The organism is Pseudomonas sp. TNT2022 ID642 (assembly GCF_028656995.1).
Taxonomy (GTDB): Bacteria; Pseudomonadota; Gammaproteobacteria; order Pseudomonadales; family Pseudomonadaceae; genus Aquipseudomonas.
Window position 1 is genome coordinate 172,000 of sequence record NZ_JAMDGW010000016.1, and the last position, 55,816, is coordinate 227,815.

The window sequence follows — 55,816 nt, forward strand, 5'->3', positions numbered from 1 at the left end:
CGGTGCAATTCGACTGGCTGTATCAAGGCGAAGGGGCGGCGCCGAGTCACTGTTGGCTGCCGCTCGCGCCGTCTCTGGCACAGGCACCGATGGCCGCGCTGAGCGATGGCGTCGAGGTGGTGGTGAGCTTTTTCGAGGGCGATCCGGATCAGCCGATGATCAGCGGTGTGCTGCAGCCGCCCATCGCCGCCGCCGACAGCGACTTCGACGAGGTGCCGCAGTTGCCACTGCCCGACAGCCTGTTCAGTGACGGTCTGCCGCAACTACTGATGTCTGGTGAACCTTTGCTGCTGTTGTGCCTGATCCCCGGCGGCGGCAGTTTCAACCATTGCTCCCAGTCGGTGTGCAGTTGTCGACTGGTCACCGCGCTTGAACAGAGCGGCGCGACATGAGTGGCGCGGCACTTGAGTCCATGGCGCAGTGGTTGTTGCTCGATGGCCCGGATGCACCGCAGGCCTTGCGGATCTTGCGCCAGGCGTTTGTCGATGTGCAGTGCTTCAGTCTGTTCGATGGCACCGAGTTCGAACCGGTCAGCGAGCACGGCCCGGTATTGATCGATTTGCGCGATTGCCCGGCATTGGCCGCGTTGTGTCACAGCGACCCGAACACCTGGCGCGGGCTGTTGCTTGGCAGTGAGGTCTCGGCGCAACGGCTGCTGAGGCACTTGCAGCGCATGCTCACGGTGTCGTTCGGATTGAGTCATCGGGCCTTGCTCAGTTATTACAATCGGCAGACCGCGAGCTATTTTTTCGACGCTTGCGACGCCGCCGAACTGAGTCGCTGGCTCGGCCCGATCCGCCAGTTGCGCTGGTTCGGCGGCACCTGGGCCGACCGTGCGATTGGCAGTCAGGGCTGGCAGCAGTTGCGCAATCCGGGGCTCGCCGTCGAGCCGCTGAGCATCGAACAAAGCCTGACCCGTCGCCAGCGCGAGCGCCTGCAAACCTGTCTTCTGGAGCAGCACATCTGGCGCTGGTGCCAATCGCTGGGAACCGATTACGCGACGATGTCCTCCCATGTTCAACAAGGCCTGGCGCTGGGATTCAGCGACCGCACCGTGCTCGATGGCTGGTTATGGCTACGCTTGCTGCATCCGCGTGCCGTGCTGGTGCCACCGCCGGTGGGGCTGACCCAACAGCAGCGGCTTGACCATGTTCGACGCCAGTGGCACGGCGATCAGTCCTGAGGCGAGGTTCGGCGCGTATGACACGGTTTTTCCGGCAAGGGATCGGCGCAGTGATCGGCATTGTATTGCTGCTGGTGCTGAGTGGTTGTTCGCCGGTGCAGGTGCTCAATGCGCTGACCCCGGACAGCACTTACGAAAAAACCGTGGGCATCGCGTATGGCGACGACCCTCGGCAGAAGCTCGATGTGTATGTGCCGCATCGGCCGATGCCCGGCGCGCCGGTGGTGGTGTTTTTCTATGGCGGCAGCTGGAACAGCGGTTCGCGCGTCGACTACCGCTTTGTCGGTGAAGCGCTGGCGTCCCGGGGGATTGTCACGGTGGTGGCGGATTACCGCTTGTATCCGCAGGTGCGCTATCCGCTGTTTCTGCAGGACGGCGCGCGGGCGGTGGCGTGGACCAAAGCGCATATCCGCGAGTTTTCCGGCAACCCGCAGCGCTTGTATTTGATGGGCCACAGCTCCGGCGGCTACAACGCGGCGATGCTCGCGCTGGATGGCGAATGGCTTGCGGCGGTGGGCATGTCGCCCGGGGATTTGCAGGGCTGGATCGGTCTGGCCGGGCCGTATGACTTTCTGCCGATCGAGAATCCCGAAGTGCGTCCGGTGTTCTTCTGGCCGGACTCGCCGGCGCAATCGCAACCGATCAATCATGTCAGTCGCGGCGCACCGCCCGCGCTGCTGATAGCTGCAAGCAAAGATGATCTGGTCAACCCGACGCGTAATACCGGCGGACTTGCGAGCAAGCTGCGCGAGGCCGGGGTGCCGGTGCAGGACTTGTATTATTCGCGGCCCAATCACATTACGTTGGTGGCAGCCTTGTCACGACCGTTGCGGCAACTGGCGCCGGTGCTCGATCAGGTGGTCGGGTTTATCACCCACACGCCGGCTCAGTGAACGCCGCTACTGAACCAGCCATCGTTGCGCTTGAGCCACCAGGCTTGCGCGCCAAGCGTCAGGCTGCGCAACACCATGAACAGCAGAAAAGTTATCCACAGTCCGTGATTGCCGAAACCTTGCAGCGCCCAGGCGAACGGCAGTAGCAGAACCACGGTGATCAGCATGCCGTTGCGCATTTCCCGCGCGCGGGTGGCGCCGATGAACAAACCGTCGAGCAAGTAGCTCCAGACCGCAATCAGCGGCAGCACGGCGAGGTAGGGCAGGTAGGCGAACGCCGTGTCGCGCACGCTCTGGATGTCGGTCTGCATCTCGATAAACAGGTGCCCGGCCAGCAGAAACAGTGTGGCAAAGCCCAGACTGGCGATCAGTGACCAGCCGCCGGCCACTACCAGCGAGCGACGCAGGGCCAGACGATTACGGGCGCCGATGGCGTGTCCGCACAAGGCTTCGACGGCATGGGCCAGACCGTCCAGCGCATGTGCGGTCAGCAGCAAGCCATTGAGCAGCAGCGCGTTGGCCGCCACCGTCGAATCGCCCAGCCGCGCGCCTTGCACGGTGATCAGGAAAAACACCGATTGCAACGCCAGGCTGCGAATGAAGATATCGCGGTTGACCGCCAGCAACGGGCGCCAGCTCTGCCAAATCTTCAGCGCCGCCCAGACAATGTGCCCCGGGTACGCCCGCAACGCCTTGCGGGTCAGTAGCAGGCCGAGCAGGGCGCCGCTCCATTCGGCAATGACCGAGGCCCGCGCCGAACCGACCACGCCCCAGTCCAGACCGATGACGAACCAAAGATTGAGGACGATGTTGATCAGGTTGGTGGTCAGCAGAATCGCCAGCGGCGCCCGGGCGTTTTGCGTGCCGAGAAACCAGCCGACCAGCGCATAACTGGCCAGCGCCGCTGGCAGGCCGAACAGCCGCGTGTGGAAGAAATCACGAGTGAGCTGATCCAGCTCCGCCGAAGGTTGCATGAAGTGCAGTGCAACTCCGCTCAGCGGCACACCCAAAGTGCCAAGCACCAGCGCCAGCCCCATGGCCAACAGCAAACCCTGCAACAGAATCTGCCGCAACGCCGCACCGTCGCTGCGCCCGGCGGCCTGTGCAGCAAACCCGGTGGTGCCCATGCGCAGAAAACCCATGGCCCAGGCGAGAAAGGTGTACAGGCTGGCGCCGACCGCCACCGCACCCAATTGGTGGGCGTGAGGCAAGTGACCAATGACAGTGCTGTCGACCAGCGCCACCAGCGGTACGGAAATATTGGACAGTATCATCGGCGCGGCGAGTGCCCAGACCTTGCGGTGCGTCGGGCGGTCGCGCCAGTCGGCGATCAGAGTGGACATGCGGGCTCCTTGGGGAGCGGCATTGTAGCGGTAGAAGCCACCCTCACCCCAGCCCTCTCCCAGAGGGAGAGGGGGCCGATCTCGGTTTAATTCCTATCCCGAGTTCGACTCGGTATCTCAGGTCGGTGTACTTCTCGAAAACACCCCGGTCAGTCCCCTCTCCCTCCGGGAGAGGGTTAGGCGGGCGGCGTTCCGATGAGGGGCTCTTCAAGCGTTTAATGAATAATCCAGCTCAACAACCACAACCCCAGCAACAACCAGATGATCCCGGCAATGATCGACGCATTCATGAACGCCCGAATCGCTGACCACAACAGCATCAGTCCGACGATCAGCGCGATGATGCTGATGATCGAGGTGTCCATCCCCAGTGTCTTGGCCAGCCCGTCGACAAAGTTGCCACCGGCATTGCTCAGAATGTTGAACAAGCCACTGAGGCCATCGACGATAAAACGGATGACCGAACCGAGCGCCTGGCCGAGCCATTCGAAAAAGCTTTCTACCTGCATGTGTGCATCCTGATGAAAGAGCTGAGCCTTGGGCCACAACGCAGGTGGCCGAGTTCCCTGCATGATAGAAGGTTTGCACCCATTCTGTGTGGGAGCGAGCCTGCTCGCGAATACGGTGGATCAGATAACTGATGGGTTGAATGACACAGCGCTTTCGCGAGCAGGCTCGCTCCCACATTAGATCGCCTGCGCCGCTTGCCTTTGGTGGGTATCCCCCCGAAGCTATACGCCTTCAGGAGAGCCCGATGAACCTTGTTGAACTGACCGAACGCCTGCACGCCATTCGCGACCGCAATGACTGGCGGCAATTTCACAGCCCGAAAAACCTCGCCATGGCGGCCAGCGTCGAGATGTCCGAACTGGTGGAAATCTTCCAGTGGCTGACGGAAGACCAGTCGCGCCAGCTGTCGGCGGACAAGCTCGCCCATGCCGGGCAGGAAGTCGGCGATATCGTCCTGTATCTGTTGCTGCTGTGCAGCGAGTTGGGGTTGGACATGAATGAAGTGGTGCGTGCCAAGCTCGCCGACAGCGAACGGCGGTTCAGCTGATGAGCGACCGGCATTTCGATCAGTTGGCGACGCGTTTCGCCGAAAAAATCTACGGTGGCGCCAAAGGTGCGATCCGTCTCGCGGTGTTGCAGGCTGACCTGACCGAAGCGCTGCCGGATCGTCCGTTGCGCGTCCTGGACGTCGGTGGCGGCCTCGGCCACATGTCGCTGTGGCTGGCCGAGCGCGGCCACGATGTGACCTTCACCGAGCCGGCCGCGCCGATGCTCGAAGGTGCGCGCCAGCGTTTTGCCGACGCCGGGCAAACCGCGACGTTCATTCAGGCATCGTGGCAGGAACTGCTCGGCCAACTCACCGAACCGTACGATCTGGTGATCTGCCACGCCGTGCTGGAATGGCTCGCCGAACCCCACGCGATCCTGCCGGTGCTGCATCAACTGACCAAACCCGGTGGCTTGCTGTCGCTGGCGTTCTACAACCGTGATGCGCTGATTTATCGCAATCTGCTCAAAGGCCATTTCAAGAAAATGCGCAAGAATGTCATGGCCGGCGAAAAGCAGAGCCTGACCCCGCAGCAACCGCTCGATCCGCGCGAATTGGCAACGCAACTCGACGGCCTGTGGCAGGTCGAAACCCAAAGCGGGATCCGGGTTTTCCACGACTACATGCCAGTGGAATTCCAGGCCCGCGCCGAACTCGTGGATTTGCTTGAGATGGAGCTCGCTCACCGTCGTCACCCAAGCTTCGCCGGGCTTGGGCGTTACTTGCACTGGATCTGCCGGCCGATCTGATCGGAGCGCGACATGAAAGCTCAATCCGGGTTACTGCTGATCTGTCTGGGGTTGGCTGCTTGCCAGAGCAGCAACCCGTACGTGGCGCAATCGCGGCCCTTGCCGCCGGCGCCAGCGCAAGCCGCCACTACGTTTGACCGCAGCGCGTACCCGGCGCCGCCGCGTGATTACGGGCGCTATCGCAGCTGGGCCTGGCTCAACGGGCAACTGCCGCCGGGCACGGCCTGGGCGGATTCGGCGCAAGTGGCCGAAGCGGTGAGCAACGCGCTGGATCAGCGCGGTTTGCGCCCATTGCACGACAATCGCCCGGCCGACCTGTTGGTCAGCGCCAATCTGCGTCTGGAAACCCGCTTGCGTCAGGTCCAGGACGACTACGGTTACTACGGCGGCGGATACGGCGGCTACGATCGATATGGCCGTGGTTACGGCATGTACAACACGGTGCCGATCGTGCGCACGTATTCCGAGCAGGTCGTGGTGGTGCAGGTCAACCTGTTCGACGCCGGCAGCGGTCAACCGGTGTGGAGTGCCAGTGCCGAAACCGCGAACAAGGGCAGCGAAATCGATCGCACCGATTCGATCCGCGAGGCTGTGGAAAAGGCCATGTCGGCGTATCCTCCCAGTTAGCTTCGTGCCCATTCGAAGCGCCCGCAGGTTCATGTCTTCCACCGGAGAAAACCCATGTTCCGCCGTCTCGCTTTATTGGCCATGGCCGCGCTGCTCAGCGCCTGCGCCGCCAACCAGGTCAATCACGACTTCGATGCCAGCCGCGACTTTGCCGCCTATCGCAGCTGGAGCTGGAAAGACCCCGCCCTGCAATATCGTCCCGATGATCCACGGATCAAGAGCGACCTGACCGAGCAACGCATCCGTCAGGCCGTGGCCGATCAGCTCGACCAGCGCGGTTTGCGTCCTGCGGCGGCGGGCACCAAGGGTGACTTGAGTGTGCAGACCTACTTGATCGTCGAGGATCGCCAGCAACAAGTGACGACCAATTACGGCGGCGGTTGGGGTGGCCCGTGGAACGGCTATTGGGGCGCGCCGATGTACAACGAAACGCGCAACATCACCTATAAGGTCGCAACCATCCAGATCGACCTGCTCGACGGCAAGGACGGCAAACTGGTGTGGCGCGGCAGCGATGAGCAAATGCTCTCCAGCAAGCCGAATCCGCAGGATCGCAGCAATGCCATTCGTGAGACGGTCGCCCGCATCCTTACCAACTATCCACCACGCTGAGTCTGTTCAGAGAAAACGGGAGCCCTTGAGCTCCCATTTTTTTTGCCCTGCGACGACCCCCGGTAGGAGCTGCCGAAGGCTGCGATCTTTTGATTTTGCTTTTTAGAGGCCAAGATCAAAAGATCGCAGCCTTCGGTAGCTCCTACGGGGGATTGCGCGTCTACACTCACTTGCATCAATGGAGCTAGCGGCAAAGGAGTGCGCCATGTCGCCTCGTTCGCGATTCAACGGCCCGGCCCGTCAGCGCGGGGCGATCGGCTTGATGGCGGTACTGACCCTCGGGCTGGCGCTGGTGTGCATGGTGCTGGTGGTCGACAGCGGTCGTTTGTACATGGAGCAACGGCGCTTGCAGCGGGTAGTCGATGTCGCTGCGCTGGAGGCTGTTTCCCGGGGTGGCGATTGCTTGCCAGGCGCCAGTGCAGCCCAATACGCGGCCGCCAGTGCGGCGCGTAACAGTTTCACCGTGGCGCAGGGGGGAAGTACCCTGGTGGTGACCTGCGGCACCGTGCAAACCGGTGCGAACAACCTGCGCGGCTTCTCCGCCGACGCCACGAAGAAAGAGGCCATCAGCGTGGTCGCCACCCGCGTCGTGCCCACCAGTGTAGCCGCCGCGTTGTATGCGTTGTTTTCGCCGGGCGGCGTCTCGCCGACCACGCGTCTCGGGGCCACAGCTGTCGGCGCCTCGGCGATTCTTCCGCCCCAGGCTCAGTTGACCATCGGCACCACGCTGGCCACCGTGGATGCCAGCAAGTCTGCGCTCCTCAACTCGATATGGGGGGGAATGCTCGGTGGCAGCCTCAACCTCAGCGTCGCCGGATGGAATGGGCTGGTGCAGAGCAATATCAACCTGCTCGGTTATCTCAATCAATTGGCCCTCGATGTTAACGTCGACGCCGGCAACTACACCCAGTTGCTGGCCAAGAGCATCCGGGTTGGCCAACTGCTCGACACCGCCATCACCGTGTTGACCAAGGGCGGCACCACGACCAGCATCGCGGTCGACGGCTTGCTCGGACTCAAAGCGGTGGTCGGTAACAGCGAAGTGGCGCTGGGCAAATTGCTGCAGTTGCAGACCGGTGCCACGTCGGCTGCGCTCAATGCCAATCTGCAGGTGTTCCAGCTGCTTGAAGCCGTCGTGCAAGTGGCCAACAGCGAGAACGCGCTCACCGCAACGGTGCCGCTCAGTATTCCGGGGCTGGTCAACGGCTCGGTCAAAGTCAAAGTCATCCAGCCACCGCAATTGTCCGCCGTGGGCAACCCGGTGCTGGCCAAGGCCGACCCCATGGGCGCCAATCGAATCTACGTGAAAACCGCGCAGGTGCGCACGTTGATCTCGCTGAATCTGCCCGTGCTGTCAGGCGTGGCCGGGCTGGCCAGCGCGATTACCAGTACGCCCTTGGTGGGCGGGCTGACGGACACCCTCAACAACCTTTTGCACCTGAACATTGCCGGCACGCTGAACTCGTTGTTCTGCACCTTGGGTGGCACTTGTGAGCGCACCAACCTGCAAATTCTGCCCACGTCTTCCATCGACATTTTGCTGGAGGCCGCTGCAGCCGACAGCCATGTCACCGATTTCAACTGCGTCAGCGATGCGAGCAAAAGCCTGACCACCCAGACCAACTCCTCGCTGGTCAAACTCAAGGTCGGCAAGATCGACGCGACCAACGCGTTTTCATCTGCGGCGGATGTCACCGTGCAGCCGCTGGCATTGATTGATGTCGGCGTGATCACCTGCACCATTCCCTTGTTGGGCCTGGGTTCGGCCACCTGTGACCCGAACTCGCGCAAACCGTTCTACGGCGGCGGTCTCGGCGTGAAGGTCGACACCACGGTGGCCAGCACTCAGAACATCCATACCTACAACCAACCGCCGGAAATCAAGCAAACGCCGCAGACCTACAGTTTTGGTACACAAGGTGTGGTCAATAGCCTCAAAGGCACGTTGAGCGGGGTTCAGATTCAGGCTTACAAACCCACCGGCTCAAGCCTGCTGGGCGGCTTGCTCACCACCACCGCCGATGTGCTGGCCGGCGTCAACAACACGCTGGGCGTGGTCATTGATAATCTGTTGAGCCCGGTGCTCGACCCGATTCTGGACGGTTTGCTCGCCAACCTCGGCATCACCCTGAACAGGGTCGATGTCGGCGCCAACCTCAGTTGTCGACCGCCCGGACAACCGACGCTGGTGATCTAATCGCTCAGCGCAATCGGCAGCTCGATGCAGAACCGCGCACCTTCAGCACCATTGCGTACGCTCAAGCGGCCGCCCATGTTTTCGATGATGCCGTAGCTCACCGACAAGCCCAGACCGGTGCCGACGCCGACCGGTTTGGTGGTGAAGAACGGCTCGAAAATGCGTTCCAGCAGGCGCGGGTCAATGCCGCCGCCGTTGTCCTCGACCCACAAGCGCACGACGTGTTCATCGCACTCGGCATGCACGGCGATCCATGGCTGGAAGTCGCGATCGGCTTCGCGCTTGCCGAGCAAGGCGTCGCGGGCGTTGACCATCAGGTTGATCAGCACCTGCTCAAGTTGATCGACGTAACCGCGCACCTCGACCTGGAAACCAGCCTCTTTGATGCGCACCTCGACACCTTTGCCGCGCAGCCCTTCGGACAACAGCGACAACGTGCCTTCAATCGCCTCGAGTGGGTTGAACGGATGTTGTTCGATTTCCGAGCGGCGCCCGAACACGCGCATGTGATCCACCACCCGCGCGGCCCGTTGCACTTGCGCGTCGATGCGATTGAGCTTGTCGGTCAGATAATCGATTTGCACATCACCGTTGCCCAGGCGCTTGAGCACATTGACGATGGCCATGCGCATCACGTTCAGCGGTTGATTGATTTCATGGGCCAGGCCCGTCGCCATTTCACCGAGGGTGGCCATTTTTGCGCTCTGCGTCAGTTGTTGCTGGGAGCGCCGCACCTCGGTGTTGTCACGGCCCACCGCTTGCACTTCGACCAGTTGCCCCTGTGCATCGAACACCCCGCGATCCGACCAGACCCACCAGGCATGTTCGCGACCGGGCAGGCGCAGATTTATTTCGGCGGTGCTCACCGGCAGTTCCGGAGTCAATTGGCCGATGCGCAAAAGGAAGGCTTCGCGCTGATCGTCGGACATCCAGCTGCCCAGATTGACCCCGGGCAATTGCTCCGGCGGGCACTCCAGATACGTCGCCAAAGGCCGGTTGCCGAAGGTCAGTGTCAGGTCCGGGCGATAGCGGCAGATCATCGCCGGCGAGTCTTCGACCAGAATCCGATAGCGCTCTTCGCTCGCCTTGACCTGTTCGGCGGCGAGCGTGGCCTCGGTGACGTCCAGCCACAAGCCCACCGCTTCCACGGGCAGACCGAGATCGTCGCGCAGCAGCCTGGCTTCATCGAGCAGCCAGTGGGCGTTGCCGTCGCGGTCAAGCACTCGATAACGCGCGCTCACCGTGCCTTCGCGCAGCAACAGGCGGGTGCGTTCGAAGTAGCGCGGGCGGTCTTCGGGGTGCACGTGTTCCACCAGTCGGCCATTGTCACAGTCGGCCAGACTCCAGCCGAGCAACGGTTGCAGGCTGGCGCTGAAGAATGTCGGTTGCAGCGCACCTTCGACATAGCGCTGCACGTAGATCACGGCGGGTGAGCTGGCGATCAGGTTATCCAGCCGCGCATGGGCGGTCGCGGCCTGTTGCTGCTGATTCTTGATGTCGCTGATGTCGAGCATGAAACCGACCAACCGGCGTTCGGCGCCGATGCCCAGCGAGCGGCCTTGCAGGCGATACCATAACGGCAACGCTTGATCGCTGCCTTGCAAGCGCACGCACATTTCCAATGGGCTGCCTTCATCCTGTAGGGCTTGCAGGCGACTGCGCAGTTCATCGCGGTCGGCGGGATGCACGCGGTTGAACCAGTCCTCAATCGGCAACCGTTGCGCCGCAAGCCCCAGACTCTCAGCCAGTGCCGGCGCCAGTTGCACGTCGGCGCGGTCGTTGCTGATTTCCCACCAACCGGTGCCGAGCAGCGCTTGCAGCACATCCAGGCGCTCCAGTTGCTGATGGTGGCGATGCTCGCGCAGGCGTTCCAGTAACGGCGCGGCGACTGCTGCGGCCAGCAACAGCCAGTCGTGATCGTTCAGGTCCGGCGCCTGTTGCTGCGGGTTGTAAGCGGCGCACAACAGCCATGCGGCCACGCCTTGGGCGTCGCGATAGGGCACGGCGAAGCCTTCGTTCGGGCCGAGCAAGGCGCTCAGGCGCGGTTGTTCGCCAGGTGACAGGCGTTGCGGCAACGCGCCGTTGAGACTGTCCAGACTTGTGCCCAGTGCTTGCTGGTCACGCCAAATCTGCGGCGCATTCAGCGCCGCGTAATGCTGATGGATCTGCCAGCCCTGACCCTGTTCGTCGAGCAATGCCACCGCCAGACAGGGCACGTGCAAATGCTGACTCAGCCGTTGCAACTGCTCGCCCAATACATCAGGCAGACGGGCGAGGCTGCCCAGGCGCAAATGGTCGCGTATTTGCGTGGCCAGCAACTGGCATTGCTCGCGGCTGCGCGTCTGCCGTCGTTCGCCGAGCAGGTCACCAATGTCCAGCAGTTGCAGGAGCCAGCCATCGCCCTGTGCCTGCAGCCAACCGCGCAAATGCAGCGGCGGACCGGCCAGGCTGAAAAAATCCAGGTCGAGCATTTGTCCCTGCCAGTCGGCGGGGCCGCCTTCGAGCGCAAGACTGCTGTGCGGCAAGACGTATTCGAGCAGGTGCGCGGGGTGACTGGCGGCCAGCCGCTGCGCGAGGACATGGCGCAGCGGCCCGCTCAAATGATTGACCTGGCCGGCGCCATCCAGATACAGCTGCAGGCCGACACTGGACACCTGAGGGCTGTTACCCGGCGGGACGGTTTCCGGGTGGCGATTGAGCAGGCGAGCGAACAGCTTGTCAGCGGAACTCAAAATTGCAGGCTCGAGGAGGCGCGCAAAGTCGCCGGCAGGCGCGGCACCGAGCCGATGCCCGGCAACACCAGAAACGGCAGTGCCTGATTCAGTTTACTGGTGGGGTAGTTGATGGTCACCGTCAGCACGCCGCCGGTATAAGTGATGGTGCTGTCTGCGGTCGCGTTGAAGTTCAGGGCGCCAGGCAGCCAGGCCAGTTGCCGGTTCAGCTCGGCTCTGGCAGTGGCGGTGACGGCGGCGGGGTAATTGGCGGTGGCCGGATCAAGTGCAACGCTACGGCGTACCGCCTCGGCCGTCGATGCATTGAATGACTGCATCAGCAACAGCGGCAGGCTGTAGCTGACCAGACCATAAAACACGGCAAAAAAAATGATGAACACCAAGGCGAATTCGATAGCGACGGCGCCTTTTTGCTTGCGGGGGAGGCCGGATTTCATGAGTGCGTCTACCCTGACATTCACTACGTAATATCAGCATAGAATCATTCAGCCAAAACGGACGTTTTTTACCGCATGCACAGCGTTGTCTTACTCCTCTGGCTGACACTCTGCGCGGCGCAGGATGCCCGGCAGCGGCATATCGGCAACAGCCTGACCCTCGGGGTGGGCGGGTTGGCGCTGGTGTATTTGCTGAGTACCGGCAACACCTGGCTCGGTGCCGACATGGCGCAGGCGGGGTGGGCACTGTTGCTGGCGCTGGCCCTCACTCTTCCCGGTTATATTCTGAAACGATTTGGCGCCGGCGATGTGAAATTAATGACAGCCTTGGCTCTTGCGACGAACGGCACTGTGCTGCTCGGCGCGTTTATCGGCGCTGCGCTGTCCAGCGTCATCTGGATCCTGCTGGTGCCAAAACTCTGGCCGCATATGGGTCAAGGGCTTAGAGAACATCTTCGATATCTAGGCCAGCCGCTGTCAAAAAAGCTGCCATTTGCGCCGTTCGTGCTGACCGGAACATTTCTGACTCTGTGTTGGATCCATTAGTCGCGCAGCGCCACTACTGCTATGTACATAGTAGGAAAGTGGGTCTACTTTCAAATCAACGTTATACAGCCTCGCGCTGTCAGTACAGGAACGGTCAGCCTTTGGCCTGGGCATGGAGTGGCAAGTGAACAAGCTTACGTCTGCGATAAAGGTTCTGGTGGTCGACGATCAGCCGCTGATCGTCGAGGAACTCTGCGAATTCATCGAAAGCAGCGGCTACCACTGCGTGCCTTGCGAATCGAGCAAGCAGGCAATCGAGCAATTCGTCGAAGACCCCGCCATCGGCCTGGTGCTGTGTGACCTGCATATGCCGGACATGGACGGCATTCAACTGGTGCAGGAGCTGCAGCGGTTGGCCGGTAAACACCGGGTGTTCGAGGCCATCATGCTGACCGGGCGTGCCGACAAGCAGGACGTCATCAAGGCCTTGCGCGCCGGCATCGCCGACTACTACCAGAAACCGATCGATCTGGATGAACTGCTCGAAGGTCTGCAGCGCCAGGAAGCAGCCTTGCAGGAACGGCAAAAGACCCTGCATCTGGGCCATTTGAATCAGAAGCTGCAATACCTCTCCGAGTCGATCGACGACCTCTACCAAGACCTCGACAAAGTACGCCGAGCTCCCGCGCCCGTGAGTGATGAAGCGCCGGGGGATGGCGAAGGCGTGGAGATACCGGCGATTTTCAATCAGCTGTCACCACGTCAGCTCGATGTCGCCCGGTTGGTGGGCAAGGGCCAGACCAACTATCAGATCGCCTGTGAGTTAGGCATTACCGAGAACACGGTGAAGCTCTATGTCTCGCAGGTGCTGCGTCTGACGCACATGCATAACCGCACCCAATTGGCGCTGGCGTTGTCACCCGGCAATTCGGGACGGCAACGGGTCACCGCGCACTGACGGCTATTACATGACCCCGGTACTGATCGGGGTCATGCACCTCCAGCGCTATGGGTCTTGGACTTGGGAAACAGGTTGTCCAGGGTTTCCAGCAAACGCACGTGATAGATCGGTTTGCGGAACAGGTCCAGCACCTGCAGGCGCAGCATATCGCTGACGTCCTCCATGTCGGCATGCCCGGACGTGACGATCACTGGCAAGTGCTGACGCGAAGTATGTTCACGCAGACGCTTGATCAGCGACATGCCGCTTTCTTCCGGCATGCGCAGATCGGTGATCACCAAGGCGATATCGGGATGCCGGGTCAGGTGATGCAAAGCGAGTTTTACCGACGTGGCGGTGTGGCAGGTGAAGCCTTCGCCCTCCAACAACTCCGCGAGCTCCAGCAGTGCGTCCTCCTCATCGTCGACGAGGAGCAACTGCTGGCGCGAAGTGAGTGAAGAGTTCATGGGCAACACCTGCAATGGACTGAGTGCTGACGGTAGAACCCAATGGCCGCATTGACAAGTTATCGGCCCGATCAGGGTGTCGGAGTCAGCGCAGTCTGGATAGCGGTCAGAATCGCGGTGACCTGCGTACCGATGCCGTTACCAAATGCGGCAATCACCAGCGCCACCAGACCGACCACCAGCGCGTACTCGATGGCGGAGGCGCCTTCGGTATCTTTTGCCAGGCCTTTGAAGAACGCGATTTCGGATTTGATCTTTTGAACAATGAGGGAATACGACATGAGAATTCTCCTTGAGCACGCCAGGTGTTGCGCGTTCGCAACATGATTTCCCTGTGCCAGCATCAGCATTGTCGGCATTTCTCGACCCTACAACTGTAAGAACGGATTAACACCTAAGTAGTAGTCAGTCGTTTAACGCAAAAAAACCACGTTTGGCGCTTTAGGCCTCTACTTTCGTTGGATATTTCCACCTTCGTAATGGCGTTTTGTTCGGGCTGCGCTACCGTCAAATAGCGAAATAGTTACTTGTTCATAGCTGCCTGATTGCGAAGTTATCTCGTTGGAAGTCACGGGTCATTGCATAAGAGACAAGCGCAGCGGGAAAGGGAGAGCCGTCATGAACAGTCGCGTCACTTTGGGTCTGGCCGGGTTGTTCCTGGTGGGCGCCATCATCGCCGGATATTGGGGACTCACATTGAGCCGGCCGCCAGTGACCGAAACGGTCGCGGCACCCGTGGCGGCGCCTGTCGTCGCGCCCGCTGTCCCGGCTGAACCTGTGGAAGACCCCACACGGCAACCTGTCGTTGTGCTGCTGCGCGATATCGCCCCCTTCGTGAAGATCACCGCAGCTGACGTTGCCGTGGAAAAACTGCGCACGGCGCCCGCCGGCAGTCTGAGCAAAATCGAACAGGTGGTCGGCCGTACGCCGTGGCGGCCGTTGAGCGCCGGCAGTTGGCTGAATGACGAAAGCTTCGAGCCGGGCAGCCAACTGGCGCGGATGATCCGCCCCGGTGAGCGCGCACTGGCCGTGGCCGTGGATGAAGTGATCACTGCCGGCGGGCAGTTGGCGCCCGGTGATTACGTCGATGTGCTGCTGTTTTTGCGCAGGGACGAAAGCAATCCACAGGCCTCGGCGCAACTGGTGGTGCCGGCCGTGCGCGTGCTGGGTGTCGGCAGTCAGATGGGCCTGACCAACGATGGTCAACCCGCCGGCCCGGCGCGCAGTGACGACGAACGCCTGAAGCAGGAACAACAACGCTTGGCCGCGCGCAGCGTGGTGCTGGCTGTGCCAGAAACATTGCTCAGCCGCTTGATGCTGGCCTCGGGTGCCGGTGTATTGCGCCTCGCGGTGCGCAGCGCCGATGAGCAGCAACTGACGAAATACTGGGCTGGTGAAAACGATGCCGCCACACGTCTCGACACGCCTCGGCGGGAGCTGCTGGAGTTCAGCCAATTGTCCCTGACGGCGCCACCCAGACCGATGGCTATGGCCGGGCAACCGGCTGCACGAAAACCGACCGTGGAAGTCATCCGCGGTGCCGAAAACGCTCAACCCACTCCCTGATTCGAGCAAGGACGCCTTTACATGCGCACACGCTTTACGCCTCTGTTCAACGGCTTGCTGCGGGCCTCGCTGCTGAGTGTCGCCTCGATCGGCAGTGCCGTCGCGGCTGCAGGCAACTGCGCCGCGCTCGGCCCGCTGCCCGCGACGCTCGAAGTCGGTGAAGGTTTGCAACAGGCACTGCAATCCCCCGTGGCGATCACCCGGGTGGCGGTGGGCGATCCGAAAATTGCCGACGTGCGCGTGACGGGCGATCAGGGCATCCTGCTCACCGGCGTCGCGCCCGGCGCCACCACGTTGATGATCTGGAGCGCCTGCGCCAGCACCCCGCGTCAGAGCATGGTGTTTGTGCAAGGTAAGGCCAGTGCCGCGATGACGACCGTTGCGCTGCCGGCGACGGGTGATCCGAACTTGCCTTCTCAGGTGCAGACCGACATCCGCTTCGTCGAAGTCAGCCGGACCAAACTCAAGGAAGCGGGCACCTCGATCTACGGCAAAGGCTCGAACAATTTCCTTTTCGGCGCACCGGGTACGGTGCCCAACACCGGGGTCACGCCTGGCGTCGTGCCATTGGCCAACATCGATCCGCGCATCGCGGTACCAAGCATCCCCCTGGCCAACGATATGTTCAATATTGTCTGGGGCGGCGGCAGCAGCAAATTCCTTGGCATCGTCAACGCGCTCGAGGGCAGCGGATTCGCCTACACCCTGGCGCGGCCAAGCCTGGTGGCGCTGAGCGGGCAGAGCGCGAGCTTCCTGGCCGGCGGTGAAATCCCGATCCCGGTGCCCAGCGCCAACAGCAACAGTTACTCCATCGAGTACAAGGAGTTCGGCATCCGCCTGACCTTGACCCCGACAGTGGTCAGCAACGACCGCATCGCCCTCAAAGTCGCCCCGGAAGTCAGCGAGCTGGACTACAACAATGGCGTGACCATCGGCGGTACCACGGTGCCGGCGTTCACCATTCGGCGCACCGACACCAGCATCTCTCTGGCCGATGGCGAGAGCTTCGTGATCAGTGGCCTGATCAGCACGCAAAACGCCTCTCAGGTGAACAAGTTTCCCGGCCTGGGTGACATCCCGATACTCGGCGCTTTTTTTCGCAATTCTTCAATCAATCGCGAAGAGCGCGAGCTGCTGATGATCGTCACCCCACACCTGGTGCAGCCACTGGCGGCCAATGCGCCGCTGCCGTCACTGCCGGGGGAAAAACTGCGCAACTACGACCCGAACTGGTATCGCCTGTACTTCCTCGAAAACGGCAACTTCGATAAACGCAGTGGGTTATCGCAATGAGCCAGAGCCTCAGCCAGACCTTCCTCGCCATCACCCGCAACGACACCGATCTTGAGTGGCTGCAAGGTGCGCTGGCGCCCCTCGGCCAAGTGGTCAGCGCTGGTGGCGGCAGCCTTGACGAGTTGTTGGCGCTGGTCGACGTGACCTTCGCCAGCCTGGTGTTCGTAGGGCTTGATCGCGATCATCTGGTTGCTCAAAGCGCCTTGATCGAGGGTGTACTGGAAGCCAAGCCGATGCTCGCCATCGTCGCCCTCGGCGACGGTATGGATAACCAGCTTGTGCTGAACGCGATGCGCGCTGGCGCTCGGGATTTCGTCGCCTACGGCTCGCGCTCCAGTGAGGTCGCCGGGCTGGTGCGGCGTTTGAGCAAACGCCTGCCGCCGGTGACACCGAATGCCCAGCTCGGCGGTTTGACCGTGCTCTACGGAGTGCAGAGCAACGCCGATGGCGCTCTGCTCGCCAACCACATGGCGCTGGTGGTGCAGAAGAGCGGCCAGCAAACGTTGCTGCTGGATCTGGGCTTACCGCGCGGCGACAGCCTGGCCCTGCTCGGGCTTGAGAGCTCGTTCCATTTCGGCGATGCATTGCGCCACTTGCGACGTCTCGACGCGACCCTGATCGACAGTGCTTTCACCAGCGCCGAAGCGGGTCTGCGCATCCTCGCTTACGCTGCGGGCGACGAGCCGCTGGAGCGCACCAGCGCCGCCGAGTTGTACATGCTGCTCAGCGCGTTGCGCCAACACTTCCAGCACATTGTCGTCAACCTTACCGGCCAGCCTGACAGTGAAGCGCTGCGCACCTTCGTCAGTCATTGCGACAAGCTATTGTGGTACACCGACCAGAACGTGCTCGACTGCCGGCGCAACCTCGCCGTACTCAATCTGTGGCGCGAAAAAGGCATGAAACTCGATCACGGCCGGCTGCTGGTGGATCGCTATCTGCGCAACGTCACACCGGACTCCGACACCCTCGGCAAGACCTTTGGCCTGGAGGTGATCGCCGTGCTCGCCTACAGTCCGGAGATTCGTCTCAACGCCAAGAACCAGGGCGTCACCCTGTTCGACCTGGCCCCGCGTGAAGCTATCAGCCAAAGCCTGCGCACCCTCGGCGAACGCCTGGCGAAACGCTCCGAAGGGCTGGCCAAACCCAAGGTCAGCTGGTTCGATCGCTTGCGAGGCACATCATGAACAGCGAGCAACTGTTCGGCGGGCCGCAACGTCATGCCGCCGGCAATAGCGACCACGATGGTTTGAAACTGGTGTTGCACCGCTACATCATCGACGCCATCGAAGAGTCCGGGAAAAACCTGCTGGAGGGCTCGCGGCAGGTGCTGTCGCAGTTCGTCATCGACAAGGTCGCCGAGTACATCGCGCGCTTGCACTTGGCGATTTCCCGTTACGAGATGGAGCGTCTGGCGGAAGAAATCGTCGATGAGCTGACCGGTTTCGGTCCGCTGGAAGTGTTGCTGCGCGACAACGCGGTCACCGAGATTCTGGTCAACGGCCCGCACCGGGTATTCATCGAACGCGAGGGCGTGCTGCATCTGAGCGACTTGCGCTTTATCGATGCGCATCACGTCGAACGGGTCATGCAGCGCATTCTTGCACCGCTCGGGCGGCGTCTCGACGAGTCGTCGCCGATGGTCGATGCGCGTCTGCCGGATGGCAGCCGGGTCAACGCGATCATCCCGCCGATTGCCCTCGACGGGCCGTGCCTGTCGATCCGCAAATTCCGCAAGGACATGCTCAAGAGCACTGACCTGATGGCAATGCAAACCATCGATCAGGCGATTTACGACTTCATCCAGGAAGCGGTGGGCAAACGCTGCAACATTCTCATCAGTGGCGGCACCGGCACCGGTAAAACCACCTTGCTGAACATCCTCAGTCAGATGATCGATCCTCACGAGCGCCTCGTCACCATCGAAGACGTTGCCGAGTTGCAACTCGGCCACCCGCACGTTGTGCGCCTGGAAACCCGCCCGCCGAACGCCGAGGGCCATGGCGAGGTCAAGGCCAGCGACTTGATCCGCAACGCCCTGCGCATGCGTCCCGACCGGATCATCCTTGGTGAGATTCGCGGCGTCGAAGTGGTCGATGTGCTGACGGCGATGAACACCGGTCACGATGGTTCGATGAGCACCGTACACGCCAACAATGCCCAGGACGCCTTGTTGCGTCTGGAAACCCTCGTCGGCCTGACCGGACGCACCATCGCCGAACGCACCCTGCGGCAGATGATCTGCGCGGCGCTGGATGTGGTCATTCAACTGACACGCATGCCCGATGGTCGGCGCTGCGTCAGCGAGGTGGTGGAGGTGGTCGGCGTGCGCGATGACGTCTACGTCACCAACACTCTGTTTCGCCTTGATCGGCGCACAGGCTTCGGTTTTCTGCGCGAGGCGGTCAACCCGGCCGGCGACAAGTTGCGCCGCGAACCGACGCTCGCGCACTGAGGGCCACGGCATGCTCAAACCGCTGTTGCTGATCGTGATTTGCCTGACCTTGCTCGGGCTGTCACTGCGCCTGTTCTACAACGGCTTGCGTCAGAGCGGCGCCGAGCGGGTGCTCGACCGGCTCAATCAGGGACAACCGCAAATGACCGCGCCGGCATCGCGCTGGGCAGGGCTGGAGCGGGCCTTTTTACGCGCCGGACTGGGCCGGCCGACAGACCGTCTCGGCCTCTGGCTGCTGCTGTGGGCGTTGGGGATGTTGCTGGGTTTCGCTCTGCTCGGATGGATCGGTTTGCTCGTGTTGCTGGTCTTGCCGCCGCTGGCCGTGCGCGGCTATGTCAGTTGGCGTTACCAGCGTCGTTTGCGGCGCATGATCGAGCAATTGCCGCCGTTGCTCGACCATACCGTGCGCAGTCTCAAGTCCGGGCGCACCCTCGCCGACGCGGTGCTCGGCGCCATTGAGGCCAGTGACAATCCGTTGCAAGACGCCATGGGGCGGATCCAGCGCAACGTCCAGTTGGGCGTGAGCCTGCCGGACGCCGCGTCGGATCTGGCTGAGCTTTATGAGCGCGATGAGTTTCGCCTGTTCGCCCTCGGTCTCAAGGTCAATCATCGCTATGGCGGCAACGCCAGCGAGCTGCTGGAAAACCTGATCAAGATGATTCGCGAGCGCGATCAGGCCTCGCGTCAGTTACGCGCCATGACCGGAGAAACCCGTCTCACCGCGTGGGTGCTGGGCTTGTTGCCGATCATCATGGCCGGCTACTTCCTGATGGCCAATCCGGTTTACCTGGTCGCCATGTGGCACGACCCGTCCGGGCAGCGCATGCTGGCCACGGCGTTCGGCATGCAGGTGGTCGGCAGTCTTTTACTCTGGCGGATGTTGCGCAGCCTATGACGACGCCCCTGATGATCAGCGCCTTGCTGTTGCTTGGCGCGGCACTGTTACTGCTCAGCAGCCTGTTGGAACAGCGCCGCCGTGCCCGCCAGATCAACCGTCGACTGGAAGGTGATCTGCTGCGGCAAAACCGTTTCGGCAACCTCCTGCAAGTGTTGGGTGACAGCAAAGTCGGTCAGCGCAGCGTCAAACTCGACAACGAAACCCAGGCCCTGCTCAACCGCCTCGGATGGCGCAGCGCCCGTCAGCGTTCGTTGTTCGCCGCCTGCCAGATCGGCGCGCCGCTATTGCTGCTGGCGCTGACGTTGCTGGTGCAATCGGTGTTTTTTCCCGCCGTGGAAAAGCAGTGGATCGCGCCGCTGTTTGCTCTCGGCGTCGGTTACTTGTTGCCCAAGCGGCTGCTGGTGATTGCGGTCGGCCGGCGGCAGAAACAACTGGCGAGCGAGATCGGCACCTTTATTCCGCTGCTACGCATCCTCTTCGAATCCGGCATGGCCGTGGAGCAGGCACTGCGTGTGCTCAGTCACGAGGGCCAGGCCTTGCTGCCGGTGCTGACCCAGGAACTGCGGCTGGTGCTGGCGCGGGTCGACTCCGGCCTTGAGCTGGGTGAAGAACTGAACAAGGCCACGCAGTTACTGGCGGTGGATGAGTTCACCGACACCTGCGTGATCCTCCAGCAATTGCTGCATCAGGGTGGCGGCGCGATGAAGTCGCTGCTGTCGCTCAAGCAATTGCTCGATGACCGGCGCCTGACGCGCCTGCAGGAATACATTTCGAAGATGTCGGCAAAAATGTCCGTCGTGATGATGCTGTTTCTCTTCCCGGCGTTATTGATTGTCCTCGCTGGCCCGGGCTTCACCGCCCTGGCGAAAGCGTTGGGTGCCTGAAGGAGTGGTAATGAAAGCAATGATTGCGGGTGCATGTCTTCTGTTGCTCGGTGGCTGTGCCAACACCGGGCAGAACCCTTGGGAGGCGCTGACCAGCAGCGCCAGTTGCGGCAAGTTGAGTTCCGATCAGCAGTTGTCGCTGAACCTGGCCGATGACATGGCCAATGACGGCAAACTGCACGCCAGCCTCGCCAACCTGCAAAGCCTGCCGGATAACCTCGCCGATGTGCGTTTGCGCAAGGCCAAGGTCTATCGACTGCTCGGGCGCAGCGAGGCCGAACCGTTGTATCGCAGCTTGCTCGGCACCTGCCTGGCCGCCGAGGCCGAGCATGGTCTGGGCCAACTCGCTGCCGCCAGATCCGACTACGGCCAGGCTCAGGCGCACCTGCAACGCGCGGCGCGACTGGCGCCGACCGACGAAAAAATCCGCAACGATCTGGGCGTGGTGTACCTCAATCAGTTGCGCATCGAAGACGCCCGGTTCGAATTCCTCACCGCCATGGAACTCAAGCAGAGTGATCGACTGGCGGCGCTCAATCTGGTGACGCTGTTGCTGTATCAGGATGACTGGAATCGCGCTGCCGAACTGGTCAGCCGTCTCGGCCTGAGTCCGGCGCAATTCAGCGAGGCGCAGAGCCGCGCGGAAAAACTCAAAGTGCCGGGCCGCTCCACCGCTGCCGTCACGGCGATGCTCAAATAAGGAGAACTGCGATGAAAGCCACGCTGCTTTGCCTGGGCCTGCTGGTCATGCCGCTCGCCAGCCACGCCATCGACGCCGGCCCGGCCTCGGCCCAGCAACAGGAAACCGAAGGCTGGCTGCAACTGCAGGCGCGCAACAAAGTTGCCTCGCCGAAGATCCAGACCGTCACGCCCGCGGAACGCGAGGAGGCCATGCAGCGCTGGCTGAAAAGCTACCAGCATGAAATCCCGCAGTTTTTCGATCAGGAGCAGGGCGGCAAGGTCGACAGTGGCTCGGGGGGCGGTGGCTGAGCGAGTCTGCAGGTTTACCGCGTGATCGTTCATCGCTGGCAAGCCAGCTCCCACAAGGTCATGCTCTGATTCAAAACTGATTCAAAACTGATTCAAAACTGATTCAAAACTGATGCAATACCTGTGGGAGCCGGGTTGGCAGCAATGAGGCCATTTCAGCCAACCCGTTTCATATTGACTGCATGCGTCTCCAACAGGGGGTGGCGGCATCTGAAAATTGACGCCATCTCGTTGACTTTTTGATGGTGTCGTAATGATGGCTCGTGTAAATTCCTCCGCGCTCAGGCCAGACCATCTGGCGGGCCGGTAGGGATGCCTGAACGACTATGTGAACCCTGCTGAAACTGTTTTTCATGTTTTGGAAGGGACTCTCGTTTGAACACTTCTTGCCTGCGCCGCTCGTTGTTGGCGCTTTCTGTGGCGGCTGCCGCTGTCAACGCTCCGGTTACCGGGGCTGTCACGCTCAATTACGATCTGGGTAGCGGACCTCTGGTCAGCGTCAACCAGACTTATGACTTCCTGAATCTCGTCGGTGTAGCAAACGTCGCCGAGAGCTCGCCATCGGCCATGACCAGCGCCGCGCAATTCTCCGGCTCGAGAGTCAATGCTGAAATCATCAACAAGGCCGCGATCACTATTGATGGTGCCACCCACGGTGTCGGGATCGACATCAAGTCGGCGGGGGTGTCTTGGGTCGAGCTGGACTCGAACTTCACCAACCAGGGCTCGGTGACGGTCAACGGTCTGGCCAGCAATGGGGATTCGACGGGTATCGCCATTAAGGATATGCCGATCACCGGCAACTTCAACAACAACGGCGCTATCAACGTCACCGGCAATAACGCCACAGGGGTGTCGCTGATCGGCACGACAATGGGCTACGGCGTGACCAACGATGCCGGTGGCTCCATCATCGTCAGCGGTAACAACGCTCGTGGCATCTACATGGAGAACACCTCGCAGTCCATGCCGATCTTCAACACCTCGACGATCAAGGCCACTGGCAGTGGCGCGGAAGGTTTGACGTTGAACGGGGCGGCGTTTGTACCCAAGCCTGGCAATACCGCCTACAGCCTTTTCAACAGGGGCACCATTTCCGGCGAGAGCATTGGCATCCATGTGAGCAATCAACCGGCGGCGCAAGGCTCATTCAATATCACTTTGGCGGGAGGCTTGGTCGAAGGCTCGACGGCGGCCATTCAAGTGGACGATGGGCCGAGTTACTTGTATTGGTGGGGCGGCGACGTCAAAGGCGATTTGCTCGGGCTGTCGGGGATGTCGGTCGATGGTGAGGTCGACTTCTATGGCTCGGTGATCAAGTCCGGCTATGTGGCCATTCAAGAGGCCACGTTGACCTTGATGCAGCCTCACACCACGATCATCGGCAATCTGGACATGGAGGAAGCTGACTCGAATATCGCGATGTCGGTCGGCAATGACACCGACATCAACCGGGCGATTCTGACGGTCACTGGCACCACCGAAATCGCGCCGGGCGGACACCTGCAATTGCAGGCGCGCTCCAGCGATTTTCGCACGGCAGCTGCGGGCAACCGTTACACATTGATCCGCTCGGGGAATCTGGTCGGTGGGGAAAATCTGACAGTAGAGTCGACCTCCGCGTTGCTGGATGTAAAAACCTTTGGCGTTGAAGGCAACGATATCAAGGCGTTGGTCAGCACCAAGTCGCAAGAGGTGGTGGCGCAAAATACCCTGGCAGTTGGCGGCAGTCGCAACGCGGCAACAGCTATTGGGCGCTTCTCCAGCGTCATGTCGCAAATCGATGAGCAGGACCCGTTGTTCCAGGCTTTCGCCAACGCGAGCACAGATGCGCAACTGGCGCAGTTGTCCGAATCCCTCAGCCCGGACGTCAGCCGTGGTGTGCTGCGCGCGGCCACCAACAGTCAGACGCTGGTGTCGGGCGTGATCAACGAGCGTTCCAGTCGCGCGCGCCAGGCCAGCGGTTCGACCGACAAAGGCGTTTGGCTGCAAGCCTTGAGCAGCGATGCCAATCAGGACCAGCGTCATGGCGTTGCCGGTTATGACGCTGACAGTCACGGGATTGCCGTGGGCGCCGATGGTCAATTGAACGCCGACACCACGCTGGGTCTGGCCTACAGCTACCTCGACAGCGACGTGAAATCCGACCTCGGCAGCAAAACCAAAGTCACCGGCCACGCGCTGACGGTCTACAGCAACTGGACGCATGACAACTGGTTCGTCGACTCCTCGCTGATGTACGGCTGGAATGACAACGAGTCCAAGCGCTACATCGCCGGCACACGCGCCAAGGGCGATTACGACAGCAATGTATTTGGCGTCTCGGCGCTGGCCGGTTACACCGTGCAATTGAGGCCCGAAGTTGTCCTGGAACCGCAGATAGGTGCGCGCTACGCCAACGTCGGCATGGACTCCTATCGCGAGAAGGGCAGTTCGGCGTCGTTGAATGTCGGCAGCCAGCGTTACGAAGTCGGTGAGATGGGTTTCGGTGCACGCCTGGCCGCCGATTTTGCGCTCGGCACCGGCAGTCTTGAACCTGAAGCGAAAGTCATGGCCTGGAATGACGTGATTGGCGACAAGGTGGCGACCTCATCCTCGTTCGTACTCGGCGGCGACTCATTCACCAGCCGCGGCACCACGCCGGTGCGCGACAGCTATGAACTGGGCCTGGGCGCCAACTATCGGATGGGCGCGTGGAGCGTCGGCGGTTCGTACAACTACGTAACGGCCAGCGGCTTCAATGCCGACGGCTTTACCGCGAAGGTGCGTTACGCGTTCTGATCCGCACCACGCAAAACCTGTGGGAGCGAGCCTGCTCGCGAAGACGGTGTGTCAGTCAACAGAATGGTTGGCTGACCCAGCGCTTTCGCGAGCAGGCTCGCTCCCACAGTCGTTTTGACTCAGGGCTGGCGTGCGATCTCGGCGCTACAACTGATAACTGAAACTGATGCTGTACCGCGTCCGCCGATTGAAAGTGTCCAGCGCTTCATCCGACATCGCCTTCGCCGCCTCCAGCGCAATGTTGTAGTACTTGGCATCGCCAAAGCGCAGGCCGATTGCCGCCGATGACAGGTTGTTGGCCTTTACCGGCAGTTCGTTGAACCAACTGCGCGAGCGATCGAGCACGACATACGGTTGCAGGATGCGCACCCAGTTGCCTTCGCGGTTGAAGCTGTAGTTGACCTCGTACGCCACGCCCCAGCCCTTGTCGCCGGACGCTTGGTCGTCGGGATAACCGCGCCCGAAATTCTGCCCGCCGAACACCGCGCGCTCGCTGTCGGGCAGGCTGTCGTCGCTCCAGTACAGTGCGGCGGACAGCACGCCTTGCCAGTTATCGAAGAGCTTGTCGCTCTGCACGCCGGACAGGCGCAGGCGAAAGAAGTCGAGGTCGATGGCGTTGTTGTTGGTTTTCGCACCCATGCTGTCCACGCCTTGGTACACACCGCCGCTGAGGATCCGCAGTTGCCGGGCATCGGCCTTGCGCCAGTCGCTCTCGAAGGCGAGGGCACGGATGTCGGTGCGTTCTTCGACGCTCAGTGGAAAGCCGATCACGTTGTAGCGGGTTTTGTCGTTGACCGCGTAAAGCCTTGAACCGGCCGTCAGCAGTTCGTTGGAGGCGGCAATCAGCGGCAAGGTGAAACCGATCGAGTAGCGATCGTTTTCGCGGTGCGGTTTGAGTTGCAGGCCATTGTCGAGCACGACATTGGTGCCGGGGTCAGCGCGGTAGCGTGAAGCGGACAGCGCCAGTTGTGCACCCTCGTCATTGATGAACTGGTTGTAGTCGAGCCGGTAGTAATGTTCGTGATCGTCACCCGGTGGAAACAGGCCGCTGAGGGTCAGTTGCTCACCCATCGCGGTCTGCGAATTGCTGCTGACACCGAGCAGGGCCTGGGTGCCGTTGCGGTTGTCTTCGGTGGTGCTCAGCGTGCTGGTGAAGGGTTTGCGACTGGCTTGGGCGACCAGCGTCGTGGCGCCATCGGTGGTGCCGGGCGGAGGCACCTGGGCCTGGATCGTCACACCGGGGATGCGCGTCATCAGTGTGGTGTAGCGCTCGAAGGTTTTGCGGGTCAGCGGCCGTTCGGCCTGGATCTTCGCCGCCAGTTTGTCGAGCAGGGCTTTGACCCGACCGACATCGCCCTGGATCTGGATATCGCGCACGTAGCCTTCCACCAGCACCACGCGCGCGACGCCGTCATTGAAATTCTGCTGCGGCAGGAACGCGTAGGACAGCAAATAGCCGTCCTGTTGATAACGTCGGGTGATGTTGCGCGTGGCTTCGATCAGTTCGGCGAGAGTCGCCTGCCGGCCGATCAGCGGTTTATAGATTTCGGCGATTTCGTTGAGCGGGTAGAGGGTGCCGCCTTCGATCTGCACGGTTTGCAGATTGATTTTGGTGTCCATCAACAGCGGTTGCGCAGCGGCGGCACCCGCGTCTGGCACTTGCACCGGCGTGGCGCTCGGGCGATAGGCGTCGGCCGGCAGGTTGGGCACGGGCAGATTGCGGATGGTTTCGTTGCTGTTGAGAAAGCTGGGCAGGGTGTCGGCGAGGGCGGCGGAACTGAGACTGAGGAACAGCAGGGATGCCAATACGCGCATAGGACACTCCATGGTCAGATCACAGCACTGGGCTGAATTTTCCTAAGAAAAAAGGCGGAAGACTCGTGGGAATCTTCCGCCCTCAACCAAGCGTAGGCGCTGTAGGTGAGGCCGTCGAATCGGCCAGGTGCAATTTAGCGTTTGTTACCTCCCAAGGCGCCGGTCAGGCCGCCGAGTACACCGCCCAGACCGCCACCGGTGGTACCCCCGCTGGTACCCCCGTTGGCACCGCCGTTGACTAGACCGCCGACGGCAGCGACGGTGCCGCCGACGTTGCTGACCAGACCACCGACCGCCGTGGTGACCGGGTTGTTGGTCGCGGCAATGGTGTTGCCGATACTGCTGACCGCGCCGCCAACCTGGCCGGTGAGACCTGCAACAGGTGAGCCGATACCGGTAGCCGCGCCGAGTTGCTGAGTCACGTTGGTGACGCCACTGGTGACCGGATTCAGACCACTGCCCAAGGTGGCGCCAACGGTGGCCAGCGGCGAGGTGGTTGCGGTGATCGGGGTGCCCGATCCGCCAAGCACGGTGTTGAGTGAAGCGACGGTATTCCCGAGGCCGACAGCGGTAACGCCGCCGGCGCTGACGACACCATTGGTATTGCCGGCATTCAGGCCTGCGCCGACGTTGACCACCGCTCCGCCAACGGTTTGCAGCAAACCGGTGCCGCCGAGTCCACCGCCCAGACCACCACCCACTCCACCAGTACCCGAGCCGGTGCCGTTGGACACCAGACCACCGGCCTTGCCCACCGCGGTGCCGGTATTGCTCAATGCGCCGCCGAGTGTGTTGGTCAAGGCATTGCCGTTACCCGCATCGGTGACCTTGCCGCCCAGGGTGTTCACCGCGCCACCGAATTTCGCAACCACGCCTTTGAGCGGGTCGCCCAGACCTGTGGTCGCGCCGAGTTTGTCCGTGGTGCTTTCGACCATCGCAATCACCGGCACCAGACTACCGCCGAGTTTGTTGGTCAGTTGGCTGGTCGGGCCGTTGGTCAGGGTGGTGTCGAGGGTATTGCCGAGCATGGTGACTTTTTCACCGACGCCATCGAGCAGCGGCGCAACTTTGGTGACCACACCGCCAACCACTGGCACGCTGCTGGTGGCAGTGGACAGCTTGGCGCTGAGGTCGGAAACGCCGTCGCCGACATCCGTCACTACACCGCCAACCGAAGCAACGGTGGTGGTCAGGCCGTTGGGGTCGGTGGCCAGTTTGCCAACGCCATTGGCGACGCCATCACCCAAGGTGCTGACAACATTGCCTGCGGTGTTGGCCGCACTTTGTACGACGCCACCGACCACCGGAACAGTGCTCAGGGAGTCGCCGATCTGGCCGACGCCATCGCCGACACCCGCGACGGTATTACCGACATCCTGCACCAGCGTGGTGGTCACCAACGGCGTAGTGGTTGGATTGGTCGGGTTGGTGGGATCGGTCGGATCCGTCGGGTTGGTTGGATTGGTTGGATTAGTCGGATCGGTGCCACCAGTGCCACCGGTTCCGCCAGTACCGCCCGTGCCACCGGTCCCGCCAGTGCCTGCGGTATCACCGCTGCCACCCGTGCCACCCGTGCCACCCGTGCCGCCAGTATCCGATGTACCGCCAGTCCCCGCCGTACCATCCGCCGAAGAACTGCCGGAACTGCTTTTATGACCGCCACCACCGCTGCTGCACCCGGTGAGGCCGAGGGACAGAATCAATGCCAGAGCGATTGCCGATTTGCACCACACGCCTTGAGTTTTCATGATCGTATTCCTTGCACCTGTCACAACGTTCGTTGACTTCGATGGCTCGCCGATCTGATGCCGGTGATGCCTTCGTCCGTTGTGCTCAATCTCAGTCCAGGAGCAGGTTTGCGACCATTCTCAAGTTGGTATTAACGCCTTTATATATAAGGTGAAGTTCAGCGCCTAAGGACTAATACCCAGGATATAGCCGGACAAAAAAAGGCCTTGATAATCAAGGCACGGATGTTTTCGGCGAAGGCGCAAAGGCTGTGGGAAACTTAAGTTATATACACACAATTAACGGTATGCCGAGGGCTCAGGCAATCGGTTGCCACTGCCCGACCATATGCTCCAGGTCTTGCGCACCGATCAGGCGCAACTCACCACTGGACCCCGCCGCACTCGCCAGCAACGTCACTTCACTGGGCAGACGTACCGGTTTGCGAAAGTGCACGGCGATCTCGAGGTTGGCCTTGGGCAAATGATCGCTCAGGGCTGCGAGCGTTCGCGCCTTGTTCCACAAACCATGGGCGATGGCCGTTGGAAACCCAAACAGCTTGGCACTCGCTGCACTCAAGTGAATCGGGTTGTAGTCTCCGGACACTTTGGCGTACTGCCGACCGATATCCGCGGGGGCTTTCCAGCGGGCCACTTCCACCAGCGCTTGCGACGGCTCCCAGATTTGCTCCACAGGCTCGCCCTCAAGTTTCACACCGCGACAAAGCATCCGGCTTTCGGCTTCCCACAATGGCCCGAGCTGATCATCCAGCGTGGTCAGCAAATCGAACGTTGCGCCTTTCGGATGCGGCTGCAGGTTATGCACCCGCACGCTCACTTGCGCCCGACTGATGCCGCCCATCGGGCGCAACACGCGAATGCGATTGCTCAGATGAATCAGCCCCAGCAGGGGAAACGGAAACTTATCGGCGGTGAGCAATTGCATCTGCAGGGCGAAGGCGAGGATATGCGGATAGGTCGGCGGCAGCAGACCGTCATCGACGAATCCGCAGACCTTGCGATAGGCCGTCAGGCGCATGCCATCGATGTCGACCCAACAGCGCAAACCGCTGTCGGGTAATTGCGTGCCAGTGATTTTGCGACGCGTCGCCGCTCGTGCGTACAAACCGGGCAGACTCGGTTCGCGATCCAGCGTGTGCCATTCGATGCTCATGCCTAAGCCCCCAGAACGCTTTGTCCACAGACCCGCAGCGCCTGCCCGGTGAACGCGCCGGTGCCCGGTTGCGCCAGCCACGCGACGGCTTCGGCGACGTCTTGTGGCAAGCCGCCCTGACCGAGCGAACTCATGCGCCGCCCGGCCTCACGCAGGCCGAACGGAATGTGCGCGGTCATCTGCGTCTCGATAAAACCGGGCGCGACGGCGTTGATGCTGATACCGCGCTCCAGCAGCACGGGCGCCCATGCCTGCGCCAGCCCGATCAACCCTGCCTTGCTCGCGGCGTAGTTGGTTTGTCCACGGTTACCGGCAATGCCGCTGATCGAAGCCAGCAGAATGACCCGCGCATCATCGTGCAGCGTGCCGCTGTCGAGCAGCGCCTGGGTCAGCACTTGCGGCGCATTGAGGTTGACCGCCAGCACCGCGTCCCAGAATTCCGGGGTCATGTTGGCCAAGGTCTTGTCGCGGGTGATACCGGCGTTGTGCACCAGAATATCGAGGCCGTCAGGCAGTTGTTCGATCAGTTGCGTGGCGGCGTCGGCGGCGCAGATATCCAGGGTAATGGCGCGTCCACCGAGGCGAGCGGCGAGGGCTTCGAGATCGGTCTTGGCCGGCGGGACATCGAGCAGGATCACGTCGGCACCATCGCGGGCGAGCGTTTCGGCAATCGACGCGCCGATCCCGCGCGCAGCCCCGGTGACCAACGCCTTGCGCCCGGCCAGCGGGCGCGTCCAGTCAGTCACTGGCGTCGCACAGGCTGTCAGGCGAATCACCTGGCCGGAGACAAACGCACTTTTGGGTGAGAGGAAAAACCGCAGCGGACCTTCCAGCTGATCTTCCGCGCCTTCGCCAACGTAGATCAGTTGCAGTGTGCCGCCGCTGCGCAGTTCCTTGGCCAGCGAACGGGCAAACCCTTCCAGCGCTCGCTGCGCACTGGCGGCAAACGGATCATTGAGGGTTTCCGGCGCGCGGCCAAGAATCACCAGGTGCGCGCTGTGTTCAAGGTTCTTCATCAACGGCTGGAAGAATTCACGCAGCTGTTTGAGCTGGTCGGTGTGCAGCAATTCGCTGGCGTCGAACACCACGGCTTTGAGTTTCGGGCCGTGGCCGGGAATCCATTCGGTGGCCGCCGCCGGTTGTTCGCCGTAACGGTAAATGCCGTCGGTCAAACGGTTGGCAAAGGTACTGATGCGCTCGGCCAATGGCCCGCCGCCGATCAGCAGCGCACCCTCTACCGGCCGCAGGCGCCCGGCCTGCCAGCGTTCCAGTCGCACCGGCGACGGCAGACCCAGCGCCCCGACCAGACGATGGCCGATGGACGAGTTGGCGAAGTCGATATAGCGGTCAGACATGGAACGCTCTCCAGAAGTTGGGGTTCAAAGTGTGGACTACCGATGGCAATCAATCGTTCGATCCACGCAATAAGGCCTACGCTAGAACAGCAGAGTAGACCACCGGCCCTGTGGGAGCTTGCTTGCCAGCGATGGCGGAGTGTCAGCCACTGAAGATATTGGATGTGCCGACCCCATCGCTGGCAAGCCAGCTCCCACAGGGTTCTATGTAAAATTTGAAAAGGAGTTATTCATGAGTCAGCTGCGCCGTGTCGCGATCATTGGCGGTAACCGTATCCCTTTCGCCCGTTCCAACGGCCCCTACGCTACGGCCAGCAATCAGGCGATGCTCACCGCCGCCCTTGAAGGCCTGATCGAACGCTACAACCTGCACGGCCAGCGGATCGGTGAAGTGGTGGCGGGCGCGGTGCTGAAATTGTCACGAGATATGAGTCTGACCCGTGAATGCGTGCTTGGCTCACGTCTGTCACCCGCTACGCCCGCCTACGACATTCAGCAAGCCTGCGGCACCGGCCTGGAAGCGGCGATCCTGGTGGCGAACAAGATTGCCCTCGGCCAGATCGATTGCGGCATCGCTGGCGGCGTCGACACTACGTCGGATGCGCCGATCAGCGTCAGCGAAGGCCTGCGCAAAATCCTCCTGCAAGCCAACCGCGCCAAGACCACTGGCGACAAGCTGAAAACCTTTCTGCAACTGCGGCCCAAACATCTGATTCCGGAATTTCCACGCAACGGTGAGCCACGCACCGGCTTGTCGATGGGCCAGCACTGTGAGCTGATGGCGCAGACCTGGAATATCGCTCGCGAAGATCAGGATCAACTGGCCCTCGAAAGCCATCACAAACTCGCCGCGTCCTACAGCGAAGGCTGGCACAACGACTTGATGACGCCGTTCCTCGGCCTGACCCGCGACAACAACCTGCGCCCGGACCTTTCCCTGGAAAAACTCGCGACATTGAAACCGGCCTTCGAAAAAAGCGCCAAAGGCACGCTGACCGCGGGCAACTCCACGCCGCTGACTGACGGCGCCTCAGTGGTGCTGCTCGGCAGCGAAGAATGGGCAAAGGAACGTGGCTTGCCGATCCTCGCTTACCTGCGCGATGGCGAGGCGGCGGCAGTGGATTTCGTCAACGGCGCCGAAGGGCTGCTGATGGCGCCGGTCTACGCTGTACCGCGTTTGCTGGCGCGCAACGGACTGACCTTGCAGGATTTCGATTACTACGAAATTCATGAAGCTTTCGCTGCGCAGGTGCTATGCACGTTGAAAGCCTGGGAAGACCCCGAATACTGCAAAACCCGCCTTGGCCTCGACGCGCCGCTAGGCTCGATCGATCGCAGCCGTCTCAATGTGAAGGGCAGTTCGCTGGCGGCCGGGCATCCGTTTGCCGCGACTGGCGGGCGTATCGTCGCCAATTTGGCGAAACTGCTGGATGCCGCAGGCAAGGGCCGGGGCCTGATTTCGATTTGCGCAGCGGGCGGGCAAGGCGTTACCGCCATCATCGAACGCTAGAAGAGCCCCTCACCCTAACCCTCTCCCGGAGGGAGAGGGGACTGATTGGGGGATGTTTGAGGGATACGCCGACCTGATCGAGCTTTACCGAATCCATAATCGACGGTGTTTAACTCAGATGTTTGGCCCGGTCCATAATCGACGGTGTTTCAGGCAGATGGTTAGCCCAATCCATAATCGACGCGGTATTTCAGGTCGATGTATAACGCCAGACACCTCGGTCGGCTCCCTCTCCCTCCGGGAGAGGGCTGGGGTGAGGGTAAAGGGCTGAAACCGCAGATGTCAGATTCTGTCGCAAATGCCCTCAACGGCCGATACCAACAAACAGGCAAGGCTCGGCTATGATTCGCAGCGGTCGATTTTTCGGCACAGTGTGTGCATTCACAGGTTCACAGGTCGGCAACCCCTCCCCGTAATGCGAGGATTGCCGTATAACGAGTGACATTCGCGTGTTTGGTAATAAAGGACCCACAATAAAAGCTGATGAAGACTCCAAAACGCATTGAACCCCTGATCGAGGACGGTCTGGTCGACGAAGTGCTGCGCCCACTGATGAGTGGTAAAGAAGCAGCTGTTTATGTGGTGCGCTGCGGCAATCAGTTACGTTGCGCAAAGGTCTACAAGGAGGCGAACAAACGCAGTTTCCGCCAGGCGGCCGAGTATCAGGAAGGCCGCAAGGTCCGCAACAGCCGACAGGCTCGAGCGATGGCGAAGGGCTCCAAGTTCGGTCGCAAAGAGACCGAAGATGCCTGGCAGAACGCCGAAGTGGCGGCATTGTTCCGTCTGGCCGGTGCCGGTGTGCGGGTGCCCAAGCCGTACGACTTCCTCGATGGCGTGCTGTTGATGGAACTGGTCGCCGACGAGTTCGGCGACGCTGCACCGCGTCTGAACGACGTGGTGCTGGAGCCGGATCAGGCGCGCGAGTATCACGCGTTCCTGATCTCGCAGATCGTGCTGATGTTGTGTACCGGTCTGGTGCACGGTGACCTCTCGGAGTTCAACGTGCTGCTGACGCCAACCGGCCCGGTCATCATCGACCTGCCGCAGGCCGTCGACGCTGCCGGCAACAACCACGCGTTCAGCATGCTGGAGCGCGATGTCGGCAACATGGCTTCGTACTTCGGCCGCTTTGCCCCGGAGTTGAAGACGACCAAGTACGCCAAGGAAATGTGGGCGTTGTACGAAGCCGGCACCCTGCACCCGAAAAGTGTGCTGACCGGTGAGTTCGATGACCCGGAGGACCTGGCCGACGTGGGCGGGGTGTTGCGCGAGATCGAAGCGGCGCGCCTCGACGAGGAACGCAAGCAGGCCATCCGTGCAGCGGACGACGAGCCGAAAGGCAAGTCCGACGAACCACCGCCGCCACCGTGGATGCAGTGATCGCTTGACGAGAAACCCGGCTTCGGCCGGGTTTTTTGTTTAAATCAGAAGCTCCCTCACCCCAGCCCTCTCCCGGAGGGAGAGGGGGCCGACCGAGGTGTCTTGCGTCATACATCGACCTGAACCACCGGGTCGATTATGGATTGGACGAGGTCAGCGTTTGGACCTGTTTGGATTCGGTAAAGAAATTTCAGGTCGGCGTATCTCCACAGCATCCCCCAATCAGCCCCTCTCCCGGAGGGAGAGGGGGCCGACCGAGGTGTCTTGCGTCATACATCGACCTGAAACACCGGGTCGATTATGGATTGGATGGGGTCAGCATTTGGACCTGTTTGGATTCGGTAAAGAAATTTCAGGTCGGCGCACCTCTGCAGCATCCCCCAATCAGTCCCCTCTCCCTCTGGGAGAGGGCTAGGGTGAGGGGGCTTTCGGATCCTGGCCAATTCACGTCTACTGTCCACCGCTCCAACCACACTCAAGGACTGAATGTGACCACCCCGCGCAACACCCACCTGATCGTCACTGCACGCCTGATCTCCGACTTCGGCGCCTTCCTCAACATGGTCGCGCTGGCCACCTACGTCTACCTGCTGAGCAACAGCGCCATGAGCGTCGGGATTTTCCTCGCCAGTCGTGTGGGCGGCGGGGTTCTCGCCAGTCTGATCGGCACTGCGTTTTACCGCCGTTGCAGCGGACGCGCGCCGTTGATCGCGTTCGATCTGCTGCGCGCCAGCGTGCTCGGTTTACTGCTGGTTGTGCCCGTCAGCCAGCAAGCCATGCTGTTGCCGGTGATCGCCTTCGGTCTGGGCCTGGGCAATTCGATGTTCGCCATCGGCCTCAACAGCCAGTTGCCGCGTTTGATCCCCGCCGATCAATTGCTCAAGGCCAACGCCTGGATCACTTCGGCTTCATCCGCCGCAATGGTCGGGGGCAGTCTGGTGTCGGGTTTGCTGGTCGCGGCTTTTGGCTTTGAAACGGTGTTCGCCCTGAATGCGCTGACCTACTTGCTAGCGGCGTTGTTGATCGTGCCGCTGCGTTTCGCCCCCGTGATTGTCAACGACGAACCCGGACGCGGCGAATGGTCAGCCCTCAAGCAAGGCCTGCGCGCCGCACCGGTGATTGCCGCCATGCTTGCGGTGACCATGGCCGACACCTTGGGCAGTGCTGCGCACAACGTCGGCTTTCCGATCATCTCCAAACTGCTCACGCCAGAATCGGCGAGCACCACGCTGGGCCTGATGCTGGCGGTGTGGGCCAGCGGCAAACTGCTGGGCGCGCGTATCGCCAGTCGTCTCAAAGGCTCGGACAACATCAACCTTGAACGACGGTTTTTCTTCGGTGTGGCACTGATGTCCTGTGGCTTTATCCTGATGTTCCAGCAACACAGCCTCTACGGTCTGCTGCTGTTTTCCTTGCCGGCGGGACTGGGTGACGGCTTTTCCGAAGTCGGGCTGATGTCGCGTCTGCAACGCGAACCCGAGCGATTACGGCTGCCGATTTTCAGCGTGCTGACCTTGCTGCAAATGACCGGATTCGGCATCGGCATGTTGATCGCCGCGCCGTTCTACGCCTGGTGGACGCCGGGTGCCGTGGTCATGCTGTTCCACGGCATTCCCCTGGGCACATTGCTCACGGTAAAGCTGTTGGCGCTCAAGCGCGGGCGGGTTGCGCGCAGCAGCCCGACGCCAGTTCCTTGAGGATCGGGCAGTCGGGGCGGTGGTCGCCGTTACAGTGCTCGACGAGGTCTTGCAGGGTGTCGCGCAGTTCGCCAAGTTCGCGGATCTTCTGATTCAACTCGTCGATGTGCTGGCGCGCCAACGCCTTCACATCGGCGCTGGCGCGTTGGCGATCCTGCCACAGGGTCAGCAGTTTGCCGACCTCTTCCAACGAAAAGCCCAAGTCCCGCGAGCGCTTGATAAACGCCAGCGTGTGCAGGTCATCGTCACCGTAAACCCGATAACCGCTGTCGGTGCGATGCGCCGCTTTGAGCAGGCCGATCGATTCGTAATAGCGGATCATTTTCGCGCTCAGGCCACTGTGTCTGGCCGCTTGGCCGATGTTCATCGGTGTTCCTCCAGGTCCTTGGGTTTCCAGGTTTTCAACAGTAGCGCATTGCTCACCACGCTGACGCTCGACAGCGCCATGGCCGCACCGGCCAGCACCGGGTTGAGAAAACCGAACGCCGCCAGCGGAATGCCGATCAGGTTATAGACGAAGGCCCAGAACAGGTTCTGGCGGATCTTCGCATAAGTCTTGCGACTGATCTCCAGCGCCGCCGGCACCAGCCGTGGATCGCCGCGCATCAAGGTGATGCCCGCGGCATGCATGGCGACGTCGGTGCCGCCGCCCATGGCGATGCCGATGTCGGCTGCGGCGAGGGCCGGGGCGTCGTTGATGCCGTCGCCGACCATCGCGACCACGCCGGTTTTTTTCAGCTCGCTGACGGTGGCTGCTTTGTCCGCCGGCAATACTTCGGCGTGGACATTGCTGATGCCCAAAGCCTCGGCGACGACGCGAGCGCTGCCGCGGTTGTCGCCGGTCAGCAGGTGGCTGTGGATATCGCGGGCGGCAAGTTGTTGCACCGCTTCCAGTGCACCGGGTTTCAGGGTGTCACCGAAGGCAAACAAACCAAGCACTTTCGGTTCAGGACTTTGTTCGATTAACCACGACAGCGTGCGCCCCTCGGCTTCCCATGCCTGGGCAGATTCGCTCAGATTGCCCGCGTTCAAAGCACTTTCTTCGAGCATCCGCCGATTGCCCAGCGCCAGGCGACGACCATCGAGGCTGCCGGCGATGCCACGACCGGTCAGCGATTGACTGTCACTGACGTCAGGCACGTTCAGGCCTCGTTCGGCGGCCGCATCCAGCACCGCTTTGGCCAACGGGTGTTCACTGCCGCGTTGCAGTGCGCCGGCCAGTTTCAGCAGCGCGTCTTCATCGCCATCCACTGCACTGAAATGGGCAATGCGCGGCGTGCCGGAGGTCAGCGTGCCGGTTTTGTCGAACACCACGCTGCTGACTTCATGGGCGCGTTCCAGTGCTTCGGCGTCCTTGATCAGAATGCCGTGGCGCGCAGCCACGCCAGTGCCGGCCATGATTGCCGTTGGCGTGGCAAGACCCAATGCACACGGGCAAGCGATGACCAGAACAGCAACCGCATTGATCAACGCAGTTTCGATCGGGGCGCCGTAGAGCCACCAGCCGATCAGTGTCACCAAGGCAATCAGCAACACCGTCGGCACGAAGATCTGGCTGACTTTATCCACCAGTTTCTGGATCGGTGCCTTGGCGGCCTGAGCGTCCTCGACCAGACGAATGATCCGCGCCAGCACGGTTTCCGCACCGAGCGCCTGGGTGCGCACCAGCAAGCGACCTTCGCCATTGATCGCGCCGCCGGTGACTTTATCGCCCGGCTGTTTCGGCACCGGCAGGCTCTCGCCGCTGATCAGCGCTTCATCGGCGTGGCTCTGGCCGTCGATGACTTCGCCGTCGACCGGGAAACGTTCGCCGGGTTTGACCAACACCAGATCGTTCAGGCGCAACGCGCTGATGGCGACATCCTGCTCGCGGCCGTCGATCACTTGAATCGCCCGCTCAGGACGCAATGCTTCGAGGGCACGGATGGCGCTGGCGGTCTGGCGTTTGGCGCGGCTCTCCAGATATTTGCCGAGCAGCACCAAGGCGATGACCACTGCCGACGCTTCGAAATACAGATGCGGCATACGCCCGGCAGCGGTGGCCCATTCATAGAGGCTCAAGCCGTAACCGGCGCTGGTGCCGAGGGCGACCAGCAAATCCATATTGCCGGCGCCGGCACGCACGGCTTTCCACGCGGCAACATAAAAGCGTGCACCGAAAATGAACTGCACGGGCGTGGCGAGGGCAAATTGCGCCCAGGCCGGGAGCATCCAGTGGATGCCGAACGGTTGCAGCAACATCGGCGCCACCAGCGGCAGGGCGAGGACGATCGCGCAGATCAGCGCCCAGCGTTCATGCTTGAGCTTCTGTTGCTGGTTATCGGTTTGTGGGTGTTCGGCTTGCCAGACGCTGGCCGAATAGCCGGCCTTGCTCACGGCGTCGAGCAGGGTTTGCGCATCGACCTGGCCGAGCAGTTCGAGGTGGGCGCGTTCGTTGGCGAGATTGACGCTGACGCTTTTCACCCCGGCGACTTTGTTCAGGGCGCGCTCGACGCGACCGACGCACGAGGCGCACGTCATGCCTTCGATATTCAATTCGATGGTTTGCTGCGGCACGCTGTAACCGGCGCGCTCAACCGCCGCCATCAAGGCCGGCAGGCTGTCACCCGGCGCCTGCACGCGGGCCTGCTCGGTGGCGAGGTTGACGCTGACGGCACTGGCACCGCTGACTTTGCTCAAGGCCCGCTCGACTCGCCCGGCGCAGCTGGCGCAGGTCATGCCGGCAATCGGCAGGTCGAAAGTGATGGAATCGGACATCGGTCGTACTCCCTGTAGTAGAGGCCTACAAGGATCAACCTTGCCATGCGGGCAAGGTCAAGCGCCAATCTCAAAAGCAAAAGATCGCAGCCTTCGGCAGCTCCTGCATTGGAATCCGATCCCTGTAGGAGCTGCCGAAGGCTGCGATCTTTTGGCTAGCGACTCAGTATTCGAGAGCCGCAGGCTTCAAGTAGACGCCTTCCGAATTCATCGCCAACCGATACTTCAGCACATCACCGGCATGCAATTTGATCTCCTGCGACCCTGGCGCGAGCATCCCCGGGTTGCAACCGGCGACTTGCCCCGGCAGCAACTTCAAGCGCAGCGAAACATTGCCCGGCGGCAAGTTGAAAGAAATGCTCTGCTCCTGCAGCAGCCGCGCCGAAAGTTGGTCCTGGATGTACACGCCGATCTCGCAGGAAGTCGACACTTCCAGACGCTCGCGGGAAATGATCAGCACCGCATAGTCCTCGCCGGCAGCTTGCACTTGAGGAACGGCGGCGAAGAGGCTGAGAAAGCCAAACAGGCTGAAAGCTGACCAGCGCATGGCTGAATCTCCTGAATCGAGTCATTGATGTACGCAGCTTGGCCGAGCGCGGCGCCGATTGCCAGCCCGGCAGTTTATTGAAGAACTTGACCTTGCCATCGTGGCAAGCTCGAAACTGCCGGCAACCTCACTCAAAGGAGTCATTCCATGCAAGTGTTCAATGTTCAAGGCATGTCCTGCGGTCACTGCGTCAAAGCCATCACCAACGCGGTGCAGGCCAGGGATCCGGCGGCCAGTGTGCGGGTTGATCTGGCTGCGAAAGAGGTCGGCGTCGAGAGCGCATTGACCAGCGATCAGGTCATCGAGGCGATCAGCGAAGAAGGCTACGCAGTGACACTCGCCTAGAAGCAAAAGATCGCAGCCTGCGGCAGCTCCTACAAGGGCACGCATTCCAAAGTAGGAGCTGCCGCAGGCTGCGATCTTTTGATCCTGGCTTTTTTAATTGTTAGCGAGCTATCGGAATGTTCAAGGCGTCCGGGCGCGGCTAGACTGTCGGGCTGCCGACTTGCCAACCTGGATGCCTGATGAACTTCCGTACCATTCTGATTCTCGGTGCCTTGACCGCCTTCGGGCCCTTGGCGATCGACTTCTATTTACCCGCATTTCCCGCGATGGCGCTGGCGTTCGGCACCGACGAGAAACACGTGCAGATGACGCTGGCGGCGTATTTCGCCGGGTTGTCGATCGGCCAACTGGCCTATGGCCCGGTGGCGGATCGCTTTGGCCGACGCATTCCATTGCTCGTGGGGCTTACGCTGTTCACTCTGGCGTCGCTGGCCTGTGCTTACGCGCCGAACCTGGAATGGTTGATCGGTGCGCGTTTTGTCCAGGCCTTGGGCGGCTGTGCGGGGATGGTGATTGCCCGGGCCGTGGTCAGTGACAAATGCGACGCGGTGGGGTCGGCGAAAGTCTTCTCGCAATTGATGCTGGTGATGGGCCTGGCGCCGATTCTGGCGCCGATGCTCGGTGGTCTGCTGGTCAACACCACCGGCTGGCAGTCGATCTTCCTGGTGCTGACCGGGTTCAGTGCACTGGCCGGATTGGCGGTGGCGCTGGGGCTACCGGAAAGTATGCCAGCGCACATGCCGCGCCAGCCGTTGTCCGGCGCCCTGCGCCAGTACGGGCGTTTGCTCAAGGATCGGGTGTATCTCGGCCATGCGCTGACCGGTGGCATTGCCATTGCCGGTATGTTTGCCTACATCGCCGGTTCGCCGTTCATCTTCATCAAGCTGTATGGCGTCCCGGCCGAGCACTTCGGCTGGCTGTTCGGCACCAACGCGGCGGGGTTCATTCTGGTGGCGCAGGTCAACGCGCGGATGTTGGCCAAGCGCGGCCCGGCGTTCCTGCTGTCGCGGGCGGTGTGGGTTTACTTCGGCGCGGGGCTGGCGTTGCTCGCGGTCAGCGCAATGCACACCGAATCCTTGTGGCCGCTGCTGATTCCACTGTTTATCTGCGTGTCGAGCCTGGGCTGCATCAGCCCGAACGCCGCCGCTTGCGCGATGAACGGCCAGGGCGCACGGGCCGGCAGTGCCTCGGCACTGCTCGGCTGCATGCAATTCAGCGTCGCCGCTGGCGCTTCGGCGTTGGTGGGGGTGTTGCACGACGGCACGGCTGTACCGATGGCGATCGTCATCAGTATTTGCGGTTTGCTGGTGGTGTGCGTGGCGCTGCTCACCCGCCGTCTGCAGAATGCCCGGGCACTGGCTCAAGCTCAGGCCGAGGCATAAAACAGCTTCAGCCGGCAGCGCGCTGCTGGCTGCGGTCGGGAATCTGATGGGGCGCGCAAAGTCGCGCTTCGAGGGTGCGAGTGAAGGCCAAAGCTTCGGCTTCACTGCGGAATGTCACGGCGTGTTGGTCCAGACGAACCTGCCATTGAGACTTTGCCACTTCTTTTATCAGGATCTTCATTGCTGACCTCCCTTGCGTAAAAGATGTATCGCAGAGGCTTCGATTGTAGACCTGAATACGATCGCAATTGTGACAACGATCAAGCATCTGACTGACGGCAAAAAACCTCCGGCAGCCCCTGTAGGAGCTGCCGAAGGCTGCGATCTTTTGATCTTAGAAACCTTCTAAAACAATTTTCCCCTTGGCTTTGCCACTTTCCAGCAGCTCATGGGCGCGACGCAGGTTCGCCGCATTGATCGTGCCGAAATGCTCGCCCACCGTGGTCTTCAACGTCCCGGCATCAATCAGCTCAGCCACGCGATTGAGCAGTTTGTGCTGCTCGATCATGTCCGGCGTCCCGAACAGCGAGCGGGTGTACATGAACTCCCAGTGCAGCGACAGGCTCTTGCGCTTGAGTTTGCTGATGTCCAGCGACTTCGGATCGTCGATCAGTGCCAGTTTGCCTTGCGGCGTCAGCGCCTCGACCAATTGATCCAGATGTTGATCCGTCTGAGTCAGGCTGGCGACGTGGGTCACGCTATCGATCCCGGCGCGCTTGAGTTCTTCGCTCAGCGGCTGGCTGTGATCAATGACTAGATCGGCGCCCAGTTCTTTGACCCAGTCGCGGGTCTGCTCGCGGGACGCAGTGCCGATCACCTTCAGACCGGTCAGTTGCCTGGCCAATTGCGTGAGGATCGAGCCAACCCCGCCGGCGGCACCGACGATCAGCAGGCTCTGGCCTTCATCGGTATTGCCTTCGCGGATTTGCAGGCGTTCGAATAACAACTCCCACGCGGTGATCGCGGTCAGCGGCAGCGCGGCGGCTTCGGCAAAACCAAGGGATTTCGGCATATGGCCGACGATACGTTCATCGACCACGTGCAGTTCACTGTTGCCGCCGGCACGGGCGATGGAGCCGGCGTAGAAAACCTTGTCGCCGGCCTTGAACAACGTCACTTCGCTGCCGACAGCCTTGACCACACCGGCGACGTCCCAGCCCAGCACTTTCGCTGCACCCTCTTCGGGAGCCACGTTCTGTCGCACTTTGGTGTCGACCGGATTAACCGAAATGGCTTTGACTTCCACCAGCACATCGCGCGGGCCGGCGACCGGCTCTGGCAGTTCGATGTCTTGCAGGGATTTTGCGTCGCTGATCGGCAGTGAAGCGTAATAGGCGATGGCTTTCATGAGTGGCTCCGTACAGATAATAGAAGAAGGGGTCAGGCAATCGCGCCGAGGCGCTTGAGCTGAAAGTGTTCGATGGCGTGGCCAGCCGTTGCCTGGAAATGCTGGAAGTGCGCGCTGGCGTTGTGCGCCTCAAGAATCGCTTCGCTGGCCCAGTGTTCAATCACATAAAACACCTGCGGGTCGGCGAGGTCACGGTGCAGGTCGTACTGGCTGCAACCGGCTTCGGCGCGGCTCGGCTCAACCAGTGCGCGCAGGCCCTGTTCGAGAAGATCCTGTTGGCCCGGTTTGGCGATCAGGGTGGCAATAGCGGTGAATGGCTGGGTCATGCTCGGCTCCAGAGAAGCGGGATGAATGCGATGGAGAGATGATTGGCTATTTCTCTGCGAGATAAAACCGGCTAAAAGTGCAGTCTCTTTCAATATTTTTTTGATAATCGAGGCTGAGCATGCTGCGTTTCGACGACTTGCAGTTGTTTGTCCGGGCGGCGGACCTGGGCAGTCTGTCAGCGGCAGCGCGGGTGATGGACATGTCTGCGGCCGTGGCCAGTGCGGCATTGAAACGGATCGAACAGCAACTGGGGGCGCGCTTGCTGGCCCGTTCGACCCGCAGCTTGCGCCTGACAGCCGAAGGCGAAGGCTTTCTCGAATACGCGCGGGCGGCGCTGAGCAATCTTGATGAAGGCCGACGTTTGCTCGCCAGCGGGCAGGAACAGGTCAGCGGCGTTCTGCAGTTGTCGGCGCCTTCGGACTTCGGGCGCAATCTGTTGTTGCCTTGGCTCGACGAGTTCCAGCGCGAGCACCCGAAGCTGACCGTGCGCTTGCTGCTCGGCGACCGCATCGCCGATCTGTTCCGTCAACCGGTGGACATCGCCTTGCGCTATGGCGAGCCGGAAGACTCAAGCCTGGTCGCTTTGCCCATCGCCCCGCAAAACCGCCGCGTGCTGTGTGCCTCCCCGGCGTACCTGGCCCGACACGGCGAGCCGCACCAGCTCGAACAACTGACTCAGCACAACTGCCTGCTGTACATGCTCGGCAGCCGGGTTCATGACCATTGGAGTTTTCACGACGGTAAACGTGAAGTCGGCCTGACCGTCAGTGGCGACCGTTTCAGCGATGACGCCGACGTTGTGCGCCTGTGGGCGCTGGCCGGCGCCGGAATTGCCTACAAGTCGTGGCTGGATGTGGGCGCCGATGTGCTCGCCGGGCGCCTCAAAGTGCTGCTGCCGGAGCTGCTCTGTGAGCGCGCACCGCTGAATTTGTTGTGCGCCCATCGCGCACAATTGAGTAAGCCGGTGAACCTTCTAAGGGAAATGCTCGCCAGTCGATGCGCTGATTTGAGTAGTCAATTTCCCGTTTTTTCGAAAGTTGATCATTAGTCGCAGGTAAATAGAGAAATTTCTGTCAGGAACAATCACCACCTGCGCAGTCCCCGGCGCGGGACGCGGGGGCTAACCCGCTTATACTAGCGCCCGCCTCATGCCAGCACCGACACCCCGGCCCGGAGACCCTCGCAGCGCGTCGCCAGTCTTCGAGTGACGGTCGCGCAACTGCTGCGGGTTCTGTGCCGGAGCAGGCTGCGTCAGTGGCTTGCCTCGCCCCGGTTCATGGCGATTTTCGCGTCTTGGCCGATGACTCATTACCGGCCAAGATGTCTCCGAGCAGTAGACGATACGATTCAACAGGGAGTGAACACATGGAACATGCACCTTGCATCAGCCAGATCGCCACGTTGCTGGCCGACCCCAAGCGCAGCGCGATGATGTGGGCGTTGATGGATGGCTCGGCCCGGCAGACCGAGGAGCTTGCGCTATTGGCAGGGCTGTCGCCGTCGTCGGCCAGTGCGCACCTGGCGCGGCTATCCACGGGTGGTCTGTTGAAGGTCGAAGTCCGTGGTCGTAAACGTTTTTTCCGTCTCTCGGCACCGGAGGTCGGTGCGGCGATAGAAGCATTGGCCAGCGCCACCATCGCCAGTGCGCCGCGGGAAATTCCCGAGGTGTTCAAACGCACCACCCCCATGGCCAAGCCGCAGACCGCGCCGTCCTCGCTGTTGCGTGCGCGTTTTTGCGATGATCATCTGGGCGGTACGCTGGCGGCGGATCTGTATCAGCGGTTGCTCGATGCCGGCTGGATCGAGCAGCTTGAACAACGCGTGGTGGTGACCCACAAAGGCGCGAACCGCTTGGCGGGCCGCGGGGTGTTCATTCAGGCATTGGCTCACCGCAACGTGCAAGTGGCGTGTGCGTGCCCGGACTGGAGCGAACGTCGTCCGCACATGGGGGGCTCACTCGGCGCCGCACTGTTGCAGCTGTTCATGCAGTCCGGTTGGCTGACGCTGCCCAACGACTCTCGGGCCTTGCAATTGACGGCCACCGGCCAACGGGAACTGCATCGATTCGCGAGGGAAACCGAGCTGGAAATGGCCTTGTAGAGCACTCGCAATCGACGCCCGGAACTGCCTCAGCGCTTCTGGCGTCGTCCACGACTGCGAACAGGTCGCATCCAGCACGAACGCCAAGGCGCTATCACGCACACTCGATCCGGGGACATTTCGGATGGGGGAGGCGGCATGGACACTCACGGCTACAGCGCGGCAGAACGCTTGGAACGACTGCCGATCAGCGGTTATCACCGGATCATTTTTATCATCATCGCTCTGGCGTTTTTCTTCGACTCCATGGATCTGGCGATGATGACGTTCCTGCTCGGCTCGATCAAAGCCGAGTTCGGCTTGAGCAGTGCGCAAGCTGGACTGCTCGCTAGTTCGAGCTTTTTCGGCATGGTGCTGGGGGCGTCGCTGTCCGGCATGCTCGCTGATCGCTTCGGGCGCAAACCGGTGTTTCAGTGGAGCATCGTCTTGTGGGGCGTGGCCAGTTATCTGTGCTCGACGGCGCAAACGGTCGAGACGCTGACGCTGTTTCGCATCCTGTTGGGGATTGGCATGGGCATGGAGTTTCCCATCGCCCAGTCGATGTTGTCCGAGCTGATTCCAGCGCAACGCCGCGGTCGTTACATCGCATTGATGGACGGCTTCTGGCCGCTGGGTTTCGTTGCCGCCGGGGTGCTGTCTTACTTCCTGTTGCCGCTGATTGGCTGGCGCGACATCTTTCTGGTCTTGGCGGTGCCGGCGGTGTTTGTGCTGGCGATCCGTTTTTTCATTCCCGAGTCACCGCGCTGGCTGGAGCAGGCCGGAAGACACGAGGCGGCAGACAAGGTGTTGAACGGCATCGAGGCGCGGGTGCGTTCGTCCCTCGGTGGTGCTGCGTTGCCGGAACCGCTGCGCTTGCCGCGCACCGTGACGCCGCCCGGCGATTTCTTTGCGGCGCTCAAGCAGATCTGGTCGCCACAGTATCGTCAGCGCACCACGATGATCTGGAGCCTGTGGTTCTTTGCGCTACTCGGGTTTTATGGGCTGACGTCGTGGCTCAGCGCGTTGCTGCAACAGTCGGGTTTTGCCGTGACGCAGTCGGTGTATTACACGGTGCTGATATCCCTGGGCGGGATCCCCGGATTCCTCATGGCGGCGTGGCTGGTCGAGCGCTGGGGGCGCAAACCGGTGTGCATCGTCACGCTGCTCGGCGGCGGGGTGATGGCGTTTCTGTATGGGCAGAGTGCGGTGTTTGGCGGCAACGTGGCGCTGCTGATCGGCACGGGGCTGTTGATGCAGTTTTTCCTGTTCGGCATGTGGGCGGTGCTCTACACCTACACGCCGGAGCTGTATCCGACGTCGGCGCGGGCAACCGGTTCAGGCTTTGCCTCGGCCATTGGCCGCGTGGGGTCGCTGCTCGGGCCGTTGGTGACCGGGCTGGTGTTCCCGATTACCGGGCAGGGCGGGGTGTTTGCGCTGGGCGCGGCGTGCTTCGCGATAGCGGCGGGGGTGGTGTGGCTGTTCGGGATGGAGACGCGCGGTAAAACCCTGGAAGAGCTGACTGAAACCCAAATCCCAGGCTGAACAAAGAACCCACTGTGGGAGCGAGCCTGCTCGCGAAAGCGGAGTGTCATTAAACGCAAATGTTAACTGACACTCCCGCTTCGCGAGCAGGCTCGCTCCCACATGGGTACTTCGGTGTTGCTTAGGGTTTTACCAGTCGCGCATCCAGGCTGTTCTGCGCCAGGCGCTTGGCCTGATCCTGGGTCATGCCCAAGTGTTCATGCAGCGCGTAGAAGTTCTCGGTCACATAACCACCGAAGTACGCCGGGTCATCGGAGTTCACCGTGACCTTCACGCCACGCTCGAGCATGTCGAGGATGTTGTGCTGCGACATGTGATCGAACACGCAAAGCTTGGTGTTCGACAACGGGCATACGGTCAGCGGGATCTGCTCGTCGATGATCCGCTGCATCAGGCGCTCGTCTTCGATGGCGCGCACGCCATGGTCGATACGCTGGATTTTCAGCAGGTCGATGGCTTCCCAGATGTACTCCGGCGGGCCTTCTTCGCCAGCGTGGGCAACGGTCAGGAAGCCTTCGTGACGGGCACGATCGAACACGCGCTGGAACTTGCTTGGCGGGTGGCCCATCTCGGAACTGTCGAGGCCGACAGCGACAAACGCGTCACGGAACGGCAGCGCCTGGTCGAGGGTTTTCTCGGCTTCTTCTTCGCTGAGGTGGCGCAGGAAGCTGAGGATCAAACCGCTGGTGATGCCCAGTTGCTGCTCGCCATCCTTCAGTGCCGCGGCGATGCCGTTGAGCACCACTTCGAACGGGATGCCCCGGTCGGTGTGGGTCTGCGGGTCGAAGAACGGTTCGGTGTGAATGACGTTCTGTGCTTTGCAGCGCAGCAGGTAGGCCCAGGTCAGGTCGTAGAAATCCTGTGAGGTGCGCAATACGTCGGCACCCTGGTAATACAGGTCGAGGAATTCCTGCAGGTTGTTGAAGGCGTAAGCCTTGCGCAGGGTTTCCACGTCGCTCCACGGCAGGGCGATCTTGTTGCGTTCGGCCAGGGCGAACAGCAGCTCGGGCTCCAGCGAGCCTTCCAGGTGCAGGTGCAGTTCAGCCTTGGGCAAGGCGTTGAGCCAGTCGTACATATTCTTTTCTCATCAGGTGCAATGACGGCATTCTACAGATGCGCGCCGAAACAATTGGCAAAACCTGACCAAGCGATCCATCACACGGCTTCCTGCTCGCGACGATAGGCGTAGGTATCGGCGAAGCGCGAGAGCAGGAATTCGGCGCAGGTGGTGGTCGGATATTTCGCTGGATGCTGTGCGTCCTGACAACCGGGCAGGCATTCGATGCGCGTGTCCGGGTGTGGCTCGGCAAAGAACGGCATCGAGTAGCGGTCGACCCCGAGCGGGCTGATCACCCGGTGCGGGGTCGATCGATAACGGTCGTTGCTCCAGCGCGCCATCATGTCGCCGAGGTTGACCACGAAGGTGCCGTCAATCGGCGGTGCGTCGATCCATTCGCCTTTGACGTTCTTCACTTGCAGGCCACCGGCACTGTCCTGATAAAGCAGGGTGATGCAGCCGTAATCGGTGTGCGCGCCGGCGCCTTGCTGCTCGGCAGAACTGGCGGTGTGGCGCGGTGGGTAATGGATCATGCGCAGGACGCTGACCGGGTCAGCGAAGCGGCTGTCGAAGAAGTCGCGTTCGATGTCGAGGGCGAGGGTCATCGCGCGCAGCAGAGTTTGCGCGAGGGCTTGCATGTCGAGGTAATGCTGTTCCATCAATTCAGCCCATCCTGCTTGCGCGGGATGACGGTTCGGCCCGCGTAACGGTTTTTCTGCGAGCACGTCGGGATGCTCGGCCGGCAGGTGCAGGCCCATGTCGAAGGTTTCTTTCAGGTCGCTGGGTTTGCTCGGGTCGAGTTGCTCGGTAGCGATGGCGCCGTAGCCGCGATGGTGGCGGGTCTGGGTGATGTCGATCTTGAGTTTTTCCGCTGCGGGCAGAGCAAAAAAACGTTGAGTCTGATCAAGCACGGCGTCGATGCGCTGCGCTGAAATCGGGTGGCCCTTGATGTAGAAAAAGCCCCATTCGCGGCAGGCGTGGTCGATTTGTTCGGCCACCGCAGGCCAGGCGTTTTCGTCGTCGCTATAGAGCGGGCTGATATCAATGATCGGAAGCTGATCCATACACAATCCTTGAAAAGTACGAGAGATCGTTCCCACGCTCCGCGTGGGAATGCCTCAATGGACGCTCTGCGTCCGCTTTTGGCAGGGACGCGGAGCGTCCCGGGCGGCATTCCCACGCAGAGCGTGGGAACGATCTGGGTCAGGTGGGTTACTTCGGCATCTCGGCCTTCATGCCTTCAACGTAATAGTTCATCGACGCGAGTTCAGCATTCGTCGCACTCACGCCCGCCGGGATTTTTTCGACGCCGGCCTGATCCTTGATCGGCCCGGTAAACGGCTGCAACGCGCCGCTCTTGATGTCGGCGATGATCTGCTCGGCCTCGGCTTTCACCGGCGCCGGCACCAGGTCGCTGATCGGCAGTTCAACCGTGCCTTCCTTCAGTCCGCCCCAGTAATCCTGAGGTTTCCAGCTGTGATCGATCACGCTCTGCGTCGCCTGAATGTAATGCGGCGCCCAGTCGTTGACGATCGAGGTCAGCACCGCTTTCGGCCCGAAGTGCGCCATGTCCGAGGCGTAACCCACCGCGTACACGCCACGACGTTCGGCGGCCTGAATCGGCGCCGGGCTGTCGGTGTGCTGGAACACCACGTCGACGCCCTGATCGATCAGCGCGTTGGCTGCATCGGCTTCCTTGCCCGGATCGAACCACGAGTTGACCCACACCACTTTGATCTCGGTGCCCGGGTTGTACTTGTTCAAGGCCAGTTGAATCGAGTTGATGTCGCGGATCACCTCGGGGATCGGGAACGAAGCGACATAGCCGATCTTCTTGGTCTTGGTCATCTTCGCCGCGAGGAAACCACCGACGTAGCGACCCTCGTAAGTGCGCGCCAGATAGGTGCCGAGGTTCTTGTCCTGTTTGTAGCCGGTGGCGTGTTCGAAGGTCACCTTGGGAAACTGCTTGGCGACTTTGACAGTGGGGTTCATGTAGCCGAAAGAGGTGGTGAAAATCAGGTCGTACTTGTCCTTGGCCATGTTGCGGATTACCCGTTCGGCGTCGGCACCTTCGGCGACGTTCTCGACGTAGTTGGTGGTGATCTGATTGCCGAATTTCTCCGCGAGTGCCTTGCGCCCCTGCTCATGCTGATACGTCCAGCCGTGGTCACCGATCGGGCCGATGTAAACGAAACCGACCTTCAGCGGATCGGCAGCGCTGGCGCTCAGGCTGATCCCCAGACCGAGGGCGGCGCACAGCAGTTTGTGCAGCGGACGTATTTGCATGAATTGGAGCTCCATTTTGTTGTGTGTGGTCAGGGCCAATGCAAATTGCTGACCAACAGGACAACAAACAAAAAAGATCGCAGCCTTCGGCAGCTCCTGCATGGAAATGCGCAACCTGTAGGAGCTGCCGAAGGCTGCGATCTTTTCAGCGCCAGAACCAACGCAGTGCAAGTCCGCGAGTTCACGCCATCGCTTGGTGCGCTAAGGTGTAACGAAACGTTAGCGCCGCCCCGCAGTCAGTAGCTCATTCGCACTCTTCGGCAAAAGGCCCGTCATGCTCACCATCCTCAAGCAAGAAAGTTTTCTGCTCCTGGCAGTCATCGCCGCGTGCGTCGCCTATCCGCTAGAACACTGGATGCTGCACAGCGGTCAGATCGTCGCGCTGACTGCCGGCCTGGTGTTGATCGCCTTCATCGTCGCCGCCTCGATGCGCGTCGCCCATCACGCCGAATTGCTCGCCGAAAAGGTTGGCGACCCTTACGGCACGATGATCCTCACGCTCGCGGCCGTGCTGGTCGAAGTGGTGATTCTGGCAATCATGATGAGCAACGAAGCGTCGCCCACGCTGGTGCGCGACACGATCTACTCCGCCGTGATGCTCGACATCAACGGCATCCTCGGCCTCGCCGCGCTGATGGGCGGGATCAAACACGGCGAACAGTCCTACAACGACGATTCCGCGCGCAGCTACAGCGTGATGATCCTCACCGCCATGGGCGTGTCGATGGTGGTGCCGGAGTTCATTCCCGAGGTCAACTGGAAGATTTATTCAGCGTTCACCATCGGCGCGATGGTCGTGCTTTACGCGTTGTTTCTGCGCATGCAGGTCGGCCCGCACAGCTACTTTTTCAGCTACAGCTACCCCGACAAACGCCGTAAGAAAGAACCACAGGACGCGCAGGCAAAAGCACCGAGCATCGGTCTGTCGATCGGCATTCTGGTGTTTGGCATTGTGGTGATCGGCGCACTCGCCGAGGTGATGTCGAAGACCCTCGATCTGGGCCTGGAAGGCACGGGCGCACCGCCGGTGATCACCGCGATTCTGGTGGCGGCGATTTCTGCGGCGCCGGAAATTTTGACCGCGTTGCGTGCAGCGCTGGCCAACCGTATGCAGTCGGTGGTGAACATTGCGATGGGCGCGTCACTGTCGACGGTGATTCTGACGGTGCCGGTGATGGAAGCAATGGCCCTGTATACCGGCCAGCCGTTTCAGATGGCGATGACACCGGTACAGACGGTGATGATCTTCATCACGCTGATCGTGAGTGCCATCAACTTGAATGACGGCGAAACCAATGCCATCGAAGGCATGACGCACTTCGTATTGTTCGCGACGTTCATCATGTTGTCCCTGCTCGGCCTTTAAGCCCAGCCGAACCCCCTGTAGGAGCTGCCGAAGGCTGCGATCTTTTGATCTGTTTTTCTAGAAGCAAGATCAACAGATCGCAGCCTTCGGCAGCTCCTACAGAGGTCTGTCGTTGGATCAGGTACCGGCGATCAGCTGGCGCGCCGCTTGGCTGTGATCGGCGATCAGGCCTTTCAGGTCAAGGCCTTCAACCTGGCCATCCACCACGCGCCACTTGCCACCAATCATCACCCGATCCGCCCGATCAGCACCGCACAACAGCAGCGCCGAAATCGGATCATGGCTACCGGAGAAGCGCAGCTCATCAAGCTTGAACAACGCCAGATCCGCCTGCTTGCCCACGGCAATCTCACCAATATCGGTACGGCCCAACAAACTCGCCGAACCCTTGGTCGCCCAGCCCAGCACGCGTTCCGGGGTGATCTTCTCGGCGCCATAACGCAGGCGCTGGATGTACAACGCCTGACGCGCTTCGAGAATCATGTTCGAGGCATCGTTGGACGCCGAACCGTCGACGCCCAGACCAAACAGCGCACCGGCGTCAGTCAGATCGATACTTGGGCAAATGCCGGACGCCAGACGCATGTTCGAACTCGGGCAATGGCAGATACCGGTGCCCGCCTGACCGAGGCGAGCGATTTCGTCCGGGTTGAAATGGATGCCGTGAGCCAGCCAGGTGCGCGGGCCGAGCCAGCCGACGCTGTCGAGATAATCGACGGTGCGCAGGCCGAAACGCTGCAGGCAGAAATCTTCTTCGTCGAGGGTTTCGGCCAAGTGCGTGTGCAGACGCACGTCGAGCTTGTTCGCCAATTCGGCGCTGGCCGACATGATTTCCGGGGTTACCGAGAACGGCGAGCACGGCGCCAGCGCGATCTGGATCTGCGCGCCGTCGCCACGTTCGTGGTACTCGTGAATCAGGCGCTGACTGTCGTCGAGAATCACCTGACCTTCCTGTACGGTCTGCTGCGGCGGCAGACCGCCATCCTTCTCGCCGAGGCTCATCGAACCGCGAGTGAGCATGGCGCGCATGCCCAGTTCACGTACGCTTTCGACTTGCACATCGATGGCGTTTTCCAGACCGTCCGGGAACAGGTAGTGGTGGTCGGCAGCGGTGGTGCAGCCCGACAGCAGCAGTTCGGCCAAAGCGACTTTGGTGGCGAGCGCGAGTTTTTCCGGCGTCAGGCGCGCCCACACCGGGTACAGGGTTTTCAGCCATGGGAACAACGGCTGATTGACCACCGGCGCCCAGGCACGGGTGAGGGTTTGATAGAAGTGATGGTGGGTGTTGATCAGGCCCGGCAGGATCACATGCTCGCGGGCATCGAACACTGCATTGCACGGCGCCGACGGCTGCTGGCCAGCGGCGAGGACTTCGACAATGACACCGTCTTGCACGACAAGACCGCCACGGGCATCGAGCTCGTTGGAGGTGAAAATGGCGAGGGGATTTTTTAACCAGGTACGGGTCGCGGGCATGTTGCCGGCTCCTCTGAAAATGGGGTTCAGGGTTGCCAGCTCAGTGATGCCCTGTCTGCTGATCCAGGGTCGCCGCGGGGGACGAGGTGCGCAGTTTCAAACAAAACGCCGCATCGGGCAAGCCCAACCCGACCGGACAACATCACCAAAATACACAACCACTGTAGGAGCTGCCGAAGGCTGCGATCTTTTGATTTTGTTTTTAAGATCAAAAGATCGCAGCCTTCGGCAGCTCCTACAGGGGAACATCAATTACCAGGGGATCGTTTCGCCCTTGTAATTGATGAAGTGATGCCCGCCCTTGCCGGTGTACGCATTCACCTGATCAATCAACCCACGGGTGCTGGTCTCAACGTCAAGGTCAGCCCCTTCGCCGCCCATATCGGTCTTCACCCAACCCGGATGCAACGACAACACTGTCAGCGTCTGCTCGCCCAATTGCGTGACAAAACTGTTGGTCATCGAATTCAGCGCAGCCTTGCTCGCTTTGTACAACGCCAGCTCCGGCGCGTCCGGCACGGTCACGCTGCCCAGCCCGGAACTCATGAACGCCAGCACACCGCTGCCGTCACGAATCTGTCCGGCAAAACGCTGAGCCAGATTGATCGGCGCCACCGCGTTGGTGAAAAACAACTGACCGACTTCAGCCAGTGTCGCGCCGCCCGGGCTCTGGTCCGCCGGGCCTTTGACCCCGGCGTTGACGAACAGCAGGTCGAAGGTTTCGCCCTTGAGTTGTTGGCTCAAGGCGATCACCGCTTGCTGATCGTCCATGTCGAGCTTCTCGATCCGCACCTTTCCCAGCGCTTGCAGCGCCTCGGCGTTTTGCGGATTGCGCACGGTGGCGGTGACTTGCCAGCCGTCGGCCAGCAGGGTTTTCACCAGACCGAGGCCCAGGCCCCGGGAGGCGCCGATGATCAGTGCGTTTTTTGCAGACATGATGGGCTTCCTTGATGAATGAGGATCATGGATTCAATGGACAGGCCTGACCGAGGCGAAGTTGCAACTCCTGCCGCAGCGTGTCGAGTTCGCGCATACGGGTTTCGATCAGTTGCAGTTTGTCGCGCAGCAACTGCGCCACGGCGTTGTCCGGGTCGGGCGCGTTCCACAACGCGGCAACGCTGTCGCCGATCTCGCCGAGGGTAAATCCCAGACGCTGCGCCGTTTTGATATAGAGCACCAGTTGCACCATCTCCGGCGGATAGTCGCGATAACCGTTGGCACTGCGCTGCGCCGCAATCAACCCGCGCTGCTCATAGAAACGCAGGGTGTCACGGCTGACGGCACTGGCCTGGGCTAATTCACCGATGCGCATGCTGGCTCTCAAAAGGGCTATTGACCCTGGAGCATACTCCAGGCTTTACCGTGGTGGCTCCCTGAATTTCTGGAGCAAGGATGATGTGGACTTCAACGCAGTATCGCAACGTGGTGCGCGGCAGTGCCTGGTATGACCTGATTGTTACGGCAGCGTTTGCCACGCCGTGGAGTTTTGCCGTTTTGCATGGTTTTTTGACCGCGCTGAATTTACCCGGCGAACTGCCAGCGTTTCAGCCTGTGCATATGTTGATGGCAAATCTGTTGGGGTCGGTGGTGTGTGTTTGGGCGGTGCTGCGGATTCGCGATCCGCAGGCGCTTTATGGACGGTATGACGCGGTGGCGCGGTTTCTGTTTGCGGCTTGGCAGGCGTATGCCTTGTTGCACGGCGCCAGTTCGATTCTGATTGTTTTCCTGGTCTTCGAACTGGCGTGGGGCATTGCTCAGGTGCTGCCTGTGAGGGCCTCATCGCTGGCAAGCCAGCTCCCACAGTGTCCGAGTAGTGCGCAAAATTTGTGATCAGCACTAAACCTGTGGGAGCTGGCTTGCCAGCGATGGGGCCATTGACATCACTACATTAATGCCCCGCCTGCCAAGGCTGCCCAAGCGACACCGGCGCATACAACCGCGTGCGCAACGCATCCCGCGACAACAACACCAGCACCACAATCGTCGCGACATACGGCAGCATCGCCAGCAAACTCGACGGAATCGCCAGCCCCAACCCCTGCGCCACCAAATGCAGGATGCTGGCGAGGCCAAACAGGTACGCGCCGAGCAACAACCGCCATACTCGCCAACTGGCAAATACCACCAGCGCCAAGGCGATCCAGCCACGCCCGGCGGTCATGTTTTCCGCCCACATCGGCGTGTACGCCAGCGACAAATAAGCCCCGGCCAACCCGGCCATCGCCCCGCCAAACAGCACCGCCAACGTGCGCACGGTCAACACCGGCAGCCCCATCGCACTGGCCGCATCGGGATTTTCTCCGACCGCTTGAATGATCAACCCGACACGACTTTTGACGATCACCCACGCCACCAGCGCAAACAACGCGAACGACAGATAAACCAGCAGATCCTGGGCAAACAGCATGCGCCCGATCAACGGAATGTCACTCAGATAAGGAATCGCCAACGGCTCAAAACCGGCCAGCGGTTTGCCCACCCAAGCCGCGCCGACAAAGGTCGACAGCCCGACACCAAAAATCGTCAAGGCCAAACCGGTCGCCACCTGATTGGCGTTGAACACCAGCGCCACCAAGGCAAACAGCGACGACAGCAACATCCCTGCGAGCATCGCCAGCAACACGCCGAGCCACAGGTTGCCGCTGTTCAGCGCAACGATAAAACCGATCACCGCGCCAAACAGCATCATCCCTTCCTGCCCAAGATTGAGCACGCCGCTCTTCTCGCAGATCAGTTCCCCCAGCGCCACCAGCAACAGCGGTGTGCCGCAACGCACCATGGCGTAGAAAATATTGCTCAACAGATCGATATCCATCACAGCGCTCCGGCAGTTACGGCGGTGGTCGAAGTGCGCCGTACCCAACGCATATTCAAACGTGGCCGATAGAGGATCAGCACGTCACTGGCGAGCAGGAAAAACAGCATCATTCCCTGGAACAACTGGGTGATCGCTTGCGGCAGATTCAGGGTCATTTGCGCGCTCTCGCCACCGATGTACAACAGCGCCATCAACAGGCTGGAGAACAGAATCCCGATCGGATTCAGGCGCCCGAGGAACGCCACGGTGATCGCCGCATAGCCATAACCCGGTGACACCTGCGGCACCAATTGGCCGATCGGCCCGGTGACCTCGCAGACACCCGCAAGCCCCGCCAAGCCGCCGCTGATCAACAGTGCCAGCCAGATCAAGCGCTTCTCGCGAAAGCCGACAAACCCTGCGGCACGCTTGTCCAGCCCAAGCACTTTGATCTGGAAACCGACAAAGCTTTTCTGCAACAACACCCACACCACGACCAGCGCGAGCAGGGCGAAATACACCCCGGCATGCACGCGGCCATCCTCCATCAACAACGGCAAACGACTGGCGTCGCCGAACATCGCCGACTCGGGAAAGTTGAAGCCGGCGGGATCTTTCAACGGTCCGTGCACACAGAACAGCAGCAAGTTAAGCGCGATGTAATTGAGCATGATGCTGGTGAGGATTTCGTTGGCATTGAAGCGCGTGCGCAACCACGCGGTCAGCCCGGCCCACGCCGCACCAGCGACGGTGCCGGTGAGCAGAATAAATACCAGCGCCCAACGACTTTGCATGCCGATGATGTTCACCGCCAAGGCACTGCCGGCGAGCGCGCCGAGGAGTAATTGGCCTTCGGCGCCGATGTTCCAGATTCGCGCCTGGTACGCCACGGCCAACCCCAGTGCGCAAAGCAGAATCGGCAGCGCTTTGACCAGCAATTCGGAGACGCCATACAAATCGCTGACCGGCGCGATCAGCAGCGTGTGCAAGGTTTGCAGCGGGTCATGGCCAAGGGCGATAAACAGCAGCGAGCCGCAACCAAGCGTCAGCGCTGCCGCCAGTAACGGCGAGCACCACAGCATCAAGCGCGATTGCTGGCCACGGGGTTCGAGGGAAAGCAGCATGTGGAAAACTCCGTTAAACCGTGGCGGCTGAAGGTGAATGATCGAACTGGCCGGCCATCCAGCCGCCGACGTCGCTGAGTTGGGTATCGCCCGTGTTGTGCAGCGCCGACAAACGTCCACCGCACAACGCGCCGA

Annotated in this window: 54 protein-coding genes (2 of these 54 running past the window's edge); 29 read left to right on the plus strand and 25 right to left on the minus strand. The window is 61.2% G+C overall.

The genetic code is table 11. The features are described from left to right. The 3 genes in view from M5G26_RS17135 to M5G26_RS17145 are tightly spaced (at most 17 nt apart) and all read left to right on the plus strand, a layout consistent with a single transcriptional unit that may run on beyond the window. Nucleotides 1-392 carry the end of a type VI secretion system Vgr family protein gene (locus M5G26_RS17135; protein WP_273916024.1) on the plus strand. 955 nt of this gene lie to the left of the window's left edge, so only the last 392 of its 1,347 coding nucleotides appear in the window; its start codon lies beyond the left edge, outside the window; the stop codon is at nt 390-392. After that, the gene (locus M5G26_RS17140) at nt 389-1,183 is read left to right on the plus strand and encodes a DUF4123 domain-containing protein (RefSeq protein ID WP_273916025.1); all 795 of its coding nucleotides are present in this window, start codon (nt 389-391) and stop codon (nt 1,181-1,183) included. Before M5G26_RS17135 ends, M5G26_RS17140 begins: the two co-directional genes overlap by 4 nt. Nucleotides 1,184-1,200: 17 nt before the next feature. Beyond that, on the plus strand, nt 1,201-2,076 hold the full coding sequence (locus M5G26_RS17145; protein ID WP_273916026.1) for an alpha/beta hydrolase: 876 nt from the start codon (nt 1,201-1,203) through the stop codon (nt 2,074-2,076). Here M5G26_RS17145 and M5G26_RS17150 read toward each other — a convergent pair. Further along, nucleotides 2,070-3,419: an MATE family efflux transporter gene (locus M5G26_RS17150; protein WP_273916027.1), complete on the minus strand. Its 1,350-nt coding sequence runs from the start codon at nt 3,417-3,419 to the stop codon at nt 2,070-2,072. The two genes, M5G26_RS17145 and M5G26_RS17150, sit on opposite strands and share 7 nt — an antisense overlap. Nucleotides 3,420-3,634: 215 nt before the next feature. Continuing rightward, nucleotides 3,635-3,928 (minus strand): hypothetical protein, encoded by a 294-nt coding sequence (locus M5G26_RS17155; protein WP_007914623.1) that lies wholly within the window; start codon nt 3,926-3,928, stop codon nt 3,635-3,637. 245 nt (nt 3,929-4,173) lie between these two features. Between M5G26_RS17155 and M5G26_RS17160 the strand changes: the two genes are divergently transcribed. The 5 genes from M5G26_RS17160 to M5G26_RS17180 all read left to right on the plus strand — a co-directional run bounded on the left by M5G26_RS17160 (nt 4,174) and on the right by M5G26_RS17180 (nt 8,661). Beyond that, nucleotides 4,174-4,476 carry a MazG-like family protein gene (locus tag M5G26_RS17160; protein ID WP_034151553.1) on the plus strand — a complete coding sequence of 101 codons (303 nt, stop codon included), beginning with the start codon at nt 4,174-4,176 and terminating at the stop codon, nt 4,474-4,476. After that, complete coding sequence (locus M5G26_RS17165) at nt 4,476-5,225, plus strand: methyltransferase (protein ID WP_273916028.1); 750 nt, start codon at nt 4,476-4,478, stop codon at nt 5,223-5,225. The genes M5G26_RS17160 and M5G26_RS17165 overlap by 1 nt, the downstream gene beginning before the upstream one ends. A 12-nt stretch (nt 5,226-5,237) precedes the next feature. Continuing rightward, nucleotides 5,238-5,852 carry a DUF4136 domain-containing protein gene (locus M5G26_RS17170; protein WP_273916029.1) on the plus strand — a complete coding sequence of 205 codons (615 nt, stop codon included), beginning with the start codon at nt 5,238-5,240 and terminating at the stop codon, nt 5,850-5,852. Between the two features lie 54 nt (nt 5,853-5,906). Next, the gene (locus M5G26_RS17175) at nt 5,907-6,464 is read left to right on the plus strand and encodes a DUF4136 domain-containing protein (RefSeq protein WP_273916030.1); all 558 of its coding nucleotides are present in this window, start codon (nt 5,907-5,909) and stop codon (nt 6,462-6,464) included. A gap of 205 nt (nt 6,465-6,669) precedes the next feature. Then, the gene (locus tag M5G26_RS17180; protein WP_150693078.1) at nt 6,670-8,661 is read left to right on the plus strand and encodes a pilus assembly protein TadG-related protein; all 1,992 of its coding nucleotides are present in this window, start codon (nt 6,670-6,672) and stop codon (nt 8,659-8,661) included. Here the strand turns inward: M5G26_RS17180 and M5G26_RS17185 are convergent. Then, nucleotides 8,658-11,393 (minus strand): PAS domain-containing sensor histidine kinase, encoded by a 2,736-nt coding sequence (locus M5G26_RS17185; RefSeq protein WP_273916031.1) that lies wholly within the window; start codon nt 11,391-11,393, stop codon nt 8,658-8,660. The genes M5G26_RS17180 and M5G26_RS17185 overlap by 4 nt on opposite strands. Beyond that, complete coding sequence (locus tag M5G26_RS17190; RefSeq protein WP_273916032.1) at nt 11,390-11,830, minus strand: TadE/TadG family type IV pilus assembly protein; 441 nt, start codon at nt 11,828-11,830, stop codon at nt 11,390-11,392. Before M5G26_RS17190 ends, M5G26_RS17185 begins: the two co-directional genes overlap by 4 nt. A 75-nt stretch (nt 11,831-11,905) precedes the next feature. On the opposite strand from M5G26_RS17190, the gene M5G26_RS17195 reads away from it, so the two are divergent. Together M5G26_RS17195 and M5G26_RS17200 are read left to right on the plus strand one after the other, a co-directional pair. After that, a complete protein-coding gene (locus M5G26_RS17195) occupies nt 11,906-12,376 on the plus strand; it encodes a prepilin peptidase (protein ID WP_150693081.1) in 471 nt (156 codons plus the stop codon). A 124-nt stretch (nt 12,377-12,500) separates the two neighbouring features. Further along, nucleotides 12,501-13,274: a response regulator transcription factor gene (locus M5G26_RS17200; protein ID WP_134175722.1), complete on the plus strand. Its 774-nt coding sequence runs from the start codon at nt 12,501-12,503 to the stop codon at nt 13,272-13,274. 32 nt (nt 13,275-13,306) lie between these two features. On the opposite strand, the gene M5G26_RS17205 is transcribed toward M5G26_RS17200, so the two are convergent. Both M5G26_RS17205 and M5G26_RS17210 read right to left on the minus strand, forming a co-directional pair. After that, nucleotides 13,307-13,723 (minus strand): response regulator, encoded by a 417-nt coding sequence (locus M5G26_RS17205; protein WP_038360607.1) that lies wholly within the window; start codon nt 13,721-13,723, stop codon nt 13,307-13,309. A gap of 71 nt (nt 13,724-13,794) precedes the next feature. Next, nucleotides 13,795-14,004: a Flp family type IVb pilin gene (locus tag M5G26_RS17210; protein WP_038360610.1), complete on the minus strand. Its 210-nt coding sequence runs from the start codon at nt 14,002-14,004 to the stop codon at nt 13,795-13,797. A gap of 337 nt (nt 14,005-14,341) precedes the next feature. On the opposite strand from M5G26_RS17210, the gene cpaB reads away from it, so the two are divergent. The 9 genes from cpaB (at nt 14,342) to M5G26_RS17255 (ending at nt 24,590) form a co-directional block, all read left to right on the plus strand. Then, entirely contained in the window at nt 14,342-15,289 is a 948-nt protein-coding gene (gene cpaB / locus M5G26_RS17215) for a Flp pilus assembly protein CpaB (RefSeq protein WP_273916033.1), read from the plus strand. 21 nt (nt 15,290-15,310) lie between these two features. Further along, complete coding sequence (locus tag M5G26_RS17220) at nt 15,311-16,582, plus strand: type II and III secretion system protein family protein (protein ID WP_273916034.1); 1,272 nt, start codon at nt 15,311-15,313, stop codon at nt 16,580-16,582. Then, nucleotides 16,579-17,769 carry a pilus assembly protein gene (locus tag M5G26_RS17225; RefSeq protein WP_273916035.1) on the plus strand — a complete coding sequence of 397 codons (1,191 nt, stop codon included), beginning with the start codon at nt 16,579-16,581 and terminating at the stop codon, nt 17,767-17,769. Before M5G26_RS17220 ends, M5G26_RS17225 begins: the two co-directional genes overlap by 4 nt. After that, nucleotides 17,766-19,037, plus strand: coding sequence for a CpaF family protein (locus M5G26_RS17230; RefSeq protein WP_150693086.1), 1,272 nt, complete (start codon nt 17,766-17,768; stop codon nt 19,035-19,037). The genes M5G26_RS17225 and M5G26_RS17230 overlap by 4 nt, the downstream gene beginning before the upstream one ends. 10 nt (nt 19,038-19,047) lie before the next feature. Beyond that, entirely contained in the window at nt 19,048-19,932 is an 885-nt protein-coding gene (locus M5G26_RS17235) for a type II secretion system F family protein (RefSeq protein WP_134175712.1), read from the plus strand. Continuing rightward, complete coding sequence (locus M5G26_RS17240; protein WP_273916036.1) at nt 19,929-20,819, plus strand: type II secretion system F family protein; 891 nt, start codon at nt 19,929-19,931, stop codon at nt 20,817-20,819. Before M5G26_RS17235 ends, M5G26_RS17240 begins: the two co-directional genes overlap by 4 nt. A gap of 10 nt (nt 20,820-20,829) precedes the next feature. Further along, on the plus strand, nt 20,830-21,519 hold the full coding sequence (locus M5G26_RS17245; RefSeq protein ID WP_038360645.1) for a tetratricopeptide repeat protein: 690 nt from the start codon (nt 20,830-20,832) through the stop codon (nt 21,517-21,519). An 11-nt stretch (nt 21,520-21,530) separates the two neighbouring features. After that, a complete protein-coding gene (locus M5G26_RS17250) occupies nt 21,531-21,809 on the plus strand; it encodes a DUF3613 domain-containing protein (protein WP_273916037.1) in 279 nt (92 codons plus the stop codon). Nucleotides 21,810-22,184: 375 nt separating this feature from the next. Beyond that, complete coding sequence (locus M5G26_RS17255; protein WP_273916038.1) at nt 22,185-24,590, plus strand: autotransporter family protein; 2,406 nt, start codon at nt 22,185-22,187, stop codon at nt 24,588-24,590. A 144-nt stretch (nt 24,591-24,734) separates the two neighbouring features. Here the strand turns inward: M5G26_RS17255 and M5G26_RS17260 are convergent, their stop codons facing one another. The 4 genes from M5G26_RS17260 to M5G26_RS17275 form a co-directional block, all read right to left on the minus strand. Continuing rightward, nucleotides 24,735-26,405 carry a ShlB/FhaC/HecB family hemolysin secretion/activation protein gene (locus M5G26_RS17260; protein ID WP_273916039.1) on the minus strand — a complete coding sequence of 557 codons (1,671 nt, stop codon included), beginning with the start codon at nt 26,403-26,405 and terminating at the stop codon, nt 24,735-24,737. A gap of 134 nt (nt 26,406-26,539) precedes the next feature. Next, nucleotides 26,540-28,153, minus strand: coding sequence for a collagen-like triple helix repeat-containing protein (locus M5G26_RS17265; protein ID WP_273916040.1), 1,614 nt, complete (start codon nt 28,151-28,153; stop codon nt 26,540-26,542). A gap of 298 nt (nt 28,154-28,451) precedes the next feature. After that, entirely contained in the window at nt 28,452-29,306 is an 855-nt protein-coding gene (locus M5G26_RS17270) for a MaoC family dehydratase (RefSeq protein WP_273916041.1), read from the minus strand. A gap of 2 nt (nt 29,307-29,308) precedes the next feature. Next, nucleotides 29,309-30,661 (minus strand): 3-oxoacyl-ACP reductase, encoded by a 1,353-nt coding sequence (locus M5G26_RS17275; protein ID WP_273916042.1) that lies wholly within the window; start codon nt 30,659-30,661, stop codon nt 29,309-29,311. Between the two features lie 232 nt (nt 30,662-30,893). On the opposite strand from M5G26_RS17275, the gene M5G26_RS17280 reads away from it, so the two are divergent. The 3 genes from M5G26_RS17280 (at nt 30,894) to M5G26_RS17290 (ending at nt 35,248) form a co-directional block, all read left to right on the plus strand. Beyond that, nucleotides 30,894-32,171 (plus strand): acetyl-CoA C-acetyltransferase, encoded by a 1,278-nt coding sequence (locus M5G26_RS17280; RefSeq protein WP_273916043.1) that lies wholly within the window; start codon nt 30,894-30,896, stop codon nt 32,169-32,171. 483 nt (nt 32,172-32,654) lie between these two features. After that, nucleotides 32,655-33,551: a PA4780 family RIO1-like protein kinase gene (locus M5G26_RS17285; RefSeq protein ID WP_273916044.1), complete on the plus strand. Its 897-nt coding sequence runs from the start codon at nt 32,655-32,657 to the stop codon at nt 33,549-33,551. A gap of 488 nt (nt 33,552-34,039) precedes the next feature. Beyond that, nucleotides 34,040-35,248 (plus strand): MFS transporter, encoded by a 1,209-nt coding sequence (locus tag M5G26_RS17290; protein ID WP_273916045.1) that lies wholly within the window; start codon nt 34,040-34,042, stop codon nt 35,246-35,248. Here M5G26_RS17290 and cueR read toward each other — a convergent pair. The 3 genes from cueR to M5G26_RS17305 form a co-directional block, all read right to left on the minus strand. After that, entirely contained in the window at nt 35,202-35,615 is a 414-nt protein-coding gene (gene cueR, locus M5G26_RS17295; protein ID WP_025111722.1) for a Cu(I)-responsive transcriptional regulator, read from the minus strand. The two genes, M5G26_RS17290 and cueR, sit on opposite strands and share 47 nt — an antisense overlap. Continuing rightward, the gene (gene cueA, locus M5G26_RS17300) at nt 35,612-38,005 is read right to left on the minus strand and encodes a copper resistance metal-translocating P1-type ATPase CueA (protein ID WP_273916046.1); all 2,394 of its coding nucleotides are present in this window, start codon (nt 38,003-38,005) and stop codon (nt 35,612-35,614) included. The genes cueR and cueA overlap by 4 nt, the downstream gene beginning before the upstream one ends. Nucleotides 38,006-38,168: 163 nt before the next feature. Then, entirely contained in the window at nt 38,169-38,552 is a 384-nt protein-coding gene (locus M5G26_RS17305; protein ID WP_273916047.1) for a hypothetical protein, read from the minus strand. A 147-nt stretch (nt 38,553-38,699) separates the two neighbouring features. On the opposite strand from M5G26_RS17305, the gene M5G26_RS17310 reads away from it, so the two are divergent. Continuing rightward, on the plus strand, nt 38,700-38,897 hold the full coding sequence (locus M5G26_RS17310) for a cation transporter (RefSeq protein WP_134175687.1): 198 nt from the start codon (nt 38,700-38,702) through the stop codon (nt 38,895-38,897). Nucleotides 38,898-39,076: 179 nt separating this feature from the next. After that, complete coding sequence (locus tag M5G26_RS17315) at nt 39,077-40,279, plus strand: multidrug effflux MFS transporter (protein ID WP_273916048.1); 1,203 nt, start codon at nt 39,077-39,079, stop codon at nt 40,277-40,279. A 7-nt stretch (nt 40,280-40,286) separates the two neighbouring features. On the opposite strand, the gene M5G26_RS17320 is transcribed toward M5G26_RS17315, so the two are convergent. From M5G26_RS17320 to M5G26_RS17330, 3 genes are all read right to left on the minus strand, one after another. After that, the gene (locus M5G26_RS17320) at nt 40,287-40,460 is read right to left on the minus strand and encodes a hypothetical protein (protein WP_007914687.1); all 174 of its coding nucleotides are present in this window, start codon (nt 40,458-40,460) and stop codon (nt 40,287-40,289) included. A gap of 153 nt (nt 40,461-40,613) precedes the next feature. Then, a complete protein-coding gene (locus tag M5G26_RS17325; protein ID WP_273916049.1) occupies nt 40,614-41,627 on the minus strand; it encodes a zinc-binding alcohol dehydrogenase family protein in 1,014 nt (337 codons plus the stop codon). A gap of 32 nt (nt 41,628-41,659) precedes the next feature. Continuing rightward, nucleotides 41,660-41,953, minus strand: coding sequence for a putative quinol monooxygenase (locus M5G26_RS17330; RefSeq protein WP_102901600.1), 294 nt, complete (start codon nt 41,951-41,953; stop codon nt 41,660-41,662). 119 nt (nt 41,954-42,072) lie between these two features. On the opposite strand from M5G26_RS17330, the gene M5G26_RS17335 reads away from it, so the two are divergent. From M5G26_RS17335 to M5G26_RS17345, 3 genes are all read left to right on the plus strand, one after another. Then, nucleotides 42,073-43,002 (plus strand): LysR family transcriptional regulator, encoded by a 930-nt coding sequence (locus tag M5G26_RS17335; RefSeq protein WP_038360692.1) that lies wholly within the window; start codon nt 42,073-42,075, stop codon nt 43,000-43,002. A gap of 317 nt (nt 43,003-43,319) precedes the next feature. Next, nucleotides 43,320-44,054 carry an ArsR/SmtB family transcription factor gene (locus tag M5G26_RS17340; protein WP_038360695.1) on the plus strand — a complete coding sequence of 245 codons (735 nt, stop codon included), beginning with the start codon at nt 43,320-43,322 and terminating at the stop codon, nt 44,052-44,054. Between the two features lie 138 nt (nt 44,055-44,192). Further along, complete coding sequence (locus M5G26_RS17345; protein WP_273916050.1) at nt 44,193-45,575, plus strand: MFS transporter; 1,383 nt, start codon at nt 44,193-44,195, stop codon at nt 45,573-45,575. A gap of 121 nt (nt 45,576-45,696) precedes the next feature. Here the strand turns inward: M5G26_RS17345 and M5G26_RS17350 are convergent, their stop codons facing one another. The 3 genes from M5G26_RS17350 to M5G26_RS17360 all read right to left on the minus strand — a co-directional run bounded on the left by M5G26_RS17350 (nt 45,697) and on the right by M5G26_RS17360 (nt 48,918). Further along, a complete protein-coding gene (locus M5G26_RS17350) occupies nt 45,697-46,650 on the minus strand; it encodes an adenosine deaminase (RefSeq protein ID WP_095047396.1) in 954 nt (317 codons plus the stop codon). Nucleotides 46,651-46,730: 80 nt separating this feature from the next. Next, the gene (locus M5G26_RS17355) at nt 46,731-47,696 is read right to left on the minus strand and encodes a 2-oxoglutarate and iron-dependent oxygenase domain-containing protein (RefSeq protein WP_273916051.1); all 966 of its coding nucleotides are present in this window, start codon (nt 47,694-47,696) and stop codon (nt 46,731-46,733) included. 148 nt (nt 47,697-47,844) lie between these two features. Next, entirely contained in the window at nt 47,845-48,918 is a 1,074-nt protein-coding gene (locus M5G26_RS17360; RefSeq protein WP_150731324.1) for a BMP family ABC transporter substrate-binding protein, read from the minus strand. Between the two features lie 274 nt (nt 48,919-49,192). Between M5G26_RS17360 and M5G26_RS17365 the strand changes: the two genes are divergently transcribed. Then, nucleotides 49,193-50,284, plus strand: a complete 1,092-nt coding sequence (locus M5G26_RS17365) for a calcium:proton antiporter (protein ID WP_273916052.1) — start codon at nt 49,193-49,195, stop codon at nt 50,282-50,284. 117 nt (nt 50,285-50,401) lie between these two features. Here the strand turns inward: M5G26_RS17365 and M5G26_RS17370 are convergent, their stop codons facing one another. From M5G26_RS17370 to M5G26_RS17380, 3 genes are all read right to left on the minus strand, one after another. Next, on the minus strand, nt 50,402-51,760 hold the full coding sequence (locus tag M5G26_RS17370; protein ID WP_273916053.1) for an 8-oxoguanine deaminase: 1,359 nt from the start codon (nt 51,758-51,760) through the stop codon (nt 50,402-50,404). A 252-nt stretch (nt 51,761-52,012) separates the two neighbouring features. Further along, nucleotides 52,013-52,699, minus strand: a complete 687-nt coding sequence (locus M5G26_RS17375) for an SDR family oxidoreductase (RefSeq protein WP_273916059.1) — start codon at nt 52,697-52,699, stop codon at nt 52,013-52,015. A gap of 22 nt (nt 52,700-52,721) precedes the next feature. Then, on the minus strand, nt 52,722-53,072 hold the full coding sequence (locus M5G26_RS17380) for a MerR family transcriptional regulator (protein WP_064118443.1): 351 nt from the start codon (nt 53,070-53,072) through the stop codon (nt 52,722-52,724). Between the two features lie 83 nt (nt 53,073-53,155). Here M5G26_RS17380 and M5G26_RS17385 point away from each other — a divergent pair, with 83 nt between their 5' ends. Beyond that, nucleotides 53,156-53,590, plus strand: coding sequence for a hypothetical protein (locus tag M5G26_RS17385; RefSeq protein WP_134175662.1), 435 nt, complete (start codon nt 53,156-53,158; stop codon nt 53,588-53,590). 58 nt (nt 53,591-53,648) lie between these two features. Here M5G26_RS17385 and M5G26_RS17390 read toward each other — a convergent pair whose 3' ends face one another. The 3 genes in view from M5G26_RS17390 to M5G26_RS17400 are tightly spaced (at most 13 nt apart) and all read right to left on the minus strand, a layout consistent with a single transcriptional unit that may run on beyond the window. Continuing rightward, nucleotides 53,649-54,575: an ABC transporter permease gene (locus M5G26_RS17390; protein ID WP_134175660.1), complete on the minus strand. Its 927-nt coding sequence runs from the start codon at nt 54,573-54,575 to the stop codon at nt 53,649-53,651. Next, on the minus strand, nt 54,575-55,681 hold the full coding sequence (locus M5G26_RS17395; RefSeq protein ID WP_273916054.1) for an ABC transporter permease: 1,107 nt from the start codon (nt 55,679-55,681) through the stop codon (nt 54,575-54,577). Before M5G26_RS17395 ends, M5G26_RS17390 begins: the two co-directional genes overlap by 1 nt. Before the next feature lie 13 nt (nt 55,682-55,694). Continuing rightward, nucleotides 55,695-55,816, minus strand: the 3' end of a protein-coding gene (locus M5G26_RS17400; RefSeq protein WP_273916055.1) for an ABC transporter ATP-binding protein. 1,426 nt of this gene lie beyond the right edge of the window; 122 of the gene's 1,548 nt are visible here — the last part of the coding sequence; its start codon lies beyond the right edge, outside the window; the stop codon is at nt 55,695-55,697.

What these genes read in the sequence shown, in the direction of transcription:
- M5G26_RS17355 (WP_273916051.1), bottom strand. Translation starts at nt 47,696, where the DNA reads ATGGATCAGCTTCCGATCATTGATATCAGCCCGCTCTATAGCGACGAC.
- M5G26_RS17160 (WP_034151553.1), top strand. Translation starts at nt 4,174, where the DNA reads ATGAACCTTGTTGAACTGACCGAACGCCTGCACGCCATTCGCGACCGC.
- M5G26_RS17140 (WP_273916025.1), top strand. Translation starts at nt 389, where the DNA reads ATGAGTGGCGCGGCACTTGAGTCCATGGCGCAGTGGTTGTTGCTCGAT.
- M5G26_RS17325 (WP_273916049.1), bottom strand. Translation starts at nt 41,627, where the DNA reads ATGAAAGCCATCGCCTATTACGCTTCACTGCCGATCAGCGACGCAAAA.
- M5G26_RS17235 (WP_134175712.1), top strand. Translation starts at nt 19,048, where the DNA reads ATGCTCAAACCGCTGTTGCTGATCGTGATTTGCCTGACCTTGCTCGGG.
- M5G26_RS17195 (WP_150693081.1), top strand. Translation starts at nt 11,906, where the DNA reads ATGCACAGCGTTGTCTTACTCCTCTGGCTGACACTCTGCGCGGCGCAG.
- M5G26_RS17175 (WP_273916030.1), top strand. Translation starts at nt 5,907, where the DNA reads ATGTTCCGCCGTCTCGCTTTATTGGCCATGGCCGCGCTGCTCAGCGCC.
- M5G26_RS17280 (WP_273916043.1), top strand. Translation starts at nt 30,894, where the DNA reads ATGAGTCAGCTGCGCCGTGTCGCGATCATTGGCGGTAACCGTATCCCT.
- M5G26_RS17320 (WP_007914687.1), bottom strand. Translation starts at nt 40,460, where the DNA reads ATGAAGATCCTGATAAAAGAAGTGGCAAAGTCTCAATGGCAGGTTCGT.
- M5G26_RS17165 (WP_273916028.1), top strand. Translation starts at nt 4,476, where the DNA reads ATGAGCGACCGGCATTTCGATCAGTTGGCGACGCGTTTCGCCGAAAAA.
- M5G26_RS17170 (WP_273916029.1), top strand. Translation starts at nt 5,238, where the DNA reads ATGAAAGCTCAATCCGGGTTACTGCTGATCTGTCTGGGGTTGGCTGCT.
- M5G26_RS17370 (WP_273916053.1), bottom strand. Translation starts at nt 51,760, where the DNA reads ATGCCCGCGACCCGTACCTGGTTAAAAAATCCCCTCGCCATTTTCACC.
- cpaB (WP_273916033.1), top strand. Translation starts at nt 14,342, where the DNA reads ATGAACAGTCGCGTCACTTTGGGTCTGGCCGGGTTGTTCCTGGTGGGC.
- M5G26_RS17395 (WP_273916054.1), bottom strand. Translation starts at nt 55,681, where the DNA reads ATGCTGCTTTCCCTCGAACCCCGTGGCCAGCAATCGCGCTTGATGCTG.
- M5G26_RS17380 (WP_064118443.1), bottom strand. Translation starts at nt 53,072, where the DNA reads ATGCGCATCGGTGAATTAGCCCAGGCCAGTGCCGTCAGCCGTGACACC.
- M5G26_RS17275 (WP_273916042.1), bottom strand. Translation starts at nt 30,661, where the DNA reads ATGTCTGACCGCTATATCGACTTCGCCAACTCGTCCATCGGCCATCGT.
- M5G26_RS17150 (WP_273916027.1), bottom strand. Translation starts at nt 3,419, where the DNA reads ATGTCCACTCTGATCGCCGACTGGCGCGACCGCCCGACGCACCGCAAG.
- M5G26_RS17340 (WP_038360695.1), top strand. Translation starts at nt 43,320, where the DNA reads ATGGAACATGCACCTTGCATCAGCCAGATCGCCACGTTGCTGGCCGAC.
- M5G26_RS17205 (WP_038360607.1), bottom strand. Translation starts at nt 13,723, where the DNA reads ATGAACTCTTCACTCACTTCGCGCCAGCAGTTGCTCCTCGTCGACGAT.
- M5G26_RS17220 (WP_273916034.1), top strand. Translation starts at nt 15,311, where the DNA reads ATGCGCACACGCTTTACGCCTCTGTTCAACGGCTTGCTGCGGGCCTCG.
- M5G26_RS17390 (WP_134175660.1), bottom strand. Translation starts at nt 54,575, where the DNA reads ATGGATATCGATCTGTTGAGCAATATTTTCTACGCCATGGTGCGTTGC.
- M5G26_RS17230 (WP_150693086.1), top strand. Translation starts at nt 17,766, where the DNA reads ATGAACAGCGAGCAACTGTTCGGCGGGCCGCAACGTCATGCCGCCGGC.
- M5G26_RS17330 (WP_102901600.1), bottom strand. Translation starts at nt 41,953, where the DNA reads ATGACCCAGCCATTCACCGCTATTGCCACCCTGATCGCCAAACCGGGC.
- cueA (WP_273916046.1), bottom strand. Translation starts at nt 38,005, where the DNA reads ATGTCCGATTCCATCACTTTCGACCTGCCGATTGCCGGCATGACCTGC.
- M5G26_RS17250 (WP_273916037.1), top strand. Translation starts at nt 21,531, where the DNA reads ATGAAAGCCACGCTGCTTTGCCTGGGCCTGCTGGTCATGCCGCTCGCC.
- M5G26_RS17190 (WP_273916032.1), bottom strand. Translation starts at nt 11,830, where the DNA reads ATGAAATCCGGCCTCCCCCGCAAGCAAAAAGGCGCCGTCGCTATCGAA.
- cueR (WP_025111722.1), bottom strand. Translation starts at nt 35,615, where the DNA reads ATGAACATCGGCCAAGCGGCCAGACACAGTGGCCTGAGCGCGAAAATG.
- M5G26_RS17310 (WP_134175687.1), top strand. Translation starts at nt 38,700, where the DNA reads ATGCAAGTGTTCAATGTTCAAGGCATGTCCTGCGGTCACTGCGTCAAA.
- M5G26_RS17360 (WP_150731324.1), bottom strand. Translation starts at nt 48,918, where the DNA reads ATGCAAATACGTCCGCTGCACAAACTGCTGTGCGCCGCCCTCGGTCTG.
- M5G26_RS17225 (WP_273916035.1), top strand. Translation starts at nt 16,579, where the DNA reads ATGAGCCAGAGCCTCAGCCAGACCTTCCTCGCCATCACCCGCAACGAC.
- M5G26_RS17240 (WP_273916036.1), top strand. Translation starts at nt 19,929, where the DNA reads ATGACGACGCCCCTGATGATCAGCGCCTTGCTGTTGCTTGGCGCGGCA.
- M5G26_RS17345 (WP_273916050.1), top strand. Translation starts at nt 44,193, where the DNA reads ATGGACACTCACGGCTACAGCGCGGCAGAACGCTTGGAACGACTGCCG.
- M5G26_RS17305 (WP_273916047.1), bottom strand. Translation starts at nt 38,552, where the DNA reads ATGCGCTGGTCAGCTTTCAGCCTGTTTGGCTTTCTCAGCCTCTTCGCC.
- M5G26_RS17265 (WP_273916040.1), bottom strand. Translation starts at nt 28,153, where the DNA reads ATGAAAACTCAAGGCGTGTGGTGCAAATCGGCAATCGCTCTGGCATTG.
- M5G26_RS17210 (WP_038360610.1), bottom strand. Translation starts at nt 14,004, where the DNA reads ATGTCGTATTCCCTCATTGTTCAAAAGATCAAATCCGAAATCGCGTTC.
- M5G26_RS17155 (WP_007914623.1), bottom strand. Translation starts at nt 3,928, where the DNA reads ATGCAGGTAGAAAGCTTTTTCGAATGGCTCGGCCAGGCGCTCGGTTCG.
- M5G26_RS17180 (WP_150693078.1), top strand. Translation starts at nt 6,670, where the DNA reads ATGTCGCCTCGTTCGCGATTCAACGGCCCGGCCCGTCAGCGCGGGGCG.
- M5G26_RS17245 (WP_038360645.1), top strand. Translation starts at nt 20,830, where the DNA reads ATGAAAGCAATGATTGCGGGTGCATGTCTTCTGTTGCTCGGTGGCTGT.
- M5G26_RS17365 (WP_273916052.1), top strand. Translation starts at nt 49,193, where the DNA reads ATGCTCACCATCCTCAAGCAAGAAAGTTTTCTGCTCCTGGCAGTCATC.
- M5G26_RS17315 (WP_273916048.1), top strand. Translation starts at nt 39,077, where the DNA reads ATGAACTTCCGTACCATTCTGATTCTCGGTGCCTTGACCGCCTTCGGG.
- M5G26_RS17385 (WP_134175662.1), top strand. Translation starts at nt 53,156, where the DNA reads ATGTGGACTTCAACGCAGTATCGCAACGTGGTGCGCGGCAGTGCCTGG.
- M5G26_RS17260 (WP_273916039.1), bottom strand. Translation starts at nt 26,405, where the DNA reads ATGCGCGTATTGGCATCCCTGCTGTTCCTCAGTCTCAGTTCCGCCGCC.
- M5G26_RS17145 (WP_273916026.1), top strand. Translation starts at nt 1,201, where the DNA reads ATGACACGGTTTTTCCGGCAAGGGATCGGCGCAGTGATCGGCATTGTA.
- M5G26_RS17270 (WP_273916041.1), bottom strand. Translation starts at nt 29,306, where the DNA reads ATGAGCATCGAATGGCACACGCTGGATCGCGAACCGAGTCTGCCCGGT.
- M5G26_RS17335 (WP_038360692.1), top strand. Translation starts at nt 42,073, where the DNA reads ATGCTGCGTTTCGACGACTTGCAGTTGTTTGTCCGGGCGGCGGACCTG.
- M5G26_RS17350 (WP_095047396.1), bottom strand. Translation starts at nt 46,650, where the DNA reads ATGTACGACTGGCTCAACGCCTTGCCCAAGGCTGAACTGCACCTGCAC.
- M5G26_RS17285 (WP_273916044.1), top strand. Translation starts at nt 32,655, where the DNA reads ATGAAGACTCCAAAACGCATTGAACCCCTGATCGAGGACGGTCTGGTC.